Here is a 57671-nt window from a genome sequence, read left to right on the forward strand (position 1 = left end):
CCCCAACCCCCCTGGCGCGCGTAACGTCCGGACGAGGCGGCGATCAGGCCGTAGAACAGCCCCATGACGCCTGCAAAGGCAGCCAGCGGGATGATCGATGAAAGCAGCAGCGCGACACCGCCGGCCGCGCCGCCGGTGAACGCGCTGCGCAACAATCGGGGCGCCCTGCCGAATACCCCGCGTACCATGGTGGCCACGATGAAGGCCGCGAACAGGGCGAACAAGCCACCACTGCCCACGGGCTCCTGTCCACCGCGGTTGTCGCTGACCGGCGCGGGCAAGGGTTCGCCTTCGATCAGCCGGGCCAGTTGCGCGGTGCCATCAACGATGCCGCCACCGAAGTCGCCTGCCCGGAACTTCGGCGCGAGGTACTCCTGGATGACGCGATTGGCGATGGCGTCGGGAATGGCGCCTTCCAGTCCATAACCCGGCTGGATGCGCACACGGCGGTCGTCCTTCGCGACCAGCAGCAGCACGCCGTCATCCACGCCCTTGCGACCCAGCTTCCATTGGTCGAAGACGCGCTGCGTGTATTGCTCGATGGTTTCCGGTTGCGTGGTGGAGACCATCAGCACCTGCAACTGGCTGCCTTTGCGCTGCTGCAACGCCTGCGCCTGCTGTTCGAGCAGCTGTTTCTGCACGGCGTCGAGCGTGCCGGTGGCGTCGACCACCGGCGAATCGAGCGCGGGAATGGCCGCCAGCGTCTGCGCCCCTGCGGGCGAGGCGAGCAGCAGCAGGCAGAGCGCCAGCGTGCGCAGCATGGGAGCGACGCGATGCCGCTCAGTTGCCGGGCGACGGCGGCGGAGGCGGAGGCGGCGTCGGGGCCTGTGGTGCGGGGGGCGCCGGCGTAGCGAAGTCGACCGCCGGTGCCTGCGAGATCGCGGCCTCGTTCTCGACGGTGAAGTTCGGCTTCTCCTTGGCGCCGGTGACCTTGGCCGTGATCACCTGCGGGAACTGGCGGATGTAGGTGTTGTAGTCCTGTACGGTCTGGATGTACCGGCCCCGCGCGACGGTGATGCGGTTCTCGGTGCCTTCCAGCTGCGCTTGCAGGTCACGGAACGACTGGTCGGATTTCAGGTTCGGGTAGTTCTCGGTCACCACCAGCAAGCGCGACAGCGCGCCGGACAACTCGCCCTGCGCCTGCTGGAACTGCTGCAGCGACGCGGCATCGTCGGCATTGACCTGGATCTGGCCCACGCGTGCGCGCGCGTTGGTCACGTCGGTCAGCACCTGGCGTTCCTGCTGGGCGTAGCCCTGCACGGTCTTCACCAGGTTCGGGATCAGGTCTGCGCGGCGCTTGTACTGGTTCAGCACCTCGGACCAGCCGGCCTTCACCGCTTCGTCCTTCTGCTGGATGGCGTTGTAGCCGCAACCGGACAACACCACGGTCAGCACGACGAGCAACCACAGACGCGATACCTGCTGCATGGCACGGCACTCCCTCGGGTGGACACGGCGATTGCAGCACCTTGCCGTGGGCCACGCAAGCAGCGCACGTATCGTGGTCGTCGACGCACGCACTTGTTATCGGGTCGTGAACGAAGAAGGGCTCCCCGACGGGAGCCCTTCGTGACCGACCTGCGACGTGCGCCTACTCGCGCAGCATGCGCTGGCCGGCGCGCTTCTTCGCCCACAGGTTGAGGCACTCGACCACGGCCGAGAAGCCCATCGCGCCGTACAGGTAGCCCTTCGGGATGTGCAGCTCGAACCCGTCCAGCAGCAGGTACGCACCGACGGCGACGATGAAGGCCAGCGCCAGCATCTTGATGGTCGGGTTGTTGTCGATGAACTGGCCCAGCGGCTTGGCCGCCACCAGCATCACCACCACCGCCAGCAGGATGGCCGCGACCATCACCGGCGTGTGGTTCGCCATGCCCACGGCCGCGATCACCGAGTCCAGCGAGAACACGATGTCGATCACCGCGATCTGCGCGATCACGCCGGCGAACGATACGGCGGGGCGTGTATGCACGTCTTCCGAATCGGGCTCGCCCTTCACCAGTTCCAGGATTTCCTTGGTGCCCTTCACCAGCAGGAACAGGCCGCCGACGATCAGCACCAGGTCGCGTACCGAAATGCCCTGGCCGAACATCGTGAACAGGTCGGACGTCAGGCCGGCCAACCAGGCCAGCGTCAGCAACAGCAGGATGCGGGTGATGCACGCCACCGCGATGCCGAACTTGCGCGCGACTTCGCGCTGGTGCGGCGGCAGCTTGCTGACCGCGATGGAGATGAAGACCAGGTTGTCGATGCCCAGCACGATCTCGATCGCGCTCAGCGTGACCAACGTGATCCACACATGCGGATCGGTAAGCAGTTCCATCATTGGGGAGTACCTTGGTTCGGATCAGGAGTTCAGAGATAGCGGGGCGCGAGGATCAGGCCCCAGCACAGCAATACGTTCATCATCAGCACGAAGACGGCGGCGGAGCCCATGTCCTTCGCACGACCAGCGAGTTCGTGGTGTTCGGGGCCGTAGCGCTCGATGACGGCTTCCACCGCGGAGTTCAGCAGTTCGGCCGCCAGCACCAGCAGGCAGCTGCCGATCATCAGCGCGCGTTCCAGCCCGCTGTCCCCCAGCCACAACGCCAGCGGCGCCAGCACGACCAGCAGGTAGACTTCCAGGCGGAACGAGGATTCGTGCATCCACGCCGCGCGCAGGCCCTGCAACGACCACACGGTCGCTTTGAGGATGCGGCCGGGGCCGCGGGGAAGGTGTCCGGTTTGGTCAGCCATGGTGCGGGTAAGGGCGAAGAAGGCACCGTCGCGCCCCCTCCGGTCAGGCATGCGCCTGGCCCGGCAAGAAGACGGATCGGGTGGAACCGGCGCGGCGGGCGCGCCAAGGATGCGATTTTGCCACAAGGCACCGCGTGCCGACCCGAGCGGTTTGCATGACGTGCCATCGGCTGGTCCACTGGGATCCGCCCGACCCGAAGGAGCTCCCGCCGTGCCCGTCCCGCCGTCCGTTCGCCTGCCCCTGTTCGCCACGATCATGGCCGCGTGCCTGTCTGCATGCGTCAGTACCGCCCCGGTCACCGTGGAAGCCCCCGCCGGGAAAACTGCGGCTGCCGCACCGCGGGTCCCGGAACAGGTCTCGAACGCGGCCTGGGAAGCCGACATGCAGCGCTTCGCGGCCGAAGATGCGCAGTCGCCGCCCCCGCGCGGCGGCGTGCTGTTCACCGGCAGTTCGTCGATCCGGCTGTGGGGCACGCTGGCGCAGGACTTCCCCGGCGTGCCCGTGGTCAATCGCGGCTTCGGCGGGTCCGAGCTGCGCGACAGCACCTGGTACGCGGACCGCACCATCGTGCCGTATGCCCCACGACAGATCCTGATCTATGCCGGCGACAACGACCTCAATGCCGGCCGCACGCCGCAGCAGCTGCACGCCGACTTCATCGCCTTCGTCCAGCGCGTGCGCCGCGACCTGCCGAAAGCGAGGATCGCCTACATCAGCACCAAGCCCAGCCCGTCGCGCGCACAGCTGCTGCCGGTGCAGCGCGAGGCGAACGCGCTGGTGCAGGCGGAAGCCAGGCGGCGGGGGGTGGACTACATCGACATCTTCACGCCCATGCTGGATGCCAGCGGGCAGCCGAACGAAGCACTGTTCGTCGACGACCGCCTGCACATGAACGCCGCCGGCTACGACATCTGGCAGCGCGTCATCACGCCCTACGTGAAGTGATCGCAGCGCCGTGCCGGACGCTCAGCGCCGGCGCGGCGCCCCTTCGTTCTGGTGCAGGCTCAGCACGTTGCCGTCCGGATCGAGGAAGTCCAGCGACAGTCCGCCATCCGGCGACTCGCTGACCGGCACCACGATCTCGACACCCTTGGCCGCCAGCGCTTCGGCCTGGTCGTCGATGCCGCCATCGAGGCTGAAGACGACGACCGGCGATTCGCCCGCACGCGCGGGGCGCGGGATGAAGACCAGCGCGAGTTCGCCGACCTCACCCATCGCGAACGGACCGTCATGGCCGTCCAGTGCCTCGACCGGCAGGCCCAGGGTGTCGCGGTAGAACGCCACCGACCGGGCCAGGTCGGAAACGAAGAACACGATGGCGCCTACCTTGCAGTGCGTGAGCATGGCTCGTCCTCCTGTGGAATGTCTGTCAGTCCGTTGCCGCCGGAAGGCGACGTGTGAGCGCCCGCGTCGATGAGGATCAGGTGGCCGTCCAGGTCATGGGTTCCCAACCCCTCGCCGGCACGCATGGCGGCCTTCAGCGCGCGCCGCACCCGTCCGAACGGCAGGTCGCTACTGCGCACTGGCGGGACGTGGGCCAGCGCGAGGGCGTCCGCCTGTGTTTCGGGTGACTGCGTGGACAGCGTGCGGCGGATGCGGGTCAGGCGCTGGCGGAACGCCGTCGGTTCGATCCGCAGGATCCAGCGGATCTCGTCCGCCGACAGGCCGTGCAGGGCCAGCACGGCGACGCGTCGCGCCGACGGTGGCAGCGTGCGCACCCAGGCGAACGAGGGCGGCGGTGACGTCGCCGTCATCGGATCAGCCACGTCGTCGACGGTGGTTGCGCGGGACATGGCATCGCGTGTTTCGCGTTGCCGCCGCCGTGCAGCGGTTCGCGCTGTCATCATCGCCTGCCGGCGCAACACGCCGGACAGCCAGGGCAGATCGTGGCGGCCGGCCTGCAGGGCGGCGAGCAGCGTGTCCTGCACCAGGTCGTCGGCATCCTGCGCACGCCGGCACAGCCGCAGGGCCTGCGCGCGCAACTGGCGATACGTGTCCGGTGTGAAGGTGCCGAGGCGGGCGTCGACCAGAGGCGCCTGCACTCAGGCGTCCCGGTAGATGGCCGTGCCGCGCTGGCCATCCGGATGCACCCAGCCGCGGTACATGCCGGTCGTGTTCAACACCAGGGCGATGTTGCCGTCGCGGTCGATCGCGATCGCGCCACCGTCGCCGCCGTGCTGCGGCACTTCACCAAGGATGACGTCCTCCGTCGCCACCCGCACGCGGTCGCCCCGGTAGGCGACGCGCGAGGCAATATCGTGCGCCACCGCATTGCGGATGTAGTACTCGCCCCAGCCGGTGCACGAGACCGCGCAGTGCGCATCCGCCCATGTGCCCGCCCCGATCAACGGCGAATCGCCGACGCGGCCCCACCGCTTGTTGGTCATGCCGCCGGTGGAAGTCGCCGCCGCCACATGGCCGTGCGAATCCAGCGCCACGGCGCCCACGGTGCCGAAGTACTTTCCGCGCAGGTCCTGGCTGGCCTGCCACGCACCCTGTTCGCGGTGCTGCGCGTCGCGCAGTTGTTCGCGCCGCGCCTCGGTGGCGAACCAGTCGTTGGGCACGCGCTCGATATCGGAGTGGGTGTCCGCGTATTGCTCGGCACCCGCGCCGATCAGGAAGACGTGCGGCGATTCTTCCAGCACCCGTCGCGCCAGACGCACCGGATGGCGCACCGTCGACAGACCCGCCACCGCGCCTGCGCGGCGGCCGTGTCCATCCATGATGGAGGCATCGAGTTCGTGCCGCCCATCCGCCGTGAAGACCGACCCGTAGCCGGCATTGAAGTACGGAGAGTCCTCGAGCAGCGCAACCGCGACCTCGACCGCGTCCAGTGCGGTGCCACCGGTGGTGAGCACGGCATGGCCGGCGTCGAGTGCGCGGTCCAGCTCGGCGTGGATGGCGCGCTCCGCGTCGGCACCGAGGGAGTTCCGCTCGATGACGCCGGCACCTCCATGGATGGCCAGCGCCAGCGGTCTGCGGAGTTGACGCGCACTCATGGCAAGCGACCACCCCACGACACGACGGGAGACCAGCATACTCCCGCCGCTGCGTGGCACCAGCCCCGCCGATGGCCTATTGCGAACGCAGCGCTTCGATGGGGTCGAGCTGCGACGCCTTGCGTGCCGGGTAGTAGCCGAAGAACAGACCGGTGGCGATCGAGAAGCCTGCCGCCAGGCCGATGACCTGGCCGTTCAACGCCACCGGCAGTTCGCTGAACTGGCCGACCAGCAGCGCACCCGCGACACCGATGACGATGCCCAGCACGCCGCCGCCCAACGACAGCAGCATGGCCTCGGCGAGGAACTGCCGTCGCACGTCGCCCGGCCCTGCGCCCACGGCCATGCGCAGGCCGATCTCGCGGATACGTTCGGTGACCGACACCAGCATGATGTTCATGATACCGATGCCGCCGACGATCAGCGAAATGGTGGCCACGGCACCCAGCAGCAGCGACATCAGCTTGGTGGTGGCGGTGCGGGTGGCGACGATCTCCGAAATGTTGCGGACGTTGAAGTCGTCCTCTTCCCCCGGACCGATCTTGTGACGCTGGCGCAGCAACGCCTCCACTTCGCCCTGCACGTAGCCCAGGTCCTTGGCGTCGGCCACGGTCAGCGCGACCTGCTGCACGGCGCCCGGTGGCAGCCCCATCGAGCCCATCAGGCGACGGCGCGCGGTTTCCAGCGGCACCATCATCACGTCGTCCTGGTCCTGGCCGAAGCCGCCCTGCCCCTTGGGGGCCAACGTGGCAACCACCGTGAACGGCACACGACCCAGCCGCACCGTCTGGCCCACGCCGCTGTCCTCGCCGAACAGCGTGCGGCGCACCGTTTCGCCGAGGATCACCACCTTGTCGGCGCTGGAGTAGTCCTGCGCATCGAAGCCCTCGCCGTTGGCGATGACCCAGCTGTTGATATCGAAGAAGTCGGCCTGCACGCCCTGCCAGCTGGTCGACGCATTGTTCTCGGCGAACACGATCTGGGTATTGCCGCGCAACGCACCGGCCACATACTGCACTTCCGGGATTTCGTTGCGGATCGCGTCGACGTCGCCTTCCTTGAGCGTATAGAAACTGCTGGAACTCATGCGCACGCCACCGCCGCCGGGACCACGGCCGGCGCCCGGGCTGATGTCCAGGCGCTGCGAGCCCAGGCCGGAGACCAGCTTGTCGATCTCGGCCTGCGTACCCTGGCCCACCGACACCATGACGATGACGGCGGCGATGCCGATGATCACGCCCAGCGAGGTCAGCGCGCTGCGCATCCAGTTGCCGCGCAGCGCGTGCAACGCGGTACGCAGGATGTCGGAGAATTTCATGGCCGGCCTCCCGCGTGGTCGGTGTCTTCGTGCAGTTCGCCGTCGCGCATCACCAGGATGCGGTCGGCATGCGCGGCGACTTCGGCATCGTGGGTGATCAGGATGACGGTGTGGCCGTCGTCGCGCAGGCGCTTGAACAGCGCGAGGATCTCTTCGCCGGTCTTGCTGTCCAGCGCACCGGTGGGTTCGTCGGCCAGCAGGATCGGCGGCTGGTTGATGAGCGCGCGCGCGATCGCCACGCGCTGCTGCTGGCCACCGGACAGTTCATTGGGGCGGTGGCCGGCGCGCTCGGCCAGGCCGACCGCGGCCAGCGCCTGTCGCGCGCGCTCGGCACGCTCGCCAGGCGGCACCTGCGCATAGCCCAGCGGCATGGCCACGTTGTCCAGCGCGCTCATGCGCGGCAGCAGATGGAAGCCCTGGAACACGAAGCCGATCTTCTCGCGGCGCAGGATCGCCAGTTGCTCGGCGTCCAGCGTGGCCACGTCGATGCCGTCGCACAGATAGCGGCCATCGGTCGGCGTGTCCAGGCAGCCGATCAGGTTCATCAGCGTGGATTTTCCCGAGCCGGAGGGGCCCATGATCGCGACGAAATCACCGCGGTCCACGCGCATGTCCACGCCCTTCAGCGCCACCACTTCCGCCTCGGTGCCGGCGGAATACACCTTGCCCAGCGCGTGCGTCTGGATGACCGGCACGCGGTCGCCAACGGTCGGGGACGGCGTGCTCATTCCTTCGCGCGCTCGCCCACGACCATCACGTCGCCTTCCTTCACCGCGCCCGACACCTCGGTGCTGGTGCCATCGCTGGCGCCCACGCGCACCTGCACCTGCTCGGGCTTGCCGTTGACCAGCTTGTACAGCGGCGCGCGCTTGGCGCCGAGCAACGTCCGCAGTTCGCCATCCCAGCGCTGCTGCTGCGTGTCGTCGAGCGTGGCACGGAATGGCGCGAAATCCTGCTGCATGCGTTCGGCCATGCGCTGGCGCATCTGCGACTGCATCGCACCGCCGCCGCTGTTGCCGCTGCCTGGGCGGGGACCGCCCGGGCCGCCGAACATGCTGGCGCCGCCCTGCTGGGCCTGCGCCATGCGGGCCGCCTGGCGCTCGCGCAGCGCGGTCAACGCGGCATCGAAGGCGGCCTGCTGCTCCGGCTTCAGTTGCAGCGTGCCGGCCACGCGGACCAGGTCATCGCTGACGCCAGTGCCGCCGCCGCGCTGGGCACCCTGCTGCGGTGATCCCTGTGCAGCAGCCGTGGCGGTGGCCTGTTCGCCGGTCGGCTTGTAGCGAAGGGCCGCGTTGGAAATCTTGAGGATGTTGTCGCGCTTGCTGACCTCGATCTCGGCGTTGACGGTCAGGCCCGGCAGCAGCGTACCGTCGCTGTTGTCGACGCTGACGACCACCGGATAGGTCACCACGTTGCTGGTGGTGGTCGCCGACAACCGCACCTGCTGCACCTCGCCGCGGAACTGGCGATCGGCGAACGCGTCGACGGTGAAGGACACGGGCTGGCCCACCTTGACCTGGCCGATATCGGCTTCGTCGACGGCCAGTTCGATCTTCATCTTCGACAGGTCTTCGGCGATGGTGAACAGTTCCGGCGCCTGCAGGCTGGCGGCGACGGTCTGGCCCGGCTCGATGCTGCGGGTCAGCACCACGCCATCCACGGGCGAGCGGATGACGGTGCGGTCCAGGTTGACGCGGGTGGTCTGCGTCGATGCCGTCTGCTGGCGGATCGACGCCTGCGCCGCATTGACCTGTGCGCGTGCCTGATCACGTGCCGCACGTGCCAGGTCCACGTCGCTCTGCGCGACCAGCTTCTGCGTGCCCAGGCCCGCCTTGCGGGTGTAGTCGAGCTCGGCGTTGGCCAGCGTCGCCTGCGCCTGCTTCAGGCTGGCCTGCGCGTTGGCGATCTGCGCATTGCCCTGCGCGATCTGCGCCTCGTAGGTGCTGGGATCGATACGGGCCAGCACCTCACCCTTCTTGACCTCGCTGTTGTAGTCGACAAGGACGTCGGTGACCTGGCCGGATATCTGGCTGCCCACGGTGACCGTCGAAATGGCGCTGAGCGTGCCGGTCGCGGAGATCGCCACGCGGATGTCGCCGCGCTCGACGTTGGCCGTGCGGTAGGCACTCTCCGACGCGTCGCCACGGCGCGCGTTCCAATACCACCCACCGCCCACCAGGATGGCGATCACGGCGATGCCGAGCAGGATCCTGGGCAGCGGGGACTTCTTGCGGGGGGCGGTGCGTACTGGCTGGCTCATGCGGCGAGTCGGCTCGAAGTGGGGAGGCGGGACATGGAACGCGCCGGCAGCCGCGAGGTTGACACCCCGCGGCACCGGTCGGCTCCCGCATAGATTACGCAACGAAACGGATCGTTGCGGTCGTACCGCGTCCGAGTTCGCTGTCCAGCTCGATCTTCCAGCCGAAGCGGTCGCACAGCCGGCTGACGATCGACAGGCCCAGGCCACTGCCATGGGGTCGGGTGGGGTCGGCGCGATAGAACGGTTCGAACACACGGGTCATCGACTCGGCCGACATGCCGATGCCGCTGTCCCGCACGATCACCCGGTCCGATTCCAGCACCACGTCGATACGGCCGCGGTCGGTGTAGGTGCAGGCGTTGCGCAGCAGGTTGCTGACCACGACCTGGAACACGCGGGGCGGTGCATGCAGGCGGGGCCGCGCGTGCAGGGTGACTTCCAGGTCCACCGGCTTGTTGAGCAGCAAGGTCCGGGCGTTCTCGGCTTCGTCCATGACGATGTCGGCGACATCGAAGTCCTCGCTCTGCGGTTCAACCTCGGCTTCACGGGCCAGGATCAGGAACGCATCGATGACCGCCTCCATGTCGCGACCGGCACGCTGGATGCGCTGCAGGGCGCGCGCCACGCGAGGCGGCGCGTCCTCGGCCATGCCCATGTCGGTCGCCACGCGGATCACCGTCAACGGTGTGCGCAGCTCATGGCTGGCGTCGCGGGTGAAGTCGCGTTCGCGGGCGACATGCGCGGTCACGCGCTGGGCCAGCCCGTGCAGCGCCGAGGCGAGTTGACGGGCCTCGCCCTGCACGTCGTTCGGCAGGCGGTCGGGGGCCAGGCCACTGACGTCGGGGCGTCGCGGATCCCACTCGGCCACCTGTCGCGCCAGCCAGCTGACCGGCGACACCAGCCGCTTCGATGCGCGATAGGTCAGCCACGACACCAGGTAGATCGCCACCAGGGTCATGATGATCGGCACCGTGCCGAAGTAGAACGCCAGCCGTTCCGCCTGCGAGCGCAGGAACACGAGGTACAGGCGACCCTGTGACTGCTCGTCGACAAGCACCAGCAGGTCGTCATCCCGCAGTTCGTGGAAACCGGGCTTCAGGTCGCGCAGGTTCTCCGGCAGCACCAGATTGGAGTGCCCCTTGACCACCAGGTAGCCACGCAGGTTGTGCGTGTTCGGCGGCGGCTGTGCGGTGCTGGCGCTGTACAGCTCCCAGAAATGCGTGGCCTCTTCCTGCAGCGCGGTGTTCATCAGGCTGTGCTTGATGACGGCGGAGATCAGATACACGCCCAGCACGATGGCCAGGCTGACCATCACGGCCTGCAGGATGAAGGCGATCCTGAGTTTGCGGGGCAGGCCGTGGTGGCGCATCGGCGTATCGTCGGGCGAAGTCACCATGATGCCGCGCGCCGACGTTCGGGTCAGCCAATGTCGGCGATGCGGTAGCCCGCGCTCTGCACGGTATGCAGCAGCGGCTTGTCGAAGGGTTTGTCGATCACCTTGCGCAGGTTGTACAGATGGCTGCGCAGGGTGTCGGAATCCGGCAGGCCATTGCCCCAGATCTCGCGCTCGATCTCCTGGCGGGTCACCACGCGCGGCGATTCGCGCATCAGGATGGTCAGCAGGCGCAAGCCGATCGGCGACAGCATCAGTTCGGTACCGCCGCGGGTGGCCCGCATGCTGACCGGGTCGAGCACCAGGTCGGCCACCTTCAGCACTTCGGCACCGACCTGGCGTCGCTCGCGACGGATCAGCGCGCGCAGGCGGGCTTCCAGCTCCTGGATCGCGAACGGCTTGGTCAGGTAGTCGTCGGCGCCCGAGCTGAGGCCGGTCAGCTTGTCGTCCAGCGTGTCGCGTGCGGTCAACATCAGGACGGGCGTGGATTTGCGCGCTTCGGTACGCAGGCGCTTGCAGACTTCCATGCCGTCCAGGCGAGGCAGCATCAGGTCCAGCACCAGCACGTCGTAGCTGTTCTCCACCGCCAGGCGGTAGCCGTCCAGGCCGTCGGTGGCGTAATCGACTTCGAAACCGCGACCTTCGAGGTACTCCCCGATCATCTCGGAAATGTTGCGGTTGTCTTCGACCACGAGCACCAGACCTGCGGTTTCCTGACTATGTCGCATGACAACTCCTTGAGAGGCTTCAGGTTTGTGAAACTACCGGTCGTGCGGTAGACACCGCGTGAAGACGCCCCCTCCATTCAGCCGGCAGTTGGGATTACGCTTCGCCATCCCTCACTGGCGACCAGCCCATGATCGAACGCATCCTGCCCCTCTTCCTGCTGCTGGCGTCGAACGTCTTCATGACGTTCGCCTGGTACGGGCACCTGAAGTACAAGTCCGCGCCCCTGTTCGTCGTGATCCTGGCCAGCTGGGGCATCGCGTTCTTCGAGTACATGCTGATGGTGCCCGCCAACCGCATGGGCAGCGCGGTCTACTCGGTGGTGCAGCTGAAGACGATCCAGGAGATCCTGACCCTGCTGGTCTTCGCCGGCTTCAGTACCTGGTACCTGGGCCAGCCGCTGAAGTGGAACCACTACGCCGCCTTCGCCCTGATCGTGGGTGCGGCGTTCCTGATGTTTTACGAGTGAGGGGTTGCGACGCCGCTCATTGGGCATATCCAGCTCGGGCCATCAGCCGCTCGGCGTGCGTCTCCAGCCGCTGTCTGTCCCGCAGCATGTAAGAAGGTCCCTTGAGGATGGCAACGAGGCGCGCCGCCTCAATGGGCGACAGCACATCAAGGGATTTGCCGTGCTCGCGTCGCGCAAGACGATCCAGGCCCTTGTCGACACCGTTGTAAGCCTGGGACGCATAGAGCCCGTACATTTCTTCATCGCTGAAATGCAGGGGCAGCAGGATCTGCCAGAGCGCGATTCTGGCATGCCAGCTCATCGCGGACTGCGGAGCATGGAATCGGTGGACCGCCATCCGTGCCACTGATGCCGCCGGCGACCCCACGCTGGCGTCGATCAGATCGCGGATCAACGGCGGCGGCGATGCATCCTGACCGTCGGCATGCACCAGAAGCACCTTGATTTCGGCCACATGCGGCCGGACCGCCACCAGGTCATACGCGAGCAACCCGGCCAACGGCACGCCGACCAGCAGCGCGACCGCGTGGACGGCATGCCGGACGACGCGGCTCATGCGCCGCTCAGAACCGGATCTTGCCGGTCAGGATGTCCTTGAACATCACCCAGTCGCCGGCGAAGGAATAGAACGGGTGCTTGAAGGTGGCGGGCCGGTTCTTCTGGAAGAAGAAATGGCCGACCCAGGCGAAGCCATAACCGCAGAACAGCGCCGCGAGCAGCCACCACGCATTGCGCTCGACGATCGCCAGCACCAGCAGCGCGAGCACACCGCAGCTGCCGATGAAGTGCAGGCGCCGCGAGGTGCGGTTGCTGTGCTCGTCGAGGTAGAACGGATAGAACTCGCGGAAACTGGCGAAGCGGCTCATGTCCCCTCCCACAGGGTCAGGCAGCGCGTGGCGCGAACATGATCACCGCCATGCCGGCCAGGCACAAGCCGGCGCCTAGCAGGTCCCAGCGCGTCGGCTTCACCGCATCCACCGCCCACAGCCAGCCGATCGCCATGGTGACGTAGACGCCGCCGTAGGCCGCGTAGACGCGGCCGGATGCCGCCGGGTGCAGGGTCAGCAGCCAGGCGAACAATGCCAGGCTGGCGGCCGCAGGCAGCAGCAACCAGGCGCTGCCACCCTTTCGCAGCCACAAGTAGGGCAGATAGCAGCCGACGATCTCGGCCAGCGCGGTGACGAGGAACAGCAACAGGGTCTTCATGCGGCAAGCCTACCGCACGGGCGGATCACTCCGTCGCCTTGACCCGGGCCCACAGCGCTTCCTGCTGATCCAGCGACAGGGCGGACATCGTGGTGCCGTCGGCGACAGCGATCGCCTCCATCGCGCGGAAACGTCGTTCGAACTTCAGGTTCGCGCGGCGCAGCGCGCCACCCACATCGACCTTGGCATGGCGCGCCAGGTTGGCGGCGACGAACAGCAGGTCGCCGATCTCGTCCTCCAGCCGCGCGTCGCGCTCAGGCGACGGCGGAGCCGCGAGCTCGACGCGGACCTCGTCGATCTCCTCGTGCAGCTTGGCGATCACCGGCGCGGTGTCCGGCCAGTCGAAGCCGACTCGTGCGGCGCGCGACTGCAGCTTCGCCGCGCGCTGCCATTCCGGCAGTCCCCGCGATACGCCGGCCAGCGCGGACGTATCCTCTTCACCGGCCGCCTTTCGCTCGGCGGCCTTGATCGCTTCCCAGTTGACCGTCTGCGCCTCGGCATCGGCGAACGAGGCGTCACCGAAGACGTGCGGATGGCGTCGCACCATCTTGTCGCAGATCGCATCGACCACGTCGTCGAACGCGAACGCGCCCCGCTCGTCCGCCATCTGCGCATGGAAGACGACCTGCAGCAGCAGGTCGCCCAGTTCGTCCTTCAGCGCCGGAAGATCATGGCGATCGATCGCGTCGGCGACCTCATACGCTTCCTCGATCGTGTACGGCGCGATCGTGGAGAAATCCTGCTCCAGGTCCCAGGGACACCCGCCGTCAGGGTTGCGCAGGCGGGCCATGATGGCCAGCAAGCGCGCAATGTCGCCGTCACGCGCTGCGGGCATGTCCATTCGCGCCGTCCTCGGCCTTCGCAAGCCAGGTGCGCCACGGCAGCGTCATGTCGCCCAGCGCCACGAAGTCGCCGTTGAGCAGCGTCTCGCGGCGGTTGTAACGGAATGCGCGTCCATCCGGCGCCAGCAGCGCGCCGCCGGCGGCTTCCAGTACGCACTGCGCCGCGGCGGTATCCCATTCGCTGGTGGGGCCGAAGCGCGGGTACACGTCCAGCGTGCCCTCGGCGATGCGGCAGAACTTCAGCGACGAGCCGAGCGAGACCTCCTCGATCCCGCCCATGCCGTCGAGGAAGGCCTGCGTGCGTGCATCGCGATGCGAACGGCTGGCGGCGACCTTCAACGTGCCCGTGGCCGGCGCACGCGTGCGGATCTGTGCGTCCACGTCGCCAACGCGGCGATAGGCATTGCGGCCCTGCCTCGCGTGCCAGGTCTCGCCGGTCACCGGCGCGTGAACCACGCCGAAGATGGGTTCGTTCTGTTCGATCAGCGCGATGTTGACGGTGAACTCGCCATTGCGCTTGATGAATTCGCGGGTGCCGTCCAGCGGGTCCACCAGCCAGTAGGTCGGCCACTGGCTGCGCTCGGACCACGGGATGTCGGCGGCTTCCTCGGACAGCACCGGCCATTGCGGGGTCAGCCGGCGCAGGCCGTCGGTGATCACCTGGTGGGCGGCCATGTCGGCGGCGGTCAGCGGGCTGTCGTCGTTCTTGCGCTGCACGTCGAAGGCGCCCTCGTACACGGCCATGATGGCCTGGCCCGCTTCGCGGGCGATGACGATGACGGCTTCGTGCAGGTCGGCGGTCATTCTGCTCATGTCCGCGCGTTCAACCATTCGCGGGCGATGAACAGTGCCGCCAGCGAACGACCTTCCGAAAAATCCTCGCGCAGCATCAGCTGGTCGAGGTCTTGCAACTTCCAGGGCACTACTTCCAACTCCTCGGGTTCATCCCCCGGCAAGCGCTCGGGGTACAGGTCTCTTGCCACCACCAGCCAGGACTGGTGGCTCATGTAGGTGGGCGCCAGGGTCAGGGCGCGCAGCACGTCGAGGCGGCGCGCGCCGAAGCCGGCTTCTTCCTTCAGTTCGCGGTCGGCGGCCTGCTCGGGCGTTTCGCCGGCATCGATCCGGCCCTTCACCAGGCCCAGTTCGTAGCGGTGCATGCCGGCAGCGTACTCGCGCACCAGCAGTACCGTGTCGTCATCCTGCATCGGCACCACGACCACCGCACCATGCCCCTGCGACTGCAGGCGGTGGTAACGACGACGCTCACCGTTGCTGAACTCCAGGTCAAGCTCCTCGACATGACGGTCCGGCCCGTCGGTGCGCCGGGTGATGCCATGGATGGTGGGCAGGCGGCTCATGCGACGGAGCTGAATCCGCCCGTGCCACGCGATGCGCGACGACGGCAAGGGGCGGTGCCCGATATCATGGGGGGATGCGACAACAGGATCATCAGACGGGAATGCTAGCAGAGGCGGACGCATGGCGTGCCCGTGATTTGTCCGTGCTGTGGCATCCCTGCACGCAGATGCGTGAACACCCGCACACCTTGCCGCTGGTGCCGATCGCCCGCGGCGAGGGCGCATGGCTGGTGGGCCACGACGGCACGCGCTATCTGGATGCGGTGAGCAGTTGGTGGACCAACCTGTTCGGCCATGCAGAACCGCGCATCGGCGCCGCCATCGCCGCGCAGGCGCAGGCACTGGAGCAGGTGATGCTGGCCGGATTCACCCACGCACCCGCGGTGGAGCTGGCCGAACGATTGCTGGCGGTGGCGCCGCGGCAAGCGGGACGCGCGCCGCTGTCCAAGGTGTTCTACGCCGACAACGGCTCGGCCGGCGTGGAAGTGGCGCTGAAGATGGCCTTCCACTGGTTCCACAACCGCGGCGAGCACCGGCGCACGAAGTTCATCGCGCTGGAGAACGGCTACCACGGCGAGACGCTGGGTGCACTCGCCGTGGGCGATATCCAGCTGTACCGGCGGGTCTATGCGCCACTGCTGACCGAGGCGCTGTTCGCGCCCTCGCCCGATGCCTACCTGGCGCAGCCCGGCGAATCGCCGGCCGACTGCGCGCAGCGCGCGGCCGATGCGCTGGCCGCGCTGCTGGACGACCACGCGGGCGAAGTCTGCGCGGTCATCGTCGAGCCGCGCGTGCAGTGCGCCGGCGGCATGCGTATGCACCACCCCGACTACCTGGCCCGCGTGCGCGCGCTGTGCGATGCCAGCGGCGCGTTCCTGATCGCCGACGAGATCGCGGTGGGGTTCGGCCGCACTGGCACGCTGTTCGCCAGCGAACAGAGTGGTGTGATGCCCGACCTGCTCTGTCTGTCGAAGGGGCTGACCGGGGGCTTCCTGCCGCTGGCGGCGGTACTGGCGACACAGGCGATCTACGATGGATTCCTCGACGATTCGCGCGAGCGCGCGTTCCTGCATTCGCACAGCTACACCGGCAATCCGCTGGCGTGTGCGGCGGCACTGGCGTCGCTGGACATCTTCCGCGCGGACGACGTGCTGGCGCGCAACCGCGCCACCGCGCGCACGATGGCGACGCTCGCCGAACCGCTGGCGGCGCACCCGCACGTCGCCGACGTGCGCCAGGCCGGCATGATGCTGGCCTTCGAACTGACCCAGGGCGGCGACAAGGCCACGCCCTTCCCCGCCGCGGCGCGCATCGGCCTGAAGGCGTACCGCGCGGCGCTCGCGCGCGGCGTGGTGCTGCGGCCACTGGGCGACGTGCTGTACTGGATGCCGCCGTACTGCGTGGACGACGACGCGCTTCAACTGCTGGCCGACGTCACCCGCACCGCCATCGATGAGGCCACGTCATGCGCCTGACCCGCTGCCACGTCGACGCCACCCTGTCCGTGGGCACGTCCCTCGCACTGCCCGACACCGCCGCCAACCATCTCGCCCGCGTGTTGCGGCTGCGCGAAGGCGATGGCTGCGTGCTGTTCAACGGCGACGGCCACGATTACGACGCCCGCATCACCGCGATCAGCAAGCGCGGGGTGCTGGCCGATATCGTCGGCGCGCGTGCCGTCGACAACGAGTCGCCGCTGCACGTCACCCTGCTGCAGGGCATCGCGCGCGGCGAGAAGATGGACCTGATCCTGCAGAAGGCGACCGAACTCGGCGTGGCCGCCATCGTGCCGGTGATGGCGGAACGCACCGAGGTGAAGCTGGACGCCGAACGCACGGAAAAGCGCGTCGCGCACTGGCGAAGCGTCGTCGCCTCGGCCTGCGAGCAGAGCGGCCGCGCGCGCCTGCCGACGCTGGCGCTGCCCGCCGCCTTGATCGATGCGGCGCGCACCTTCGATGACGGGGCCACGAAACTGACGCTGGATCCGGCCGGCGACGTGTCCTTGGCGAGCGTGCAGCTCGCCGGTGCCGCGGTCGTGGTGGCGATCGGCCCCGAAGGCGGCTGGTCGCCACGTGACCGCGACACCCTGGCGGCGGCGGGATTCACCGGCCTGCGCCTCGGCCCGCGCATCCTGCGTACCGAAACCGCCGGACTGGCCGCGATCGCCGCATTGCAGTCGAGATTCGGGGACCTGTAGGGTGGGCTCAAGCCCACCATTGCACGACGTCGGATGTACCGACTGCGTACCGGACTAGCCCTTTCGCAGAGAGCGAAACGGTGGGCCGAGGCCCGCCCTGCGGCAGCGTCAGGCCGCGTTGGCCAGCGCGTCGCCGATCATCGTCTCGACGATTTCCAGGTCGGGCAGCACGGCGGCTTCGTCGCCGAGCAGCACGCGGACCTTGACGCCTACCGGCAGTTCTTCCTCGGTGGCGTCGGCCAGCAGGCCGTCGCGCGGCACCGACACCAGGCGCGGGAACGATGGCGTCAGCAACGCGAAGTAAGGGCGATCCTTGTCGCCGCTCAATGCCTTCAGCACGACGATCTTGCTGTTCAGCGCGATCGGATCGCTGGCATTGCCGGTCAGCCGGCCGAAGGCGACCAGCGGCACCGGCCAGCCGTGCCAGTCGATGCGCCCCGGCAACCAATCGGGCATGTCGGCCACGGGTTCGACCGGCGCGCGCGTGAGCACCTCGGCGACCGTGGCGTTGGGCAGCAGCAGGCGGTACTCGCCCGCCTGGATCAGGACGCCGCGGATTTCGTCGTTGGAATGGGCCATCGTGTGTTCCTCAGAACCAGCGGTCGGTCAGGCGCTGCGCGATCTGCGCAGGCGAGCCCAGTTCGGCGCCACGCGCCGCGAGTGCCTTCGGTGCCGCGGGGTCGTAGCAGCCTTCCTGCGACTGGCCCATGACCAGCGCGCCGCCGTTGCCCAGCGCCGCGGCCACCTCCACCAGGGAGGTGTCGCTGCCGCTGAGCAGCAGCACCGCGCTGTCCGCCGGCGGCAGCTGCGGGATCACCGCGTGGATGGTCTCGCCGGAACGGAAACTCACCACGCCCTCCTCGACGAACGGCACCACGTCGCCCGGCAATACATATACGTGCCCCACTTCGGCGGCCTTGCCGGCTTCAGCCAGCAACACCGGCATGTGCGAGACGCGCTCCATCTGCCGGACCAGATTGTCGTAGCGGCCGCCATCGAGGCGCAGGTGCACCATCACCGGCTTCGGAAAGCCGGTGGGCAGGTCGGCGAGGAGCTTGCGCACGGCATCGGGGCCGCCGATGCCGGCGAACACCAGCACCGCACCCTGCGTACGCGCCGACGCCGCCACACCACCGCCTTCCAGCGGCTCGAGCGACAGGTTCGAAAGGTCGAACGTCGACGAGGAAGTCGAGGCAGGCAGCGGCGGAGGTACAACCGCCGGCGGTTCGGGCAGCGGGGGCGGCGCTGATGCGGATTCCATGGAGGTCGACGCCGACCTCAGCCAGTCGTCCGCATCGACCACCTGCGCGTCCAGCTGGCGCGCCTGCAGGCCACCGGTGTAGGCGAAGTCGTCGCTCGGCAGTTCCAGCGCCATGTCGGCGGCTTCCTCGAGGTGCAGCGAGATCTCCGCATCCTCGTGCAACTGCGCCGGTGTCACCGGCAGGCCGGGCTCCAGCTGCAGGCCCACGTCTTCTTCGCGGCCCGGCGGCAGCACGTCGCGGTGGCCATGCAGCTTGGCCGCCAGATGGCGTGCCCAGCGCTGGGCTTCCCACCCCTGTCGGCGTGCGGCGAGGTCGGCCTCGTCGAAGATCACCGCGACCGCGGGATCGTGCAGCACGCTGTCGAAGCGCTCCAGGCTGTCCTCGATGGCCGGCTCCAGCGCCACCAGCACCACCTGCGGCGCACTGTCGCCGAGGGCATCGGTATCCAGCGTATTGGGGTCGTCTTCCAGCACGATCTCGGCACCGGCTTCGTGCAACGCCACGCGCAGGCGCTCGCGCGCCTCGCCCGGGCGCGCCAGCAGGGCGACGCGTTTGGTTTCACTCACGGACACGGGCGATTCCCAGCAGGTCGTACACGTTGCGCATCAGGTCGAGCTCCTGGTACGGCTTGCCCAGGTAGCGCTGCACGCCGATGTCGAAGGCGCGCTGGCGGTGCTTGTCGCCGGTACGCGAGGTGATCATCACGATGGGCACGTCCTTGAAGCGCGGATCGGCCTTCATCGCGGTGGCCAGCTCGTATCCGTCCATGCGCGGCATTTCGATGTCGAGCAGCATCAGGTCGGGCACGCGCTCGTCCAGCTTCTCCAGCGCTTCGACGCCATCGCGCGCGGCGCTGACCTCGAAGTTGTGGCGTTCCAGCACGCGGCTGGTCACCTTGCGCATGGTCAGCGAGTCGTCCACCACCATCACCAGCGGCACGCGACGCTGTTCGACGGCGGGTGCCTGCTGCGCGGGCTCCTGCGGCTGCGCCAAGTGGCGGCGCACCAGCGGTGCGGCATCCAGGATCACCACGACGCTGCCGTCGCCGGTGATCGTCGCACCATAGATGCCGGGGATCGACGCGATCTGCGGGCCGACCGGCTTGACCACGATCTCGCGGTTGCCGAGCACCTGGTCCACCGCCACGGCGGCGCGCAGGTCGCCCGAACGCACCAGCAACAGCGGCACCTGCGGCTGGCCTTCCGCCTTGGCCGCGCCCTGGCCGACCAGGTGGCCGAGGTTGTACAGCGGATAGTCTTCGCCGGCGTAGTGGTAGCTGCCCGCACCCGCGCTGAAACGCGCATGGCTGATGCGGCCGATGCCGCTGACCGCCGCCACCGGCACCGCGAACTGCGTCTCGCCGATCTGCACGAACACGGCCTGGCTGACGGCCAGCGTCTGCGGCAGGCGCAGGGTGAAGGTCGCACCCTTGCCCGGCACCGAACTGATCTCCAGCGAACCGCCGAGCTGGCGTACTTCGTTGTACACCACGTCCATGCCGACGCCGCGGCCGGCCAGCTGGCTGACCTTGTCGGCGGTACTGAAGCCAGGCTCCAGGATCAGGCGGTCCAGCGCGGTGTCGGGCAGCACGGCGCCCGGCTGCAGCAGGCCGCGCTGTTCGGCGCGTTTGCGGATGGCATCGCGGTTCAGGCCTGCGCCGTCGTCGGACACCTCCAGCACCATTTCCGAGCCTTCGCGGCGCAGGGCGACATGCACCGTGCCCTCTTCCGGCTTGCCCGCCTTGCGACGTTCCTTCGGCGTTTCCAGGCCATGCGCGACGGAGTTGCGCAGCAGGTGCTCCAGCGGCGCCGTCATGCGGTCCAGCACGTTGCGGTCCATTTCGCCGTGCGTACCGGAGAACTGCAGGCTGACCTGCTTGTGCGTCTCGGTCGCGGCCTGGCGCAGCACGCGGCGCAGGCGCGGCACGATGCCTTCGAACGGCAGCATGCGCGCGCGCATCAGGCCGTCCTGCAGCTCCGAGCTGACGCGCGACTGCTGCTGCAGCAGGCTGTCGTACTGCCGGGCCAGGTCGTCCAGCACGCCCTGCAGACCGCTGATGTCGGCGGCCGATTCGGCCAGCGCGCGGCTGAGCTGCTGCAGCGTGGAGAAGCGGTCCAGTTCCAGCGGATCGAACGTCGGGTCCTGCCGGTCATGCTCGCGCTGGTAGCGGGCGACGATCTGCGCCTCCGTTTCCAGGTCGAGACGGCGCAGCTGGTCGTGCATACGGATGTTGGTGCGGTCCAGTTCCGCCATCGCACCGCGGAATGCACCCAGCTGCTGCTCCAGGCGGGCGCGGTAGATCGCGACTTCGCCGGCGTTGTTGACCAGACGGTCCAGCAGGTCGGCGCGGACACGGACCTGCTCCTGCTGCCCAGCGGGGAAGAACTCTTCTTCGGCAGCCGCCGTGGTCGCGGCCTCGGTATCGATCGGCGCCGACAACGGGGCGAGTTCGACCGGCGCGAGCGGCGCGTCGGCCGAAGCAGGCGCGTCCGGCAGTTCGATGCCGCGGGCACGTGCGTTGAACTCGGCGATCATGCCTTCCGGGATCGCCACCGCACGACGCGCGGTGACACGCGCGAGCTGTGCGTGCAACGCATCGAAACCACGCTCCAGCAACTGGATGGCGCGACGGTCCAGCTCGGTGCGCTGGCCGGCGATCGATTCCAGCATCGACTCGATCGCATGGCCCAGATCGCCCACGGCATGGATGCCCGCCATGCGCGCGCCACCCTTCAGCGTGTGCAGGTCGCGCTGCAGGCCGGTGATCAACGTGCGGTCTTCCGGCGTTTCACGCAGCTTGGCGATGAGGTCGTCGGAGTGGTCGAGCAGGTCGTTGCCTTCCTCGATGAAGATCTCGACCAGGTCCAGGTCGAGCCCGGTCACGTCGAGGGCTTCCTCCGGCTCCTGCATGTCGGGCGCACTGGTCACGGCAGGCTCCTCGGCTTCGACGGAGGTAACGGCTTCGACATCCAGCGATGCAGGCTGTTCCGTATCGGATGCATCCACGGTCTCCACGATTTCCGCAGCCTCGACGATCCCGTCGGTCACGGCCGGCGCCGAAGACGCGTCCCCGAACGCGATATCGTCGACGGACGACGCAGTGTCGGCATCATCGGCGGAGACCGTCTCGACGTCGGAGGGTTCGTCCGCCGCGACGGGCGCCGGCGCTTCCACCGCGACATCCGCTTCTTCGAATGTCGTCGACGGCACGGCAGCACTCTCGACGGCATCGCCCTCGACAGGGATTTCCTCGATCGCTTCGGCGTTATCGACAGCGTCGACGGTTCCGGCGGTGTCCGCCTCGACCGTCGTAGCGGCCCCGGACACGTCCGTCACAACCGCTTCGTCCTGGTCGGCGACGCCGTCAGCCACCACCGGCGCGCTGTCGTCGATCACCGCCCCGCCCTCGCCAGCGTCCGCCGACGATGCGGCATCCGTCTCGGCAAGGAATGCGGGCAGATCGCCATCGACGAGCAACTCATCGTCCTCCACGATGGAGGCCGGCTCGTCGGCCACGCCATCGCTGGCGTCCGCGTCGGAAAGGACCGACTCTTCGGTCGTCGGAACGCCCTCGGCCACGTCGGCCTCGGCGGCGACGTCCGCCACGTCTGCGGGCACGTCGGCATCAAGCGTTGCGTCGCTTGCCGGTGCCGTAGCTTCGGCGTCCGGCGCCGACGCGCGCGGCAGGATGCGGTAATCGATATCGTAGAACGTGACGCTCTGGTCCACCGGCGTGGCGGTGTCCGCCACGAGGGAGGCATCGCCGGACGGCGGCACCGTCTCCGCGGCGGTGTCCTCGACAACCTCGGCAGAGGAAACCGGCACCGCTTCAGAAGCAGCGCTGTCCTGGGATTCCGCCGCGACGACTTCGCCCGCACCGTTCGCGGCCTCGCTGTCGAGATAGGCCGACAGGTCCATCGCCGCCAGTTCGATATCCGACGGTACGACAGGCGCGATGAGCGTCGGCGTCTGTCCGACGTAGGTGCCCTGCTGGGTATCGTCCACGATCTGCGCGCCCTGGCGCAGGTCGGGCAGGCGGTCGCTGAGCGCGCGCAGCTGGCCCGCCAGCGCGGCGAACACCGGGATGCGCGGCGACGGCGCCTGCAACGCCGCGACGCTGCGACGGATCGCCTGCGCGGTGTCGGCAAAGGCCGCAACGCCTTCCGGGGTGGGCGTTTCGCCGGACGCCAGCAGGCGCTTGGCGTATTGCTCGGCCGCCGAGGTGACGTGGGTGATTTCCGGCACGTCGGCCATCGCCAGCGCGCCGTTCATCGTGTGGATCGCGCGCAGCAGTTCCTCGCTGACCGGCGTTGCGTCCACCTGCGCCTTCTGCAGCCAGTGGTCGACCGTGTCGAGATGGTTGTCGACCTCGGCTTCGAGGATCTCGCGCAGCACGGCGTCGACCGACGCCGGCGTGCCTTCGGCCTCCGGCTCGAACACGGCCGGCGCGTCGTCGACGAAGGAAACAGGCGCCACGGGTGCCGGCTCGACGAAGTCGGCCTCCTCTTCCCGCACGGTTGGCTCGGCGTTGTAGTACGCGTCCTCGCCCGCCGCCAGGCGGTCGGCCACGTCCTGCAGGCCGGCCAGGTCGGCGGTGACGTTGCCCTGTCCGCGCAGCGCGGCATTGAGCTGCGGCAGCGTCTCGCAGGCCTGCTCCAGCAGCACTTCGACCGCGTGGCTCGGCGCGCGCGTGCGGTCGAGCACGCGGTTGAGCATGTTCTCGACCTTCCAGCTGAACTCGCCGAGCGTCTTGGCGCCCACCAGGCGACCGCTGCCCTTCAGCGTGTGGAACACGCGGCGGATCGGCCGCAGGCGCTCCAGGTCTTCGGTGTTGCTGCGCCAGGCCGGCAGCAACTGCCGCAGGTTGACGATCTCTTCGTCGAACTCCTCGAGGAACACCTCGCGGATGTCGTCGTCGATGTCGGTGCTGTCGCCGTCGAACCCGCCCATGACGGCGGACGGCACGGCGGCCGCGGCCGCGGCGATCTCGTGGCGCAGGTCGGGCAGCGCATCGGTTTCGACCAGCGGCGCGGGCGCCTCGGCCTCCACCGGCACGTCGATCGCCGTGGTGTCGACCGTGTCGACTGTCGTATCGATGGCGCTGCTGTCGCCAGCGTCGGTCGGCAGGTCGAATGCAGGCGTCTCCGCCTCGATCGTCGCCGGCGACGCGATGCCTTCTTCCTCGAAACCCACCGGATCGAACGGATTCGCGCCGGCGCTCGACGGCGGTGGCGTGGCATCGAGCGGTTCGAGCGAAAGCGCGCCGAACGATACCGGTGCGGGTGCTTCGGCGACGGGTTCGGAGGCGGCTTCGACGACGGGTGTCGGTACGGCCACCGGCGCCTCGGCGACGGGCGCTTCCACCGGCGCGACGGCTTCCGCCGGCAGCGGCCAGTAACGCAGCGCTTCCAGGCTGCCGCGGGTGATCTCGAGGATATCCTCGCGGTTGGGGCGCCGCTCGCGCAGCGCCTCCAGGTAGTACTCCAGGCTGGCCATCGCGTCGGCCAGGGTGTCCAGCTGCTGGCCGCCGGGCACGCGCTTCTTGCCGATCAGTTCGCCACTGACGTAGCGCTGCACGCCGATGACGTAGTCGCCGGCCTGGCCGAGCTCGAGCATGCGCAGCGCGCCTGCCACTTCGTCCAGCAGGCGCGGGACGTCCGCCAGTTCGGCGTGGTCCCAGTTGGTTTCGATGAAGGCGACGAAGCGCTCGCGGGCGCCGGCGAAATTGATGATGGCTTCCTGCGCCAGCACCTCAACCGTGCGCTGCGATTCGGCCGCGCTCGGGTCGGGTGCGGCGTCTCCACCACTGCCGAGCCGCGCGACCTGGTCGTCCAGCGACGCATCGACGTACAGCAGCGCACCCGCCACATCCAGCAGCGTGCCTTCATCGGCAGGCCGCTTACCGGCGACCACCTCGCGCAGCGTGTCGCGCTGCTGCATCACCACGTCGCGGGCGACGCCCAGGCCCATCATGCCGAGCGTATCGGCGACGTTGCCCAACTCGGCGACCTGCGATTCGAGCTCCTGCGAATCACTGCCGGTGCGCAGATGCAGGTCCAGCGCATCCTTCACCCGCAGCAGTTCTTCCTTGACCGCGTTGCCGACGGTGTCCAGCAGTTCGCGGTTGCGGCCACTCAGGCTGCTGCGCGCGTGGTCGATCTCGGCTTCGCTCGGGGCCGCTTCGTCGCGGACGCCAGCCGGGAACAGCATGCTTTCGTTGAGGCCTGGCGCGCCGCGCGAGGCCCGGATCTCGTTGAGCAGCGGCAGCAGCACGATCGGGATGTCGCGATGGCCTTCCTGCAGGCGCTCCAGGTAATCCGGCAGCAGCACCGCACCGCGCATCAGCGTGGCGCAGGCCTCGTCGCGATCGCCCACCCCGCCGTCCTGCAGCGCCTTGGCGAGCAGTTCGAGTTCTTCGGCGACCATCGCCGGCGCATACAGCTCCACCATGCGCAGCGTGCCCTGCACCTGGTGCAGGTAGCCGGCGCAGAACCGCATGCGGCTGCTGTCGGCCGGCGTTTCGACGAAGGCCTCGATCTCCTGGCGGACCAGCCGCAGGGTCTCGTCCAGTTCGGGCTTCACCCAGCCGAGAACGGCGTGGCTCATGGCTTCGCGCAGCGCACTCATCGGCGTGCTCCCGCGGCGACGGCGGAACCGTCAGCCTCGCGCGGCGGGCGGGCGGGAAGGCGTAGGAAGTTCATGCAGTGCGTCCCGTCCTCAGCCCGGCAGCTTGAAGTCGGCGACCGAACGGCGCAGGTCCGCGGCCAACTGCGCCAGGTGACCGATGGACTCCGCCGTTTGCCCCGCACCCAGCGAGGTCTGCGAGGTAATCTGGCGGATCACGCCCATCGTCTGGGTGATGTCCAGCGCCGCCACGGACTGCTGCTGCGCGGCACCGGAGATGCCCTTGATGAGGTTGTTCAGGTCGTTCGACACGCGCTCGATCTCGCCCAGCGCGGTGCCCGCGTCCTCGGCCAGTCGCGCACCGGATACCACTTCGGCAGTGGTCTGCTCCATCGAGCTGACCGCTTCGTTGGTATCGGCCTGGATCGTCTGCACCAGCGATTCGATGCGGCGCGTCGCGCCCGAGGTGCGTTCGGCGAGGCGCTGCACTTCGTCGGCCACGACCGCGAAACCGCGGCCGGCTTCACCGGCCGAGGCCGCCTGCACGGCCGCGTTGAGCGCCAGGATGTTGGTCTGCTCGGAAATGTCGTTGATCAGTTCCACGACCGAGCCGATTTCCTGCGACGACTCGCCCAGGCGCTTGATGCGCTTGGAGGTTTCCTGGATCTGGTCGCGGATCTGGTCCATGCCGCGGATCGTCTCGCGCACCACGCCGGCACCCTCGGTGGCGATCTGCACCGAGCGCTGCGCCACTTCGGCTGACTCGGTGGAGTTCTTCGACACCTGGTCGATGCTGGTCGCGATCTCGCTGATGCGGTCGGAAGCGGTGGTGATCTGGTCGGCCTGGTGGCCGGCGGCTTCCGCCAGCTGCAGCGCGGTGGCCTGCGTTTCCTGGGTCGATGCCGCGACCTGCACCGAGGTGTCGTTGATCGTGGTCACCAGGTTGCGCAGTTCGTCCACGGCGTAGTTGATGGCGTCCGCGATGGCGCCGGTCATGTCCTCGGTCACCGAGGCCTTCACCGTCAGGTCGCCCTCGCCCAGCGAGCTGATTTCGTCCAGCAACCGCATGATGGCCTGCTGGTTGCGGCTGTTGTATTCCACCTGCGTCTGGTAGCGCATTTCCTGCTCGCGCTGGCGGGTGCGGTACAGCGAATACAGCAGGCCGATGATGGAGATCAGCGCCGCGGCACCCGAGGCGATGCCCAGCCAGAAATTCGGGAACAGGCGCGTGTCGCGCACCGAACCGAACGCCGAGAACGCCTGGAACAGGTTGGTGCTGTCCTGGAGCATCTGGCCGGAGCCGTTGGTCAATGCGGCGGCGGCCGACTGCGCGGCGAACAGGTTGCGCGAGCTGGCCAGGATCGCGTCCAGGTCCTTCTTCATCGCCGTCCACAGGGTCTGCGAATTCTGCAGTGCGGCCAGCGCGGCGGCATTGCGGACCGGGGCGATGCCCAGGTCGGCATTGCCTTCGCGCAGGCCGTCCAGCACCTGGCCGAACAGCACTGAGTCGCGGCCGAGTGCATCGCCGGCGGTAGCCGCACCGGCGCCACCGGCGCGGATTTCGGTCACGCGGCGGGCCATGGTGCCGGCCAGCACCACCTGCTGCAGCGCGCTGTAGATCTGCGACGACGGCGCACCGCCGGCGGACATGGCACGCACCACTTCGTTGAGCTGCGCCTGCAGGCTGGGCACCTGGGTGGCGAAACGGTCGGCGTTACCGGCGAGCGCCAGCACGGCGGCTTCGGACGAGACGATCTGGTCGGCACTCTTGCCCAGCGGCGCCCACGTGGCGCTCAGCTTGCCCAGCGGACCCCGAATGGGGTCTTCGTTGCCGAAGTCGTTCTGCAGCTCGTCAATGGTGGAATCCACCGATTGCTTGGTCTCCTTGAACGACTTGAACGCCTCGGCGTTGCCGGCCACGGCCTCTCGGCCCTGGTTGGCCAGCTGCTGCGACAGCACGCGCATGTCGGATGCACCGGTACCCGCACCGGACAGGCGAGTGCCCTGGTAGGTCGCGACGCCGGTATTGGCGCCGAACACCAGCACCGACAGCGCCAGCAGCAGCAACCAGAAGTTGTTGCCGAAACTGCCGACCTTGCCGGCGCTAGGAGAATCCGTCGCAGTGCTCATCGTTCAACCCCTGGATTGTTCTTGTTGTTCGCGCTCAGAGCGCGGTCTGGCGGAATTCGGGCGTGCGCGCCAGCAACCCCAGCGCAAAGACGCCCCACCGCTGATCGTCGCTGGCGAAGGCGCGATCGATGAAATGCCCGTAGCGGCCGTCCGCCAGATCCCCCGGCTCGACCTGCTGCGATTCGTGGAAGCTGCGCTGCCCGTACAACTCGTCGATGGTCAGCGCGACGTCGCCGCCGGCCTGGCGCATGACCAGCACGCGCTGGCCCTCGTGCAGCACGGTGCGCTCGCCTTCGAGGAACTGCTTCAGGTCGACGACCGGAAACAGGTTGCCACGGAGGTTGCCGATTCCCAGCAACCACGGGTGCGCGCCGGGCACCGGCGTGACCGGCGGCATCTGCACGATCTCCACCACTTCCCCGAAGTTGGAAATCAGCCGGCGCTTGCCCACCCGGTAGCCGACGCCGCGGTACTGGTCCTGCGCGATCTCGCGCGCCGGCTGCACCACGGCGTGCGCCAGGCTGCGGCGCTCGTATTCGGCCAGCGTATCGAACGGTGTGCGGATCATCGCCCGCCCCCTGTGCACTCAGTGCGAATGGTCGCCACGGCGCCAGCCCCTCAGGTGCTGACGTGGGCGCGGATGGCGTCGAGGAGTTCCTCGCGCGTGAACGGCTTGGTCAGGTACTGCTCCGAGCCGACGATGCGCCCGCGCGCCTTGTCGAACAGGCTGTCCTTGGACGACAGCATGATGACCGGCGTGGACTTGAACACCTGGTTGTTCTTGATGAGCGCGCAGGTCTGATAACCATCCAGCCGCGGCATCATGATGTCCACGAAGATGATCTGCGGCTGCTGGTCGGCGATCTTGGCCAAGGCCTCGAACCCGTCGGTCGCGGTCACGACCTCGCAACCCTCGCGTTTCAGCAGGGTTTCTGCGGTGCGGCGGATGGTTTTCGAGTCATCGATCACCATGACCCGTAGGCCGTGGAGTCCACCGGCCTGGCCTTCGTTCTGCGTCATTACCTGATTTCCCCATGCGCGCGTGGCTTCATTGACGAACCGGCCACGCTGCGTTGCTGCCTATATCCCCCATCCCGGCGCGCACTGTCAAGCCGCGCCTTTCCGGTGCGCGTCGCTGAACGGCATCATGCGATCCACGTCTCAATTTTTTGCCGCCTGACGAACGCGGTGTTCCGCCCGCGTCGAGGCCGGCGGCCGTGCCCGCCCTGATACCATGCGGCGTCTCCCGCAGAACCGCCCACATGCCGCTGGACGTCATCGTCGTCATGGACCCGATCGGGTCCATCAAGATCGCCAAGGACACCACCTTCGCCATGCTGCTGGAAGCCCAGCGGCGCGGCCACCGTCTCCACTACGTCATCCCCGGCCGGCTGTCGCTGCGCGAGGGCGTGGCCCAGGCCCAGGTCGCGGCCTTGACGGTGAAGGACGACAAGGCCGGCTGGTCCACCCTCGGCGACACGCGCACGCTGACCTTCGGCCCCGGCCAGGTCGTGCTGATGCGCAAGGATCCGCCGGTCGACGACCAGTACCTCTACGACACGCACGTGCTGGGCGTCGCGCAGCAGGCCGGCGCGCTGATCGTCAACGATCCCCAGGGCCTGCGCGATTTCAACGAGAAGCTGGCGGCGCTGCTTTTCCCGCAGTGCTGCCCGCCCACCCTGGTGAGCCGCGACCCGGCCGCGCTCAAGGCCTTCGTGACCGAGCACGGCGAGGCGGTGCTGAAGCCGCTGGACGGCATGGGCGGCCGCTCGATCTTTCGCGTGAAGGCCGGCGACCCCAACACCAACGTCATCCTGGAAACGCTGATCGGCGGCGGCAACCTCACCCTGGCGCAGCGCTTCATCCCCGGCATCAAGGACGGCGACAAGCGCGTGCTGCTGGTCGACGGCGAGCCGGTGGACTACGCGCTGGCGCGCATCCCGCAGGGCGACGAGTTCCGCGGCAACCTGGCCGCCGGCGGCCGCGGCGAGGGCCGTCCGCTGAGCGAACGCGACCGCTGGATCGCCGCGCAGGTCGGCCCGGAGATGAAGCGCCGCGGCATGCTGTTCGTCGGCCTGGACGTGATCGGCGACTACCTGACCGAGGTCAACGTCACCAGCCCCACCTGCGTGCGCGAGCTGGACGGCCAGTACGGCCTGAACATCGCCGGCCAGCTGTTCGACGCCATCGAGAAGAAGCTGGCCGCCTGAGATGTCGGCCGTCCCCGTTCCACCGCCGAAGATCGGCGCGAACGAACGCCTCGGCGCCACCCTGGCGCTGTCGCTGATCGTGCACGGCCTGCTGGTGCTCGGCGTGGGCTTCGCCCTGGACGACGCCGCGCCGGTGATGCCGACGCTGGACGTGATCCTCAGCCAGACCAGTACGCCGCTGACACCGAAGGAAGCCGACTTCCTCGCCGCGGCCAACCAGGAAGGCGGTGGCGAGAGCGACCAGGCCAAGCGCCCGCGCGACAGCCAGGCCGGCTGGATCCCCCAGCCCGACACCGGCCTGGCGCCGCAGCCGCTGCGCGCGCAGACCACCGCGCCGGTGCCGCCGCCGGAAAGCCGCGTGGTGACCACGCGCGACAGCGAGACGCGCGCGCCTGCCGCCGAAGCACGCCCGCAGCCGGACCAGCCCGATCTGCCGCAGGGCGAACAGAAGGTGCAGCGCGACGCCGAGATGGCGCGGCTGGCGGCGGAGTACCACCTGCGCTCGGAGCTGTACGCCAAGCGGCCGAAGCGCAAGTTCGTCTCGGCCAGCACCAAGGAGTACGTGTACGCGAACTACCTGCGCGCCTGGGTGGATCGCGCCGAGCGCGTCGGCAACCTCAACTACCCCGACGAAGCGCGCCGCCGGCGCCTGGCCGGTACGCTGGTGATCAGCGTGGCGGTGCGCCGCGACGGCAGCATCGAACAGACCCGCATCATCCAGTCCAGCGGTATCCCGCTGCTGGATTCCACCGCGCAGCGCATCGTGCAGCTGTCTTCGCCGTTCCCGCCGCTGCCGGAAACGGCCGAGAACGTCGACATCCTGCACGTCACCCGCACCTGGCGCTTCCTGCCGGGCGGCGAAGTGCGCGACGAGTAGCCGATCAGGGCACCAGCGTGCCCGGCAACCGCAGGTTCCTGCGCAGGTAGCCGCGCAGTTCGGCATCCGGCGCCGCTGGCGCTGCACCGCCGAGTTCCCGGTGGAGCATCGTTTCGATCAGGTACGTGCGCGCTTCGCGGGCGAGCGGCGTACCGCCGTCGTGCCCCGCCTGCTCGTCCACCAGCAGCGCGACGTCCTTGCCGGCCAGCTTGAGACGGGCCGCGTACTCGATGACGCCAGCCACACCGACGCGCCGGTCTTCCCCGCCCGCGACCAGCAACACCGGTCGGCGCAGACGGGCCACGTTGGCCAAGGGCGACTGCGCGTGCAGCCGGTCCATCATCGCCTTGTCGGTGACGTCGATGCCCTGCCCTCGCAACCAGGTTTCCATCGGCACCACGGCACTCACTTCCAGCGCCTCCGGGTTGCGGAGTAGCCAGCGCAGCACCCAGCCGAAATCCGGCGGCGGCACCGTCGCCACCGCGACCTTGAACAGGTCGGGTTCGAAGGTCGCGCCGAGCAGGGCCGAGTAGCCACCGAAGGAAGCCCCGACGATACCGACGCGATCGGGATCGCCGATGCCCTGCGCGAGCAGCCAGCGCGTGCCGTCCACCACGTCGCGCTGCACACGCCCGTTGCCGAAATCCGCGTCCGCCGCACGCATGTAGTCGCGACCATGCCCGGTCGAGCCGCGGAAGTTGGGCTCGAACACGGCATAGCCGCGATTGGCAAGCAGTTGGCTCAGCGACCGGTATTCGGGCTTCCAGTGGTTCCACGGTCCGCCATGGGGCACCACGACCAGCGGCGCACGCTTCGCATCGAGGCCGGGGGGCAGCCACAGGAAGCCATGCAGGCGACGGCCGTCGGAGGCGGTCCACGTCAACGGCATCGGTCGTGCCAGCGACGCCTCGGGCACGGCGACCGCCGGGTCGCCCGTGCGGCGGTCGAGCGGCTGCTCGTCCAGAAGCGGCGACAGCCTGCGCGTCGACGGGTCGTACAGCCGCCAGCGGCGCAGCGGCGCCTGCGGCGAGCGGATCTCCACCAGCCAGTGCGCGCCCTCGCCGACCCCCGGCTGCAGGTCGAGGTCGCGACCGGGCAGCATCGACTGCACCACGGCCAGATGCGCGGCATCGCCCGGCGCCAGCGCATGCAGGTGCGCGGCGGTGCTGCGGTACGCCACGAAGCGCGGCCGGCGGTCGACAGGGTCCTCGATGAGGCGATCGATGTCCGCGATGCGCCGGGGATCCGAATGCACCTCGTCGAGACGGCCGTCGAGCCCCAACCGGACCAGACGCGACCGGTCGCCGTGCACATCCGTGCGCAGCCATGGCGTACCGTCGGCGGCCATGCCACGCAACGCGCAGCGCCGGCTCGGATCGCACCGCAGGACCGGCCGTGGCTTGCCATCCACCACACGCAGGATCACGAGCCCGCCGTTTTCCATGCGCTGCAGCCACGCCAGCCGGCCTCGCACGTCGAGGATCGCATCGACGATGCGCTGCGGGTCTTGCCACACCACCGTGCGTTGTCCGCGCATGTCCACGCGCAACAGGCGCCAGGCGGTCGGTGCCGCTGCCGGCCCCTCCCGCTCGACCAGCAACACGGCGGCGGGTCGGGAAACATCGGTGTCGAGCATCGCGAGCGCGGTGGCGCCCTCGAACATCGCGATGCGTCCGGTCCCGCCCTGCCCCGCCACAGCCACCGCCTGCAGGTCGCGCGAAGAACGCAGCAGCAGCCAGCGACCATCGCGACTCCAGTCGAGCGACTGCGCCGGGGTATCCGCCAGCAGGCGCCGGGGCGCGGCGTCGGCGATCGCGCGCAACCACAGTTCGCGCTGCTCGCCACGTTCGCGCAACCAGGCCACGCGACGCCCATCCGGCGACAGCCGGATGTCGGTGATCGAACCCCGCTGCAGCAGGACGCCGCGCGACAGCGGTGGCGCGACGGCGCGCGCGCGCTCGGCATCGACGTAGGCCTGGAGGGTCGCGTCGTTGCCCGCAAGGACGGGCGACGCGACCAGCACGCACAGCGTCGCGAACAGACGCCGCCCGGCGACCGGCAGTGACAACTTCATGGTGTTCTCCTCGAAAGCGGACGATGCGGAACCGTCAGGCGGTTGCCGGCTCCGGCAACGGGACATCGGCGACGACATCGCGGCGGGGCACCAGCAGCCACAGGCTGCCCAGCGCAGGCAGGCCGACCAGCGCACACGCGACGATCCAGCCGCAGCGCGCCGGCATGGACAATCCGGTCCGTGCCGTCCGCCAGACCGCGCCGATCACCGCGAGCAGCGACAGCACGCCGGCCAGCCACATCATCGAGGCAGGTCGTGGCGCCGGCGCCGTGACATCCAGCGGCAACGGCGGTGCGAACAGGTTGCGGACCCACTCGGCGACCGTCGACAGCAGCGGCGACGGCCACCAGTGGCGGTAGCGGTAGGCTGGCGGATAGTCGAAAGCCAGCGCACGCCGGTGCACGGTCTCGATGCGGCCATCGTCGTGCGTGCGCAGCATGATCTGCACGGGCGCCGCACCGTCGGCATGCGATTCCGCGGAGAACGCCAGCGCGATCAGATGACCGTCGACGAGTTCGATCAGGTCGAGGTTGCGCAGGTCGCCCATCGCGCCGGGCAGCGGCACACGCAGCCGCGGCGCGATGATCCCCTGCCCTTCGGCCAGCCGACGTCCGTCGTAGAAGTACAGCGCGCGGTCGCTGAGCATGCCGACGCCCTGCCCCAGCGGCCCGCCGCCCATCAGGGTTTCGCCGGGCGCGGCGCGCAGGCGAGGCGCGACGTCGTGCTGCGCACTGCGGTACTGGTACAGCGTGTCGCCACCAATCAGCGTGGCGTCGCCGGGCTCCATGCCGGGCATCCCGTCGCCCGGCAGCACCACCGCCTTGAACGGTGCCTGCGCCGGTCCAACGCCCAGCGTGCCGGCGTCCCGGTTGTCGGCCAGACGATAGCCGTGCAACCGCATGTCGTCGTGGCTGAACACCCAGCGCTCGCGGCGTTCGCCGTCATCGAATTCCATGGGGCGGAAGTTGGCCAGTTCCTGGTACTGCGGGAGCTTCGGCACCTGCACACCCAGACCTTCCGGATCGGACAGCCGGATCTGCTCACGCAACAGCGGCGCGTCGGGATGCCGGCTGCCAAGCAGGCCGGCGATCATGCGATCGCGCGCGTCCATCTTCTCGACTTCGTTGTGCCCGCCCACCGGCGGCGTCGGCGTGTTGTTGGGATGACTGCCCTGCGCCACCCACACCATCTCCAGGCAGAACAGCAGCACCAGCACCAGCAAGTACAGCGACGCCTGCAACGGCAACGCCACCGCGGCGGTCGCCAGCGCACTGCGTGGCGGCGAATCGAGATCGGCGACGAAGGCGATGCGCAGCAGCAATGCCAGCCAGACGAGGACGACCACTTCGATCGCGATCATCGACGGTCCGTAAGCGCGACTGACCAGCAACCAGACCAGCAGCGCCAGCGCGGCGCCGGCCCAGCGCCAGCCGCGCAGGCTGCAGAACGCACCAGCGAGGTAGGCGGCGGTGGCGATCAGCCAGCCCGACAGCGGCAGCAGCCAATGGCGAAGGTCCACCACGCGCGGCGTCAGCGTTTCCTGCCACGTCGCAATCGCCAGCAACGGCAGCGCCACCGCGACCGCGAGCAGCACCGAAGCGGCGGTCGCCAGCGCGAACGCGATGCGGCGCGGCGCCATCGGCCGGTGCAACAGGCTCACCCACTGGCTGGGCTTGCGGTAGCTGCCCATCTGGTAGAGGCCGAGCAGCAGGCCCGCCAGCGCATATACACCGCCGATCACCCAATGCACGACCAGCGGCTGCTGGGCCAGGTCGACGACGCGCGCCATGAAGGCCAACGAAAGCAGGTGCACGAGCGCGGCGAGCAGCGCCCAGCCGCGGAAACGGAGGAGTTCGCTCTTGAAGAAATCGTACATGCGTCTCTCCTCAGGCCGCGGCGGGCGCGGCGTGGTGTTTGGCCAGGAAACCGTTGACCGCGCGGTCCAGGCTGACCGGCATGCACTGGATGGAGCGTGCGCCCTGCTCGCGCAGGAAAGCGGCGAAGCCTTCGTCCTGGTCCATCACCAGGTAGTGGTGCAGGCCGTCCAGCCGTTGCACGTCCAGCAGTCCCGGCACGCTGCGCGGATCCGGCCCCTTGAATGGCACGTCCGCCACCCACAGCGCGACACGCGCAGTGAAATCTTCCGGCGCCGACATGTGCTTCAGCTGCCCGCGCTCGAGGATGATCAGGTTGTCGGCGACGCGCTCGATCTCCTCCATCTGGTGCGAGCAGTACACGACGGTGCAGTGTTCGGCGGCCGTGCTGTACATCAGCGATTCCAGGAACGCGCGCTTGGCGACCACGTCCAGCCCGAGTGTCGGTTCGTCCAGCACCAGCAGTTCGGGCGACTGCGCCAGCGCCAGCGCCAGGTTGAGCCCCGCCCGCTCGCCGCGCGACAACTGCGAGACCTTCTGCTGCGGCAGCACGTGGTAATGGCCGATCACGTCATCGTAGGCGCGCGCATTCCAGCGCGGGTACTGGTGCTGCTGCATGGCGCGCACCTGCTCCACCCGCATCCAGCCCGGCAGCGTGTGCTCCTCGTTGACGAAGCCGATGCGGCTGCGGTCCTCCGGCCGCAGGTGCTGGCTGTCGCGGCCCAGGATGCGCGCCGATCCCGACGAGGGCGGCAGGAAACCGAGCAGGATGCGGAACAGCGTCGACTTGCCCGCGCCGTTGGCGCCGACGATCGCGTGGATGCGCCCGCGCGGCACGGCGAGATCCAGATGGTCCAGCGCCAGCTTGGCGCCGTAGCGGCGGGTCAGCGCGCGGGTTTCGATGACGTAGTCGTCGGACATGGCGATGTCGCTCCCCGGCTCAGGCGATACGGCGCGACGACCAGCGCCGCAGTGCGTGCGCAACCCGCGATTCCACCTCGTCGGTGGGGACATCCAGCGGGATCACGTCGTTGACGAAACGCCCGATGGCGTCGTCGAGCCGGCGCTCGCGCTCGGCATCGGACAGCCGCTGGCGCGGTGCGGCGACATACAGTCCCATGCCCTGCCGCGACTCCAGCCAGCCCTCGGTGGTCAGTTCGGCATAGGCCTTGGCGACGGTGTTGGGATTGATCGTCAGCTGCTGCGCCAGCCCGCGCACGCTGGGCAACTGGTCGCCCGGTGTCAGCTCGCCCGCGGCGATCTTCAGGCGGACGCCATCGACGATCTGGCGGACGATGGGCCGCGCGTCGCCGGTGGCGATCTGCAGCATCAGGGGCGTGGTACGGGCCATGGCAGCGCTCGATCATCTGTACTAACACACATAGTACAGTTGAGGCAGGCCACGTCAACCATGACCGACGGCACCCCGCCCGCCATCAGGCGCGCGAGGCGCGCAGGGCTTTCTGTTCTTCCAGGGTCAGGGCGACGTTGTTGCGCAGGTAGGCGGGTTCGACGTGCTCGGGCGCGAGGGTCTCGCCGCGCGCGAACGCACTCGCCGCCAGCCTCGCGAGATCCGCCGCATGCGGCAACGCCTGTGCATCGATGCGGGCGAAGCGGGATTGCAGCCGCGCGGCGAGCACGCCGTCGCCGGCCGCAAAGCCGGTGCCCACGCCGATCCAGTCGCCGTCGTCGCCGGCCAGCGCGTAGTCGACCGGCGCGATCACGGCTTCTCCCGACATCGCCTCGAGACGATCGCCGCGATGCACGAACGTGCCGGTGTAGACCTCGCCCATGCGCGCGTCGATCGCCGCAAGGATGGGATGCGCGATGCCGACATCGCAGCCGCCCTCACCCGCCGTCACCCGTGGTGGCGGCACCTGCGCGGCCAGCACGGCGAGTGTGGACACCGGCACCAGCGGGCGGTCCAGCGCCAGTGCGATGCCCTGCGCGACCGCGATGGCCAGACGCACACCGGTGAACGCGCCGGGTCCACGGCTCAGCGCGATGGCGTCCAGCTGGCTGCGTGCGATACCCGCGTCCGCAAGCAACTGCTCCGCCCACGGCAGCGCGAGTTCGGCGTGCCGCCGCGGCGCGATCTCGAAGCGCTCGCGCACCTCGCCGTCGACGTAGACGGCGACGGAACAGGCTTCGGTGGCGGTTTCGAACGCGAGCAGCTTCATGGGATGGACAGGCCGAGACAGGGGGTTAGCTTAAACGCTGTGGCGCGGGGCGATCAGAAGCGCGCATCGGCGAACCAGTCGTCCGCGTTGCTGGCCCGCACCGGCGTGGCCGCTGCTTCCTCGACCTCGGCGCCGAAGAAACGCTGCACATCCTGCACGCGCTGGGTGCGCCGGAACGGCGGCAGCGAGTCGAGGAACACGCGCCCGTACGGCTTGCCGGTCAGGCGCGGATCGCACAGCACCAGCACGCCTCGGTCGGTCTCGCTGCGGATCAGACGGCCGACCGCCTGCTTCAGCGCGATCACCGCCTGTGGCAGTTGCTCGTCGCGGAACGGATTGCCGCCGGCACGACGCACCGCGTCCAGCCGCGCTTCGAACACCGGATCGTCCGGCGCGGCGAACGGCAGCTTGTCGACCACCACCACGCTCAGCGCATCGCCGACCACGTCGACGCCTTCGCGGAAACTCGCGGCACCCAGCAGCACGCCGTTGCCGGATTCGCGGAACCGCTGAAGCAGCGTGCCGCGTGGCGCTTCGCCCTGGACGAACAGCGGCCACGGACCGCCGCGCAGCGCATCGGCCGCCTCGCGCAGCGCACGATGCGAGGCGAACAGCAGGAACGCGCGCCCCCGCGATGCCTCCAGCACCGGCCGCAAGGTCGCGATCAGCCCCTGGCCGTAGCCCGGTGCATTCGGATCGGGCAGGCCGGTGGGCAGGTAACACAGCGCCTGCTGCGGCCAGTCGAACGGACTCGGCTGCAACAGCGTCGGCGGATCCTCCAGCCCCAGGCGCACGGCGAGATGGTCGAAGCGACCGCCTACCGCCAGCGTGGCCGAGGTGAACACCCAGGCCGCACGCGACTGCTCGCGGTGCTGGCGCAATGGCCCGGACACATCGAGCGGCGTGCGCTGGCAGCGGAACGCGCGCGGGGTGAGTTCGTACCAGAGCACGTCGCTGGACCCGTCGTCGCTCGCCACGGCGCTGTCATCGAATGCACCGGCTGCCGCAGGCGGTTCGTACCAGCGCGACAAGCGGGTGCCGAACTCCTTCGCCCGCGCGGTGCAGGCTTCAAGCCCGAGCGAGGTCTCCGACAGCGGCGCGAGCGCGGCGCCGAGATCCTCGAGCGCACCGGACAACACGTCGAACCCGGCCGACACCTCCGGCTTGGCGAGCAGCCGCTCGCGCGTACCTCGCGACGGCAATCCTTCCATCGCCGCGCGCAGTTCACGAAGTGCCTGCTCCAGCGCGCGCACAGGCGGCTGCAACGCGGCCAGCGCGCCGGCCGCGTCCTTCGACTCCGTCAGGCAGTCGCGCGCCAGTTCCTGCAGCGGGCGCATGCCGAAGCCTTCGCCGAAGAAGTTGGCGGCGAGTTCGGGAAGCTGGTGTGCTTCGTCGATGACGAACGCCTGCGCGCCCGGCAGGATCTCGCCGAAGCCTTCCTGCTTCAGCGCCAGGTCGGCGAGCAGCAGATGATGGTTGACCACCACGATGTCCGCCGACTGCGCACGCTGCCGCGCCTGCACCACGAAGCAGTCGTCCCAGAACGGGCATTCGCTGCCCAGGCAGTTGTCGATCGTGGAGGTGACCAGCGGCAGCAGCGGCGAGTCGTCCGGCAGGGCCGCCAGCTCCGCCATGTCGCCGTACTGCGTGCGTCCGCCCCAGGCGACGATGCGCTGGAACTGGTCCACCTGCTCGCGACTGGTGAAGGTGGTGCGCAGCGCCTGCGGGTCGCCCTTGGCCTGGTTCAGGCGGTAGCGGCACAGGTAATTGCTGCGCCCCTTCAGCAGCGCGGACTTCAGCCCGGCCACGCCCAGTGCATCGCGCACGCGCGGCAGGTCGCGGTGGTACAGCTGGTCCTGCAGCGCACGCGTGCCGGTGGAGACGATGGTCTTCACTCCGGACAGCAGCGCAGGCACCAGGTACGCGAAGGTCTTGCCCGTGCCGGTGCCGGCCTCGGCGAGCAGCACGTCGCGCGCATCGAACGCATCGGCGATCGCCGCCGTCAGGCGCTGCTGGGCGTCGCGGGGGGCGAAGGCATCGAGTCGTTCCGCCAGCGCACCGCCCTCACTGAGGGCATCGCGGCTGGCCTGGGCTAGCTGGGACATCGGGAAAACAGGAGGCGGCGTGCAGCGACAAGGGTACCGCGTCGCGCCGGACGCGGCGTGTTCCTTACATGCGCTGGATCACCGGCACGGTGCAGGCATCGCGCTTGGCTTCGGTCTCGGCGATGGCCGCCTGCAGGGTCGCGGCGCGCGTGGCGTGCTGCGCGGCGTCCTCCGGCGTGTGGCGCACGGGCAGCGGCTGGTGCACGGCGAGTTCGTGCTGGCGCACCTGGCGCACAGTCTCCCAATGCTGGCGGCACAGTGGCCCCACCTGCGAGCCCAGCTGGAAGGCGCGCTGCGCCAGCGTGTCGGCGCGCGCGTAGTCGCCCTGCAGCAGCGCGACTTCGGCCCGCTCCTGCAGCACGGCGGGATCCTCCGGCACCAGCAGCAACGCCTGGTTCAACGCGTCCGCCGCCTTGGCGACGTCGCGCGACGCGCGCGCTTGCTGTGCCGTCTCACGCAAATCCTCCACCTGCGGATCGCGCAGCGGCTGCACCGCGAGTTCGCGATCGTCATCGCCGGCCGCGGCATCGATGGCCGCGACACGCTGGTCAGGCGTCACCGGATCGCGCGCGACGGGCGCGTCGGGCACCGGCGCGGAAACGCAACCGGCGAGCACGATCAGCAAAAGAAGGAATGCGTACTTCATGGTCATGGCTGTTGCGGAGGCGCTTCCTGGGGCGGCGGGGCGGGTTCTTCCTTGCGATCCAGGCCGAACCAGCTGCGCCAGCCGCCGCCTTCCTGCTCCTCGCCTTCGACCGCCGGCTGCTCGACCACGCAGGGCGCGTACGCAGGCGCAAAGCCGGTCACGAACGGCAACTGGCGGGCGTCGGGACAACTGGCGTCCGTTGTATTGGATGCAACGATCCACTGCCAATCGAGCCCCTTGCCGGACACCTTCAGCGGTGCACTGGGCAGGCGGGAAAACAGCCCGGACCAGACGCGCATCGCGCCGGTGCCGCCGTACAGCCCGGTCTGCTCGTTCTGGTCGTTGCCCATCCACACCACGGCGAGGTGATCGCCGGTGTAGCCCGCGTACCAGCTGTCGCGGCCATCGTTGCTGGTACCGGTCTTGCCAGCGGACTGAAGGCGACCCAGACCGTCGCCGATCAGCTGGCGCCCGGTGCCGCTCGACACCACCTGCTGCAACGCCACCGTGATGAGGTTGGCAGCGATGGAATCGCCTTCCTGCGCCGGGGCCGGCGTCTTGTCGTAGCGCTTGAGCAGCTTGCCGTTCGGGTCCAGCACGCCGCGCACCGCATGCAGCGGCTGGATCTCGCCGCCGGAGGCGAGGAACTGGTACAGCTGCGCCATCGCGTACGGGCTCTGGTCGGTGGCGCCGAGGATCAGGGCCGGATTCGGTTCGGCCTGGATGCCGGCCAGCACACGGATCAGCTGCGCGAGGCGATCCGGTTCGACCTTCATGCCCACGCGCACGGTGGCCTGGTTGTACGACCGCGCCAGCGCATCGACCAGGCGCACGGTGCCGTGGCTGCGGCGATCGGAATTGGCCGGTGTCCAGCGACGGTTCTTGCCCAACCGCACGGTCACCGGCGAATCGTCGACCCACGACGCCAACGAGTACTGGTCTGGCTGGGCCAGCGCCAGCAGGTACACGAACGGCTTGAGCAGCGAACCGACAGGCCGCTGCGCCTCCACTGCCCGGTTGAAGCCGACCTCCGACACGTTGCGGCTACCGACCACGGCCAGCACATCGCCGTCGTGCACGTCGGTCACCACCATGCCGGCCTGCAAAGGCGGCCGACGCTTATTCTCCAGTGCCTTGATCGTGCGTGTCACCGAGGCTTCCGCGTAGGCCTGCGCCGAGGGCGACATGCCGGTCAGCACGCTGAGGCCCGCGCCTTGCAACGCGCTCTCCGGGTAGTCGCGCGCCAGCTGGCGACGGACCAGGTCCACGTAGGCGGGGAAGCGATTGGCGGCGGCCATGCCCGGGGTCTTCGTCACGCCCAGCGGCGCGGCGAGTGCACGCTTGTACTCCGCGTCGTCGAGCAGGCCGGTCTCGTGCAGCTTGAGCAGCGCGTAGTCGCGGCGTTCCTTCGCGCGTTCCGGGTTGCGCCGCGGATCGTAGTACGACGGCCCCTTCACCATGCCGATGAGAAGCGCGACCTGCTCGGTGGTCAGGCTGTCGAGGTCGCGTCCGAACCAGAATTCCGCGCCGGCGGCGACGCCATGGATCGCCTGGCTGCCACGCTGCCCCAGATACACCTGGTTGAAGTACGCCTCCAGGATCGTGCGCTTGTCGTAGCGCGCCTCCAGGATCAGGGCGTAGAGGATCTCGTTGAACTTGCGCGTCGGCGTCTGTTCCTTGCCGATGCCGAGCAGGCCGCTGCGCGCCAGCTGCTGGGTCAGCGTGCTGGCACCCTGCCGCGTGTCGCCGCCCGAGCGCACCAGCAACCACGCCGCACGCACCATGCCCGACAGGTCGATACCGTGGTGGTCCTTGAAGTCGCGGTCCTCGACCGCCTGCAGGCCGGTCACCAGCAGTTCGGGCACTTCTTCCAGCCGCACCAGCCGACGTTCCTCCTGCTTCTGTCCGTACAGCGTGGCGATGCGCGCCGGATCCAGCCGCGCCGCCTTCAGGCTCTGCTTGCGCGCGGGATCACGGACGACCGCGACACGGCCGGCGGACAGGCTCAACTCGATCCGGCGCGGCGCCACTTTCCCATCGACATCGACGAAGCCGCGGCTGGCGATGGTGAAGCGACCCCCCTCGCGCGCATACGTCCCGGGACTCGCGCCGGTACCGTCGTCGCGGTACGACGCCGCATCGAGCTCGGTCTTCAGCGTCTGCGCATCCATCGCCAGACCCGGCGCGACCTGCAGCGGGCGCGCATATACGCGGGTGGGAATCTGCCAACGCAGTTCGCCGAAGCGCTCCGTGACCTGGTGGTTCAGGTAGAGCATGTAGGGAATCAGGAATCCCAGGCCCAGGCCGGCGACCGCCAGGCCCCACGTCAACAGGCGTTGCCGCCAGCCGGGACCGTCGTCGATGTCGTCTTCGTCCAGTGCTTCGTCGTCGTAGTCGTTGCGGGCCACAGGGGATGCGACAATGGGAATTCGGGCGAGTCTAGCGCAGCCATCAAGGGTGCGCCCGGCCGCGCACCCCCCTGCTCAGCTGGAGTTGCAACGGAATGTCGATGTCGTGGGCCGACGTGCGCTTCATGCTCGAACGCGCGCGCGGCCTGATTCGCCGTGGCATCGCCAGCCTGCGGACGCGTGGTCCCGCCGCGACCTGGGCGCGCGTGCGGCGCCAGTTCGCGCGCCGCGCGCCGCCTGCCGCCGCTCCTCTTTACTTCCCGGCGGATGCCGCGTTCGCGCCATTCGCGGTGCCCGCCAGCGATGCGCCACGCGCCAGCATCGTGATCCCCGTCTACAACCAGGCCACCTACACGCTCGCCTGCCTGCGCGCGCTGGCCGAGCATCCGCCGATCGCAACATGCGAGATCATCGTCGTCGATGACGGCTCGACCGATCAGACCGGCGAATGGATGGCGCAGGTGGCCGGCCTGCACTACCACCGTCGCGCCACCAATGGCGGTTTCATCGCGGCATGCAACGACGGCGCGGCTCGCGCAGCCGGCGAGTACCTCGTCTTCCTCAACAACGACACGGTGCCACAACCGGGCTGGCTGGACGCGTTGCTGGCCACGTTCGATGCGCACGCGCGGGTCGGGCTGGCGGGAGCGCAACTGATCTACCCCGACGGACGCTTGCAGGAAGCCGGCGGCGTGGTCTTCGACGATGGCTCCGCGTGGAACTACGGCCGCTTCGACTCGCCCGATGACCCGCGCTACGCCAGTGTGCGCGACGCCGACTACTGTTCCGGCGCGGCGATCGCCATTGCCGCTACCCTGTTTCATGCCGCAGGCGGCTTCGATACGCGCTACGCGCCGGCGTACTACGAGGACACCGACCTCGCTTTCGCCGTCCGCGAGCGGGGACTTCGTGTCCTCTACCAACCCGCGTCACGCGTGGTGCATCTGGAAGGCATCACCGCCGGCACCGACACCGGCAGCGGCACCAAGGCCTACCAGGTGCGCAACCGCGCGGTATTCGCCGGCAAGTGGAAAAACGTACTCCACCGCCAACCTGGCGCAGGCCGTATCCCGACGGCAGGTTCGGTCGTGCGCAAGCGGCAGGTGTTGGTCATCGATGCCGAGACGCCACGCGCCCAGCATGACTCCGCGTCGCTGCGGCTGGTCAACCTGATGAAGATGCTGGGCAACGACGATGCCCACGTCGTCTTCCTGCCCGCCGACCTGCGCGATGCACAGGACGACACCATGCGCCTGCGGCAACAGGGCGTCGAAGTGTGGCAGGCCCCGTTCGTGAATCGCGTATCCACCTGGTTGCGCGAGCATGGCCAGCGCTTCGACGTGGTGATGGTGTCGCGCCACTACGTGGCTGCCGAGTTCCTTCCCCTGGTCCGGCGCTTCGCACCGCAGGCCCGGGTGGTGTTCGACACCGTGGACCTGCATTTCCTGCGCGAACTGCGGGGCGCCGAACTGGCCGACGATGCGGGCCTGCGTCGCGCCGCCGAACAGACGCGTGCGCGCGAACTCGCCCTGGTGAAGCGGGCCGATATCACGCTGGTCGTCAGCCCGGTGGAGCGCGACATGCTGTCGACGTGGCTGCCGGGTGCGCGCGTGGAAGTGCTGGCCAACCTGCACGCATTGGCCGATGGGGGATTGCCTTTCGCGCAACGCCGCGACCTGGTGTTCGTCGGCGGATTCCGCCACCCACCCAATGTGGATGCCGTGCTGTGGTTCGGCCGCGAGGTCTTCCCGCTCATCCGTGCGCGGCAACCGGACCTGCGTTTCCACTGCATCGGCATGGGACCACCGGCCGAGGTGCTGGCCCTGCAGGCGCACCCCGGCATCGTGGTGCACGGACATGTGCCGGACCTGGGGCCGTACATGGACGGCGTGCGCGTGGCGATCGCATCGCTGCGTTTCGGCGCCGGCGTCAAGGGCAAGATCAATCTGAGCATGGCGCACGGGCAGCCCGTCGTGGCGACGTCATGCGCAGCCGAAGGCATGCACCTGACCGACGGCCACGATGTGCTGATCGCCGACGATGCCGGTGCCTTTGCGGACGCCGTACTGCGGCTGTATCAGGACGCGGACCTGTGGGCACGGCTGTCGGCCCATGGCCGCGAGAACATCGCACGCCACTTCTCGATGGATGCCGCGCAGGACACCGTGCGGAAGGTCTTCCGCGCTAGGGTGTGATCGCGGCCTGCGCCACCCGCACGCGTCCTTCGAAATCGCCCAGCCCCGGCACCGTCGCATCCAGCCGACGCGCCTCCTGCAACGCCTGTGCGGAGAACGCCAGGTCACCTGCACCCAGCCGTTCCTCCCCCACCGCAATCCATTTTTCCGCCAACCGGCGGCGTGCGTCCTGCAGCGCCGGATCCCGCGGCAGTAGCGTCTGCCAGGCCTGCTGGCAGGCCTGCGCGCGGCGGATGCGGTTGGCGCGCAGTTCGTCTTCGTAGCACGCGCGCACGGCGGGCAGCAGTCGCGTCGCGGCTTGTTTCACGGCAGTGCTGTCGGGCGAGAGCGCCTGCGCCGCGCGCAATGTGTCGTAGGCGCTCTCGCCCGGTGGCGTCAGCCAGTTGCCTTGCGCCTCCGCCTGCGCCATGCGGGCGAGCAATGCGCGCGCGCGCCGATCGCGCTCGCGCGGGGTGATGGAAGGCAATGCGCCTTGCCGTCGTCGCGCGTCATGCGCGCGTTCGAACGCCTGCTCGGCTTGCGCCACACCGGCCGACTGCGGTGCCAGCATGCGCGCCGCATCGAGCGCCAGCTGCGCCTGCTCGAAACGGAAATCACCGGCTTGCCGCTCCGCCTCCTGCGCATAGGCGATACCCACTTGCTCGAGCCCTTGCCGCGCACGCGCGTCGCCGGGCGCTGCCGCCAACACCGCTTCGTAGGCCGTACGTGCTGGCGAGAGGCGACCCCGTGCGAGATCCCTGGCACCGGAACGGCGTCGCGCGTCGAGCGCGGCATTCAAGCCCGCTTCCGCCTGGGGCAGATCGACGTGCCCTGCGTCGAATGCACGGGCCGCCGCGATCCTCGTTGCCGCGTCGCCCAGTTCGCCTTGCCGGAGGCGCACGCCGGCCTGCTGCAGCAGGTCGGACAGGGCGTCCTCCCTGCCCTCGAGCGCTTCGATCCGATTCGGTTGCAGCGCCAGCACGCGCTGGTACAGCGGCAGGGCCGCGTCCTCACTGCCCCACAGCCTCGCTTCCGCATGCGCCTGTGTCGCCGCACGGAGAATGCCGTCGACGCCGGCATGCTCGGCTTCGCGTGAACGCAGTCGCGCGGCCAGTGAATCCGCTTGCGTACGCGGCACCTGCAGCGCACGCGCCAACGCCAGATGTGTACGCGCTTCCTCGAACCGGTTTGCCAGCATGGCCTCTGCCGCCGCCTGCAGCGCCGCCTGCGCGACGCGACGCAGCCCGTCCGCGGCTTCGGTACGGTCGCTATCCAGTGCCTGGGCCGCTTCATACAGCTGCCGCGCGCCACTGCCGTCGGCGGCGTCGAGCCGTCCGTCACGCACGGCACGATCAGCCTGGTCCAACAACGTCTGGATGCGTGTCTGCGGCCAGAGCCGGTCGGCCAACGGCTGCCGCAGTACGACGACAAGGAGGACGAAGACGGCGACAACCGCCGCCGCCCAACGCCAGTGACGTCGGTCGCGCCACGCCGGGATCGACACGCGGCGCGGTGGCGCGGCGCCCATGCCGACGCGTGTCCAATCGATGCGCGGCTCGATGCGGCGGCCCCGTGCGTCGTCGTGGTGGTCTTCGCGGGTCACGCCCGCAGCATACCCAGTCAGCCTGAACGTCGCGCGTCTTCCACGCCCGGCAGTGCGTCGAGTTTGCCCAGCAGCGTCGACAACTGGCCGAAGTCCGCGACCTTCAGGCGCAGGCGCAAGTGGACGCGTCCACTGGCGCGATTGCCCTGGCTGTTGATATCCAGCACGTTGGCTTCTTCCTGTGCGATCAGCGTGGTGATGTCCTTGAGCAACCACTTGCGGTCGAGTGCGGTGACCTGCACGTCGACCTCATAACCGCCACCCGCCTGCCCCCATTCCACCGGCAGCACGCGCTGCGGGCTGGTCGCGGCCAGGCGCGCAAACGCCGCACAGGCGGCGCGGTGCACAGTGACACCGCGTACACGCGTCAGGTAGCCCGCGATGGGCTCGCCCGGCACCGGCTGGCAGCACTTGGCCAGCTGCACCAACAGGTTGCCCACGCCCTGCACGGTGAACTTCGACTTGCCCGGCTTGGCGACCCTGCGCGGTGGTCGCAGCACCGGCAACGACACCGTATCCGGCTCGGCCGCGGCGCGTTGCTCTTCATGCAGCGCGCGCCCGACCTGATGCGGCCCCACGTCACCCAGCGCCACCTGGATGTAGAGGTCTTCCACACTGTCGGCATGGAACTTCTTCGCCGCCCCCGTCAGGTCGGCGTGATGCAGGCCCAGGCGCTTCAGCTCCTTGTCCAGCAACTCACGGCCGGCCTGCAGGTTGCGCGCGCGGTCCAGCTTGTGGAACCACGCACGCACCTTGTCGCGCGAACGGCCGCTGGCGAGGAAGCCGTTGGCCTGCAGCAACCAGTCGCGGCGCGGCTCGGGCTCCTTCGAGGTCATGATCTCGACGCGGTCGCCGCTGCGCAGCACGTGGTTGAGCGGGACGATGCGGCCATTGACCTTCGCGCCCCGCGTGCGGTGGCCCACCATCGTGTGCACGTGGTAGGCGAAATCGAGCACCGTGCCGGCCTGCGGCAGATCGACGACCTCGCCCTTCGGCGTCAACGCATAGACGCGGTCCTCCACCAGTTCCGCGTCCAGCTCGCCTGCCAGCGCCTTGTCACCACCCGCGCCTTCGGCCGCGCCGTCCAGCAATCGCCGCATCCAGGCGATCTTGCGGTCGAACGCGTCGCCGCCGCTCTTGCCTTCCTTGTACTTCCAGTGCGCGGCCACGCCCAGCTCGGCCTGCGCATGCATCTCGTGCGTGCGGATCTGCACTTCCAGCGTACGGCCCTCGGGACCGACCACGGCGGTATGCAGCGAACGATAGTCGTTGGCCTTGGGCCGGGCGATGTAGTCGTCGAACTCGCTGGGAATGGGCACCCACAGCGCGTGCACGATGCCGAGCGCCGCGTAGCAGGCGGCCACGTCGTCCACCGCGATGCGTACCGCGCGCAGGTCGTAAAGCTCGTCGAAGCCGACCTGCTTGCGCTGCATCTTCCGCCAGATGCTGTAGATGTGCTTCGGTCGCCCACTGACCTCCGCATGGACCCCGTGCCCGGCCAGCGCGGCACGCAAGGCGTCGGTGACCGCGCCGATGTAGCGCTCGCGACCCACCCGCTTTTCGTCCAGCTGGGTCGCGATCTGCTTGTAGACCTGCGGCTGCAGGTAGCGGAACGCGAGGTCCTCCAGCTCCCACTTCAGCTGCCAGATGCCCAACCGGTTCGCCAGCGGCGCATGGATGTCGCGCGTCAGCCGCGCCAGTGCCTGTCGCGCGTCGTCGGGCAACGCGCCTGCGGCACGCATGCGGGCCAACTGGCGGGCAAGCAGGATGGTGACCACGCGCAGGTCGCGCACGATGGCCAGCAGTAGCCGACGCAAGCCTTCCGTACTCCCGCTACGTGCCTGTTCTGCATGCAACGCCCAGACCTGGGCTGCCGCGACCTGGCCTTCCAGCAGATCGGCAAGGCCCGGCACGGCCTTGCCCGCGGCCGCACCCAGCGTCGGCTGCAGCGCAGGCAGCCCGTAAAGCAAGGCAGCCAGGACGGCATCGCCGTCCGCGCCCAGTGTCGTCAGCGTATCCAGCGTATCGGCCAGTACCTCCATGGCATCAGGCATCCCCTCCTGCGCGGCAGCACCGGCGGAGCCGCATGCCTCCGAGAGCGAGCGCCGCAAGGGTGCGGACAGCGCCTGCAGTGCGGGCCTTTGCAGCAACGTGGTGATGTCGTGAACGGGAGAAGCCATGGTCGTGGAAGCAGGCGGCCAAGCGCCGCCGGAATGACTACACTACCGGCCAGCCGACCGCAGGGACAACCATGAAGATGAGCCGCTTGTTTCTATCCATCGCACTGCTGGTCGCGTCCACATGCGCCGTCGCCGCAGAGAGCCCTCCCCTCGAACCACTGCGCGATGCGATGAGCGACAGCGAATTCAAGGCCGCTGGCCTGGACAAGCTCAGTCCTGCCGAGCTGTCCGCACTCGATGCATGGCTGCGGCAACGTGTCGGACAGCAGACGGCGCGAGCAGTGGAGCAGGCGAAGGAAGCGGGCCGCCAGGAAGTCCAGCGGTCCACGCGCGGATTCTTCGACTTCGGAAGCGAAGAGCCGATCGTCGATACGCTGGCCGGGGAATTCAACGGATTCGCCAAGGGGCGTTCCTACACGCTGCAGAACGGCCAGGTGTGGGAACAAGTGGACAATGCAACGCTGCCTGGCGTGCGCAAGCAATCGCCAGGCGTGCGCATCACACCTTCCAAGGTCGGCAACCACTGGTACCTCCGGATCGACGGCTACAACACGGCGGCATACGTTCGCCGCATCAAGTAAATCAACCAGGACATCACCATGCGTATCTTCACGTTAGCGACCGCTTCCCTGCTGTTGGCCGTGGGCAGCGTTCCCGCCTTGGCCAAGCGCGAGCATGTCGCCATCGAGCAGCGACTGACCGCAGAGCAGATGAAGGCCACGGGCCTTGACCAGCTCAGCGGCGAGCAGCTTCGGCTGCTCAACACGCTGCTCGACGAAGACAGGAAGGCGGTCGCCGACGAAGTCCGCAAGGAACACGAGGACGACGGCTCGCGCGTCACCGGCACGCTGTTCGGCGGCAACGGGCTCGCCCCCGTCACCAGCACGCTGACGGGAACCCTGCGCGGCTGGTCGCGTGGCACGGTATTCAGCCTGGCGAACGGCCAGCGCTGGCGTGTCATCGAGGGCGAGTACTACGCCGGAAAGCCGCTGGACAACGCCAAGGTCGTGGTGTCGCCCGGCAAGATCAGCGGCTGGTACCTGCAGGTCGAAGGCCACAATCCGCGGCCCAAGGTGCAGCGCGCCGACTGACGCGCACGCACGACATCACCCGCGCAACGCGTGCAGGCGTTGCGCGAGTTTCTTCGGCGAGACGCCGCTCTTCGCGCCCAGTTCCTGCGCGAACACCGATACCCGCAGCTCCTCCAGGTCCCAGCGCAGCGCCTGCCAGTCCGGCGACTGTGCGACGCCGTCTTCGTTCGCCTGCGCCAGCGCGTCGGCGAACGGCTTGAGTTCCAGCATGCGTGCCTGGTCCTTCGCGGGATCACGCTTGGCGCGCTCGGCGCGCAGCGTCATCGCCTTCAGGTAGCGCGGCAGTTGCGCCAATGCGTCAGCGGGCGTGTCGCGCAGGAAACCAGGATGCACCAGCGCCGCCAGTTGCGCGCGCAGGTCGTCGAGGTTGCCGCGCGCCCAGCCCATCAGCGGCGCATCGAGTTGCGGCTTCAGCTCGGCCACCGCCGACAGGATCGCTTCGGCGAGCTTCAGCCGCTCCATCGCCTCGCCGAACAGGCGCTTGCCGGCATCGTCGCGCCGGTGCTCGAACGCAGCGCGGTCGCGGATCGCGTCCAGTCCGTCCGCGAGCACGGCGTTCATGGCCGCATCGACGATGTCGCCGCGCAGCCGCTCCTGCGATTCGATCGCCGCGTACAGCAATCCCGTCTTCGGCGACACCGGCAGCTGCTTGCGCGCCTGTTTCACCTTGTCGGCCAGCGCGATCTCCAGCAGACGGCGTACACCCCCCGGATGCGCGTCGGCCGCTTCCACGCGGTCGGCGAACACCTGCAGCGCCACCGTCTCGCCGTCGTCGCGCAGGGCCGGATACGCCGGCACACCGGCTTCGCCCGGCACCTCGCGCGGAATCGGCTGTGCGGGAAAGTCGCGCAGGCCGCTGGCCGCCATCTCGCGACCGGCGCGCGCCGCGAACGCCTGTCCCGCCTTCGCGCCGAAGCGCTGGCGCAACGCATCCAGGTCGCGCGACTCGGCCAGCACGCGACCTTCGCCGCTGCGTGGATCCTCGCGCAGCCGCAGGTTCATGCGCAGGTGCGGCTCCAGCGCCGCGTCGTCGAAGTCGAGCGCACTGACCGCCACGCCGGTCGCACGCGAGAGGAAACGCGCCAGCTCGCCGCGGATGTCGTCGGCGGTGGGTTTGGCGAACGCTTCGAAGAATGCGCGGGCGAAATCCGGCGCCGGCACGTAGTTGCGCCGCATGGCCTTGGGCAGGCTGCGGATCAGCCCGACCGCCTTGTCGGCGACGAAGCCCGGCGCCAGCCACGACAGCCGCGTCGGGTCGAGTGCGTTGAGCAGGTGCAGCGGCACCTCCAGCGTCACGCCGTCGTCGACCGCGCCCGGCTCGAACCGGTAGTGCAACGGCAGCCGTGCATCGCCCAGCGCGAAGTACTTCGGATAGCGGTCTTCCTCGCTGCCTTCGCCCGGCAGCAGATCCGTCAACGACCAGTGCAGCGCGCGGCGCTTGTCGGGCGGCAGCGCCTTCCACCACGCATCCAGACCGGCGGCGGAATGGAGCTCGGACGGGATGCGATCCAGGTACCAGCGCGCCTGCCAGTCCTCGTCGGCGACCAGTCCGGCGCGGCGCAGCTTGGCTTCCTCTTCCTGCGCCTGCTCCAGCGTCTTCAGGTTGTCGGCGACAAAACTGGCGCGCGTGGTGATCTCGCCGGTCACCAGGCCCTGCCGCACGAACAGGTCGTGCGCCTCGCCCGGCGCGATGCGGCCGTAATGCACCGGCTTCTTCGGTGCCAGCACCAGGCCGAACAGGCTGATCTGCTCCGACGCCAGCACCTGGCCCTGCGCGCGCGACCAGTGCGGATCGAAATGCTTGCGCAGCAGCAGGTGCGGCAGTTCGGCGATCACCCAGTCCGGCTCGATCGCGGCCAGCGTCATGCCCCACACTTTCTGCGTGTCCAGCAGGTTGGCCGCCAGCAGCCACGGCGGCGCACGCTTGGACAGTGGCGAGCCCGGAAACGGCAGGAAGCGGCGCTGGCGCGGCGCCTGGAAATCGCCCTTGTCGGTGCGGTGGCCGATCTGCGTGGGCAGCCCGGCCACCAGCGCGCGGTGCAGCGTCTGGTAGGCCGCGGCGCGCACGCGCTCACTGAAACCACCGCCGGCAGGCGCCTGCTCCTGTTGCGCGCGCACCGCCACCGGTGCCGGCGCGGCTTCGGCCTTGCCTTCGCGCGCCAGCCGCGCGGCGCGATGCAGCTGGCCACGCGTCGCCTTCAGCGCGGCGGCGCCGTCATCGCGCGCGGCGGGCGGAGCGCTGCTGCCGGCGAGCAACGGCGCCAACGACGCCTCGTTGTCTTCTTCCTTCCAGCCCAGTTCCTCGCACAGCAGGCGCAGCTGGCGATGCAGCTCGCGCCATTCGCGCATGCGCAGGAAACCGAGGAAATGGCGGCCGCACCAGTCGCGCAGCTTCGACTGGGTCAGGTCCTCATGCGCCTGGCGGTAGGCATCCCACAGGCGCAGCACGCCGACGAACTCGGAGCGGCCGTCGGCGAACTGCGCATGCGCGGTGTCGGCTGCGCCGCGCGCGTCGGCCGGGCGCTCGCGCGGGTCCTGGATGCCGAGGAACGACGCGATCACCAGCATCGGCCGCAGGCAGCCCGCCGCCTGCGCCGCCACCAGCATGCGCGCCAGCTTCACGTCCACCGGCAGGCGCGCCATCTGCCTGCCGATCGCAGTCATGCGCCGCTCGCCGTCGATGGCGCCGAGCTCGGTCAGCTGCTGCCAACCGTCGGCGACGGCCCGCTCGTCCGGCGCTTCCAGGAACGGGAAGTCCTCGATCCGGCCCAGGCCCAGCTGCAGCATGCGCAGGATCACCCCGGCCAGGCTGGAGCGGCGGATCTCGGGATCGGTGAATTCCGCGCGCGCCTGGAAATCCGCTTCCGCGTACAGGCGGTAGCAGATGCCCTCGGCGATGCGTCCGCAGCGGCCCTTGCGCTGGTTGGCGCTGGCCTGCGAGACCGGCTCGATGTGCAGGCGGTCGAGCTTGCTGCGCGGGCTGTAGCGCTTGACGCGGGCGAAGCCGGGATCGACCACGTAGCGGATGCGCGGCACCGTCAGCGAGGTTTCCGCGACGTTGGTGGCCAGCACGATGCGCCGGTTCGGACCGGGATTGAACACGCGGTCCTGGTCCTGGTTGGACAGCCGCGCATACAGCGGCAACACCTCGGTGTTCCGGTACTTGCGGCGCTCCAGCGACTGGTGCGCGTCGCGGATCTCGCGTTCGCCGGGCAGGAAGACCAGCACGTCGCCGCGCGCGTCCAGCCGGGTGATCTCGTCCATCGCCGCCACGATGGCGTCGTTGACGGTGCGGTCGCCTTCCTGCTCGCCCTCGCCTTCCGGCGCGCGGTAGCGCACCTCGACCGGATAGGTGCGGCCTTCCACGCTGATCACCGGCGCGTCGTCGAAGTGTTTGGCGAAACGCGCGGTGTCGATCGTCGCCGAGGTGACGATGACCTTCAGGTCGCGGCGCTTGCGCAGCAACTGCTTCAGGTAGCCGAGCAGGAAGTCGATGTTGAGGCTGCGTTCGTGCGCCTCGTCGACGATGATGGTGTCGTAGGCCGAGAGCCAGCGGTCGCTGGCGATCTCCGCCAGCAGGATGCCGTCGGTCATGAACTTGATGTGGGTGTCGTCGCCGACCTGGTCGTTGAAGCGCACCTGGAAGCCGACGCCGCGGCCGAGTTCGGTCTTCAGCTCGTCGGCCACGCGACGCGCGACCGCGCGCGCGGCGATGCGGCGCGGCTGCGTGCAGCCGATCATGCCGGCCACGCCGCGGCCGGCGGCCAGGCACAGCTTGGGCAGCTGGGTGGTCTTGCCGGAGCCGGTCTCGCCGGCGATGACGACCACCTGATGGTTCCGGATCAGCTCGACGATGCGCTCGCCCTCGCGGGCGATCGGCAAGGCGTCGTCCAGGGTCACCGCCGGCACCGTCGATAGACGCCGCTCGCGGGCGGCGATCGAGGCGGTCAATGCCTGTTCGAAGGCCTGGCGCACGCCGGCATCGGCCGGCTTGCCCTGCCAGCGCGACCATAGTCCATGCAGGCGACCGCGGTCGCGGCTCAGCGCGCGGTCGAGCGACTGCCGGCCCTGGTCGAGGGCGGTGCGGTCGGGACTGGGGGGGGATGGATTACGGGGAGTACTCATCTTCAGCACGTGCTTGAAACTTTTTGCTCACGCCACATGTTCTAGTGTGTCCATTGTGCCGTCTCAACCCACCTACAGGAGCATCCGCATGGCCAAGCCGAAGACCAAGCCCGCCAAGACCAAGGCCCCCTCCGTGCCCGCGCCGCTCGCGGCGGCCCCGTCGGCACCGAACATCGATATCGGGATCAGCGGCGGCGAACGCAAGAAGATCGCCGACGGCCTGTCGCGCTTCCTCGCCGACAGCTACACGCTCTATCTGAAGACCCACAACTTCCACTGGAACATCACCGGCGCGATGTTCAATTCGCTGCATACGATGTTCGAGACGCAGTACACCGAGCAGTGGACCGCACTGGACGAGATCGCCGAGCGTATCCGCGCGCTGGGCTTCAACGCGCCGGGTTCGTACCGCGAGTTCGTCAGCCTCACCTCGATCCCGGAAGAGCCTGGCCTGAGCGACAGCGCCGACTGGCGCGAGATGGTCCGCCAGCTGGTGATCGGCAACGAAGCGGTCTGCCGCACGGCGCGCAAGGTGCTGGACATCGCCGACGACGCGGACGATGCGCCGACCGAGGACCTGCTGACCCAGCGCCTGCAGACGCACGAGAAGTACGCGTGGATGCTGCGCTCGCTGCTGCAGTAATCCGCGCTTCCGTGACGCACCGACGCCCGGCCCATGCCGGGCGTCCTGCTTTTCGCGCCCGGCCCGGGGGTTTCCTACACGCGTCGGCGTCTTGGGCGGGACCGGCCCGCCCGGGGGCCGGGTTATCCTGTGCGCATGTCGTCCCCCGCACTTGAAACACTGCAGCGCGTCTTCGGTTACAGCGCCTTCCGTGGCCACCAGCAGGCCATCGTCGAACACCTCGCCGCCGGCCACGATGCCCTGGTCCTCATGCCGACCGGCGCCGGCAAATCCCTGTGCTTCCAGGTGCCCGCGCTGCTGCGCGACGGCACCGGCATCGTCGTCTCGCCGTTGATCGCACTGATGCAGGACCAGGTGGACGCCCTGCGCCAGCTGGGCGTGCGTGCGGCGTTCCTGAACTCCTCGCTGGACGCGGACGAGGCGAACCAGGTCGAACAGGCCCTGCTGCGCGGCGAGCTGGACCTGCTCTACGTCGCGCCGGAGCGGCTGCTGACCGGGCGCTTCCTGTCGCTGCTGGACCGCAGCCGCATCGCCCTGTTCGCCATCGACGAAGCGCACTGCGTGTCGGCGTGGGGCCACGACTTCCGCCGCGAATACCTGGAACTGACCCTGCTGCACGAGCGCTGGCCGGACGTGCCGCGCATCGCGCTGACCGCGACCGCCGATCCGCCGACCCAGCGCGAGATCGCCGAGCGGCTGAACCTGGTCGAGGCCGAGAAGTTCGTCAGCTCGTTCGACCGCCCCAACATCCGCTACACCGTGGTGCAGAAGGACAACGCGCGCCACCAGCTGCGCGACATGCTGCGCAAGCACCGCGGCGAGGCCGGCATCGTCTACTGCCTGTCGCGCAAGCGGGTGGAGCAGTTCGCCGACTACCTGGCCGAACAGGGCTTCAACGCCCTGCCCTACCACGCGGGGCTCGACGCCAGCGTGCGCGCGCACAACCAGCGCCGCTTCCTGCGCGAGGACGGCATCGTCATGGTGGCGACGATCGCGTTCGGCATGGGCATCGACAAGCCGGACGTGCGCTTCGTCGCGCACGTGGACCTGCCCAAGTCGATGGAAGGCTATTACCAGGAGACCGGCCGCGCCGGCCGTGACGGCGACGCCGCCGAAGCGTGGCTGTGCTACGGGCTGGGCGACGTGGTGCTGCTGAAGCAGATGATCGAACAGGGCGAGGCCGGCGAAGAGCGCAAGCGCCTCGAACGCCGCAAGCTCGACCAGTTGCTGGGCTACTGCGAATCCACCCAGTGCCGGCGGCAGGTGCTGCTGGCGGGCTTCGGCGAGACCTACCCGCACGAGTGCGGCAACTGCGACAACTGCCTGAGCCCGGCCGAGACCTGGGACGCCACCGAGGCTGCACAGAAAGCATTGAGCTGCGTGTACCGCAGCGGCCAGCGCTTCGGCGTGAACCACGTGATCGACGTGCTGCGCGGCAGCGAGAGCGAGCGCATCCGCCAGTGCGGCCACGACCACCTGACCACCTACGGCATCGGCAAGGATCTGGACGCGACCGCGTGGCGCAGCGTGTTCCGCCAGCTGGTGGCCTGCGGCCTGCTGGAAGTGGACGCGGAGTTCGGCAGCCTGCGCCTGACCGAAGGCAGCCGCGCCGTCCTGCGAGGCGAGCGCCGCCTGCAGCTGCGCAAGGAGCAACGCGAAAAGCGCGAACGCGACCGCGGATCGCGCAGCGGCGTGCCGGTGCAGGCCGCCGACCTGCCGCGCTTCCAGGTCCTGCGCGATCTACGGGCGGAGCTCGCACGCGAACAGAACGTGCCCGCCTACGTCATCTTCCACGACAGCACGCTGCGCAACATCGCCGAACAACAGCCCGCCACGCTGGACGAGCTGGCACGGGTGGGCGGCATCGGCGGGGCCAAGCTGGAACGCTACGGCCAGCGCGTGCTGGAAGCGCTCGGTGCGGCGGGATGAAGTTCCACGGCCAACGACCCAGTATCCAGCCCACGTTCAATCCCCGGCTGTTAGCTTGCCTCTCGGGTCCGCCAGCCGGCGGACCGTACTTCCGGGATGTCCCATGAAGACCCTGCCCCTCGCCCTGCTGGCTCTGCTGAGCATCCCGTCCGCCTGGGCCCAGTCGAATGCGGCAGCGCTGGACTTGAGCCTGCCTCCGTCCGCGGCCTACGCCAAGGATCCGCCCGGCACCTGGTATGGCGATACGCAGCCGGCGCGCCCGAAGAAGGCGGCTGCGCTCGCCGCCCCGGTCGACCCCTGCGTGCTCTACGGCGACGACGACGGCGATGGCGTGTCGGGCAGCGTCACCACCGGTATCGGCTACAGCAAGGGCCGCGGCCGCAGCACCTACAACGCGGTCAACCTCAATCTCTGCAAGACCACGTACGACGACAACGGCAAGCCACGCACGTTCAACTTCAACATCAACGTCGACCGTTATGAAGGCCCCGGCGGCTACTACGGCCCGTATGGCGGCTATCCCGGCCGCCCGATGATGCGTGGCGCGCCGCATCCGTAGGTTGATCAGTCGCGCGTGGCGACGCGCGCGACCAGGGCCACCGCCACCAGCAGCACGACCAGCAGGCCCAGTGCCGCCGCCAGCGAGGTGAGGTTGGCGATGAAGCCCAGCGCCGCCGGCCCCAGCAGCACACCGGCATACCCCATCGTGGTGACCGCGGCGACCGCCAGGTGCGTGGGCATGCTGCGCTGGCGCCCGGCGGTGGAGAACATCACCGGCACCACGTTGGCCGCGCCTGCGCCGACCAGCGCGAACCCCGCCAGTCCGGCCAGCGGCGACGGCGCCAGGATCGCCAGCATGAAGCCGGCCGCTGCGACCAGCGCACCGCACAGCACCACACGGAACGCACCCAGCGCCTGCACGATGCGGTCACCGGTCAGGCGTCCGATCGTCATCGTCACCGCGAAGGCGACGTAACCGAACCCGGCGATCGCCGGATCGGCGTTGCGCACGGAAGTGAGGAAGACCGCGCTCCAGTCCAGCACCGCGCCTTCGGACAGGAACATCGCGAAGCACACCGCGCCGACCAGCAGCACGCGACCGCGCGGCAGCACGAAGGCGGGATGATCGCCGTCGCCGCCTTCTTCCAGCAACCCGCGCCGTGCACCGGCCAGCAACAGCGCGGCGATCACCGCCATGCCGCCGATCGCCGACAGCGGCGACGCGCCCAGCGCCAATGCGCCCGCCACGCCGCCCGCACCGGCGATGCCGCCGACGCTGTACATGCCGTGGAAGCCGGACATCATCGCGCGGCCGCTGGCGCGTTCGACGATCACCGCCTGCACGTTCATCACCACGTCGAGCACGCCCATGCTGGCGCCGAACACGGCCAGCACCAGCGCCAGCACGGGAATGCTGGGCGCCAGCATCAGCGCCGGCATGCACAGGCAGATCATCGCGCCCGCGGCGAGGATCGCGCGGCGGCAACCGAAGCGCGCGGCCAGCCCGCCGGCCAGCGGCATCATCAAGACCGAGCCCACGCCCAGGCACAGCAGCATCAGGCCGAGCTGGCCGTCATCGAGTGCGAGCGTGCGCTTGGCGAACGGGATCAGCGGCGCCCACGCCGAGATGGCGAAGCCGCCGATGAAGAAGGCGATGCGGGTGGCGATGCGTTCGCGCGCGCCGGGTGCCGGCATCGCGGCGTCACTCACGGACATGCGGCTCAGGGTGCCAGCAGTTCGAACGGCACGGCGTCGCCGACCGCGCTGGACGGCGCGACCCACAGGTCGAACAGGCCCGGTTCGGCAACGGGGCGGTTGTCGACGCCGTGGAATTCGACATCGGCGCGCGTCAGCGTGAATTCGACGTCCTGCGACTCGCCGGCAACCAGCGCGATCTTGCGGAAGCGCTTCAGCTCGCACACCGGACGCACGCGACTCGCGGTGCGGTCGCGCAGGTACAGCTGCACGACTTCTTCGCCCGCTCGGGTGCCGGCATTGGTGATGCGCGTGCGGATGGTCAGCGTGTCGTCC

48 protein-coding genes and 2 pseudogenes (1 of these 50 running past the window's edge) are annotated in these 57671 nt (G+C 69.1%); 12 read left to right on the forward strand and 38 right to left on the reverse strand.

What is annotated here, in order from left to right; translation table 11 throughout:
• The 4 genes from AX730_RS14045 to AX730_RS14060 all read right to left on the reverse strand — a co-directional run.
• A partial coding sequence (locus tag AX730_RS14045) for a TPM domain-containing protein (protein WP_062357550.1) occupies positions 1-761 on the reverse strand: 761 nt, incomplete at its 3' end.
• A gap of 19 nt (positions 762-780) precedes the next feature.
• Positions 781-1428: a LemA family protein gene (locus AX730_RS14050; protein WP_062357552.1), complete on the reverse strand. Its 648-nt coding sequence runs from the start codon at positions 1426-1428 to the stop codon at positions 781-783.
• Between the two features lie 163 nt (positions 1429-1591).
• Positions 1592-2326, reverse strand: a complete 735-nt coding sequence (locus AX730_RS14055) for a TerC family protein (protein ID WP_062357554.1) — start codon at positions 2324-2326, stop codon at positions 1592-1594.
• Between the two features lie 29 nt (positions 2327-2355).
• Positions 2356-2736, reverse strand: a complete 381-nt coding sequence (locus tag AX730_RS14060) for a diacylglycerol kinase (protein ID WP_062357555.1) — start codon at positions 2734-2736, stop codon at positions 2356-2358.
• 256 nt (positions 2737-2992) lie between these two features.
• Here AX730_RS14060 and AX730_RS14065 point away from each other — a divergent pair, with 256 nt between their 5' ends.
• Positions 2993-3682 (forward strand): SGNH/GDSL hydrolase family protein, encoded by a 690-nt coding sequence (locus AX730_RS14065; protein WP_062357852.1) that lies wholly within the window; start codon positions 2993-2995, stop codon positions 3680-3682.
• 21 nt (positions 3683-3703) lie between these two features.
• Here AX730_RS14065 and AX730_RS14070 read toward each other — a convergent pair whose 3' ends face one another.
• The 8 genes from AX730_RS14070 to AX730_RS14105 form a co-directional block, all read right to left on the reverse strand.
• Positions 3704-4081, reverse strand: coding sequence for a VOC family protein (locus AX730_RS14070; RefSeq protein ID WP_062357557.1), 378 nt, complete (start codon positions 4079-4081; stop codon positions 3704-3706).
• On the reverse strand, positions 4060-4779 hold the full coding sequence (locus tag AX730_RS14075) for an RNA polymerase sigma factor (protein ID WP_062357559.1): 720 nt from the start codon (positions 4777-4779) through the stop codon (positions 4060-4062). The genes AX730_RS14070 and AX730_RS14075 overlap by 22 nt, the downstream gene beginning before the upstream one ends.
• The gene (locus tag AX730_RS14080) at positions 4780-5736 is read right to left on the reverse strand and encodes an isoaspartyl peptidase/L-asparaginase family protein (RefSeq protein WP_062357561.1); all 957 of its coding nucleotides are present in this window, start codon (positions 5734-5736) and stop codon (positions 4780-4782) included.
• 76 nt (positions 5737-5812) lie between these two features.
• Entirely contained in the window at positions 5813-7054 is a 1242-nt protein-coding gene (locus AX730_RS14085; RefSeq protein WP_062357563.1) for an ABC transporter permease, read from the reverse strand.
• Positions 7051-7782 carry an ABC transporter ATP-binding protein gene (locus AX730_RS14090; protein WP_062357564.1) on the reverse strand — a complete coding sequence of 244 codons (732 nt, stop codon included), beginning with the start codon at positions 7780-7782 and terminating at the stop codon, positions 7051-7053. The genes AX730_RS14085 and AX730_RS14090 overlap by 4 nt, the downstream gene beginning before the upstream one ends.
• Positions 7779-9314 (reverse strand): efflux RND transporter periplasmic adaptor subunit, encoded by a 1536-nt coding sequence (locus AX730_RS14095; protein WP_062357566.1) that lies wholly within the window; start codon positions 9312-9314, stop codon positions 7779-7781. Before AX730_RS14095 ends, AX730_RS14090 begins: the two co-directional genes overlap by 4 nt.
• A gap of 94 nt (positions 9315-9408) precedes the next feature.
• Positions 9409-10710: a sensor histidine kinase gene (locus tag AX730_RS14100; RefSeq protein WP_232310269.1), complete on the reverse strand. Its 1302-nt coding sequence runs from the start codon at positions 10708-10710 to the stop codon at positions 9409-9411.
• Positions 10711-10733: 23 nt separating this feature from the next.
• Positions 10734-11435 (reverse strand): response regulator transcription factor, encoded by a 702-nt coding sequence (locus tag AX730_RS14105; RefSeq protein WP_055940490.1) that lies wholly within the window; start codon positions 11433-11435, stop codon positions 10734-10736.
• Positions 11436-11563: 128 nt separating this feature from the next.
• Here AX730_RS14105 and AX730_RS14110 point away from each other — a divergent pair, with 128 nt between their 5' ends.
• A complete protein-coding gene (locus AX730_RS14110) occupies positions 11564-11902 on the forward strand; it encodes a DMT family protein (RefSeq protein WP_062357568.1) in 339 nt (112 codons plus the stop codon).
• 16 nt (positions 11903-11918) lie between these two features.
• Here the strand turns inward: AX730_RS14110 and AX730_RS14115 are convergent, their stop codons facing one another.
• The 6 genes from AX730_RS14115 to nudE are packed head-to-tail and all read right to left on the reverse strand — an operon-like array spanning position 11919 to position 15308.
• Complete coding sequence (locus tag AX730_RS14115; RefSeq protein ID WP_062357569.1) at positions 11919-12458, reverse strand: hypothetical protein; 540 nt, start codon at positions 12456-12458, stop codon at positions 11919-11921.
• Positions 12459-12465: 7 nt separating this feature from the next.
• Positions 12466-12768 (reverse strand): Mpo1-like protein, encoded by a 303-nt coding sequence (locus AX730_RS14120; RefSeq protein ID WP_062357571.1) that lies wholly within the window; start codon positions 12766-12768, stop codon positions 12466-12468.
• 16 nt (positions 12769-12784) lie between these two features.
• Positions 12785-13108 carry a YnfA family protein gene (locus AX730_RS14125; protein WP_062357573.1) on the reverse strand — a complete coding sequence of 108 codons (324 nt, stop codon included), beginning with the start codon at positions 13106-13108 and terminating at the stop codon, positions 12785-12787.
• 25 nt (positions 13109-13133) lie between these two features.
• Entirely contained in the window at positions 13134-13943 is an 810-nt protein-coding gene (mazG, locus tag AX730_RS14130) for a nucleoside triphosphate pyrophosphohydrolase (protein ID WP_062357856.1), read from the reverse strand.
• Complete coding sequence (cysQ, locus tag AX730_RS14135; protein WP_062357574.1) at positions 13927-14763, reverse strand: 3'(2'),5'-bisphosphate nucleotidase CysQ; 837 nt, start codon at positions 14761-14763, stop codon at positions 13927-13929. Before cysQ ends, mazG begins: the two co-directional genes overlap by 17 nt.
• Complete coding sequence (gene nudE, locus AX730_RS14140) at positions 14760-15308, reverse strand: ADP compounds hydrolase NudE (RefSeq protein WP_062357576.1); 549 nt, start codon at positions 15306-15308, stop codon at positions 14760-14762. The genes cysQ and nudE overlap by 4 nt, the downstream gene beginning before the upstream one ends.
• A 74-nt stretch (positions 15309-15382) precedes the next feature.
• On the opposite strand from nudE, the gene bioA reads away from it, so the two are divergent.
• Positions 15383-16783: an adenosylmethionine--8-amino-7-oxononanoate transaminase gene (gene bioA / locus AX730_RS14145; protein WP_062357578.1), complete on the forward strand. Its 1401-nt coding sequence runs from the start codon at positions 15383-15385 to the stop codon at positions 16781-16783.
• A complete protein-coding gene (locus AX730_RS14150; protein ID WP_062357580.1) occupies positions 16774-17505 on the forward strand; it encodes a 16S rRNA (uracil(1498)-N(3))-methyltransferase in 732 nt (243 codons plus the stop codon). Before bioA ends, AX730_RS14150 begins: the two co-directional genes overlap by 10 nt.
• A 108-nt stretch (positions 17506-17613) precedes the next feature.
• On the opposite strand, the gene AX730_RS14155 is transcribed toward AX730_RS14150, so the two are convergent.
• The 7 genes and pseudogenes from AX730_RS14155 to AX730_RS14180 all read right to left on the reverse strand — a co-directional run bounded on the left by AX730_RS14155 (position 17614) and on the right by AX730_RS14180 (position 28541).
• A complete protein-coding gene (locus AX730_RS14155) occupies positions 17614-18084 on the reverse strand; it encodes a chemotaxis protein CheW (RefSeq protein ID WP_062357581.1) in 471 nt (156 codons plus the stop codon).
• A 10-nt stretch (positions 18085-18094) separates the two neighbouring features.
• A complete protein-coding gene (locus AX730_RS14160; protein ID WP_232310270.1) occupies positions 18095-19333 on the reverse strand; it encodes a chemotaxis protein CheB in 1239 nt (412 codons plus the stop codon).
• Positions 19326-24953: pseudogene (locus tag AX730_RS14165) on the reverse strand (hybrid sensor histidine kinase/response regulator); the annotation flags it as partial. The pseudogene AX730_RS14165 and the gene AX730_RS14160, both read right to left, overlap by 8 nt.
• A 120-nt stretch (positions 24954-25073) precedes the next feature.
• Positions 25074-25394: pseudogene (locus AX730_RS19620) on the reverse strand (Hpt domain-containing protein); the annotation flags it as partial.
• 90 nt (positions 25395-25484) lie between these two features.
• Positions 25485-27521, reverse strand: a complete 2037-nt coding sequence (locus AX730_RS14170; protein WP_062357587.1) for a methyl-accepting chemotaxis protein — start codon at positions 27519-27521, stop codon at positions 25485-25487.
• A gap of 34 nt (positions 27522-27555) precedes the next feature.
• The gene (locus tag AX730_RS14175; protein WP_062357857.1) at positions 27556-28086 is read right to left on the reverse strand and encodes a chemotaxis protein CheW; all 531 of its coding nucleotides are present in this window, start codon (positions 28084-28086) and stop codon (positions 27556-27558) included.
• Positions 28087-28139: 53 nt separating this feature from the next.
• Positions 28140-28541 carry a response regulator gene (locus tag AX730_RS14180; protein ID WP_055940451.1) on the reverse strand — a complete coding sequence of 134 codons (402 nt, stop codon included), beginning with the start codon at positions 28539-28541 and terminating at the stop codon, positions 28140-28142.
• A 242-nt stretch (positions 28542-28783) separates the two neighbouring features.
• On the opposite strand from AX730_RS14180, the gene gshB reads away from it, so the two are divergent.
• Complete coding sequence (gene gshB / locus AX730_RS14185) at positions 28784-29731, forward strand: glutathione synthase (protein WP_062357589.1); 948 nt, start codon at positions 28784-28786, stop codon at positions 29729-29731.
• 1 nt (position 29732) lies between these two features.
• Positions 29733-30608 (forward strand): energy transducer TonB, encoded by an 876-nt coding sequence (locus AX730_RS14190; RefSeq protein WP_062357591.1) that lies wholly within the window; start codon positions 29733-29735, stop codon positions 30606-30608.
• A gap of 4 nt (positions 30609-30612) precedes the next feature.
• Here the strand turns inward: AX730_RS14190 and AX730_RS14195 are convergent, their stop codons facing one another.
• The 8 genes from AX730_RS14195 to mrcB form a co-directional block, all read right to left on the reverse strand.
• A complete protein-coding gene (locus AX730_RS14195; protein WP_062357593.1) occupies positions 30613-32682 on the reverse strand; it encodes a S9 family peptidase in 2070 nt (689 codons plus the stop codon).
• A 34-nt stretch (positions 32683-32716) separates the two neighbouring features.
• Positions 32717-34558: a hypothetical protein gene (locus AX730_RS14200; RefSeq protein ID WP_062357595.1), complete on the reverse strand. Its 1842-nt coding sequence runs from the start codon at positions 34556-34558 to the stop codon at positions 32717-32719.
• Between the two features lie 10 nt (positions 34559-34568).
• Complete coding sequence (locus tag AX730_RS14205) at positions 34569-35477, reverse strand: ABC transporter ATP-binding protein (RefSeq protein WP_062357597.1); 909 nt, start codon at positions 35475-35477, stop codon at positions 34569-34571.
• Between the two features lie 19 nt (positions 35478-35496).
• Positions 35497-35907, reverse strand: a complete 411-nt coding sequence (locus AX730_RS14210) for a GntR family transcriptional regulator (protein ID WP_062357599.1) — start codon at positions 35905-35907, stop codon at positions 35497-35499.
• A gap of 85 nt (positions 35908-35992) precedes the next feature.
• Positions 35993-36736, reverse strand: a complete 744-nt coding sequence (tsaB, locus tag AX730_RS14215; protein WP_062357601.1) for a tRNA (adenosine(37)-N6)-threonylcarbamoyltransferase complex dimerization subunit type 1 TsaB — start codon at positions 36734-36736, stop codon at positions 35993-35995.
• 53 nt (positions 36737-36789) lie between these two features.
• Positions 36790-38841 (reverse strand): DNA repair helicase YoaA, encoded by a 2052-nt coding sequence (locus AX730_RS14220; protein WP_062357603.1) that lies wholly within the window; start codon positions 38839-38841, stop codon positions 36790-36792.
• Positions 38842-38905: 64 nt separating this feature from the next.
• Positions 38906-39493 (reverse strand): tetratricopeptide repeat protein, encoded by a 588-nt coding sequence (locus AX730_RS14225; protein ID WP_062357610.1) that lies wholly within the window; start codon positions 39491-39493, stop codon positions 38906-38908.
• On the reverse strand, positions 39490-41895 hold the full coding sequence (gene mrcB, locus AX730_RS14230; protein ID WP_062357612.1) for a penicillin-binding protein 1B: 2406 nt from the start codon (positions 41893-41895) through the stop codon (positions 39490-39492). Before mrcB ends, AX730_RS14225 begins: the two co-directional genes overlap by 4 nt.
• A 95-nt stretch (positions 41896-41990) precedes the next feature.
• Here mrcB and AX730_RS14235 point away from each other — a divergent pair, with 95 nt between their 5' ends.
• Positions 41991-44090: a glycosyltransferase gene (locus tag AX730_RS14235; RefSeq protein ID WP_062357614.1), complete on the forward strand. Its 2100-nt coding sequence runs from the start codon at positions 41991-41993 to the stop codon at positions 44088-44090.
• On the opposite strand, the gene AX730_RS14240 is transcribed toward AX730_RS14235, so the two are convergent.
• The gene (locus tag AX730_RS14240) at positions 44080-45672 is read right to left on the reverse strand and encodes a hypothetical protein (RefSeq protein WP_232310271.1); all 1593 of its coding nucleotides are present in this window, start codon (positions 45670-45672) and stop codon (positions 44080-44082) included. The two genes, AX730_RS14235 and AX730_RS14240, sit on opposite strands and share 11 nt — an antisense overlap.
• 17 nt (positions 45673-45689) lie before the next feature.
• Positions 45690-47852, reverse strand: coding sequence for a RelA/SpoT family protein (locus AX730_RS14245; RefSeq protein ID WP_062357616.1), 2163 nt, complete (start codon positions 47850-47852; stop codon positions 45690-45692).
• A gap of 71 nt (positions 47853-47923) precedes the next feature.
• On the opposite strand from AX730_RS14245, the gene AX730_RS14250 reads away from it, so the two are divergent.
• Both AX730_RS14250 and AX730_RS14255 read left to right on the forward strand, forming a co-directional pair.
• Positions 47924-48433: a hypothetical protein gene (locus AX730_RS14250; RefSeq protein WP_062357619.1), complete on the forward strand. Its 510-nt coding sequence runs from the start codon at positions 47924-47926 to the stop codon at positions 48431-48433.
• Positions 48434-48451: 18 nt separating this feature from the next.
• Positions 48452-48943 carry a hypothetical protein gene (locus AX730_RS14255; protein WP_062357621.1) on the forward strand — a complete coding sequence of 164 codons (492 nt, stop codon included), beginning with the start codon at positions 48452-48454 and terminating at the stop codon, positions 48941-48943.
• Positions 48944-48958: 15 nt separating this feature from the next.
• On the opposite strand, the gene hrpA is transcribed toward AX730_RS14255, so the two are convergent.
• Positions 48959-53068, reverse strand: a complete 4110-nt coding sequence (gene hrpA, locus AX730_RS14260) for an ATP-dependent RNA helicase HrpA (RefSeq protein WP_062357623.1) — start codon at positions 53066-53068, stop codon at positions 48959-48961.
• Positions 53069-53156: 88 nt separating this feature from the next.
• Here hrpA and AX730_RS14265 point away from each other — a divergent pair, with 88 nt between their 5' ends.
• The 3 genes from AX730_RS14265 (at position 53157) to AX730_RS14275 (ending at position 56199) form a co-directional block, all read left to right on the forward strand.
• Positions 53157-53711 carry a Dps family protein gene (locus tag AX730_RS14265; RefSeq protein ID WP_062357625.1) on the forward strand — a complete coding sequence of 185 codons (555 nt, stop codon included), beginning with the start codon at positions 53157-53159 and terminating at the stop codon, positions 53709-53711.
• A gap of 135 nt (positions 53712-53846) precedes the next feature.
• Entirely contained in the window at positions 53847-55640 is a 1794-nt protein-coding gene (recQ, locus tag AX730_RS14270; protein WP_062357860.1) for a DNA helicase RecQ, read from the forward strand.
• A gap of 103 nt (positions 55641-55743) precedes the next feature.
• On the forward strand, positions 55744-56199 hold the full coding sequence (locus tag AX730_RS14275; protein ID WP_062357627.1) for a hypothetical protein: 456 nt from the start codon (positions 55744-55746) through the stop codon (positions 56197-56199).
• A 5-nt stretch (positions 56200-56204) separates the two neighbouring features.
• Here the strand turns inward: AX730_RS14275 and AX730_RS14280 are convergent, their stop codons facing one another.
• A complete protein-coding gene (locus AX730_RS14280) occupies positions 56205-57356 on the reverse strand; it encodes an MFS transporter (protein ID WP_062357629.1) in 1152 nt (383 codons plus the stop codon).
• A 5-nt stretch (positions 57357-57361) separates the two neighbouring features.
• Positions 57362-57671: the end of a glycoside hydrolase family 3 N-terminal domain-containing protein gene (locus AX730_RS14285; RefSeq protein WP_062357630.1), read on the reverse strand. 1871 nt of this gene lie beyond the right edge of the window; the window shows 310 of its 2181 coding nt (coding positions 1872-2181); the start codon falls outside the window, past its right edge; its stop codon occupies positions 57362-57364.

This window comes from Pseudoxanthomonas mexicana, assembly GCF_001556105.1.
GTDB lineage: Bacteria > Pseudomonadota > Gammaproteobacteria > Xanthomonadales > Xanthomonadaceae > Pseudoxanthomonas_A > Pseudoxanthomonas_A mexicana_A.

Bases quoted from the DNA above. Each gene is read 5' to 3' on its own strand.
- AX730_RS14050 (WP_062357552.1), bottom strand. From the start codon at position 1,428: ATGCAGCAGGTATCGCGTCTGTGGTTGCTCGTCGTGCTGACCGTGGTG.
- AX730_RS14055 (WP_062357554.1), bottom strand. From the start codon at position 2,326: ATGATGGAACTGCTTACCGATCCGCATGTGTGGATCACGTTGGTCACG.
- AX730_RS14060 (WP_062357555.1), bottom strand. From the start codon at position 2,736: ATGGCTGACCAAACCGGACACCTTCCCCGCGGCCCCGGCCGCATCCTC.
- AX730_RS14065 (WP_062357852.1), top strand. From the start codon at position 2,993: ATGGCCGCGTGCCTGTCTGCATGCGTCAGTACCGCCCCGGTCACCGTG.
- AX730_RS14070 (WP_062357557.1), bottom strand. From the start codon at position 4,081: ATGCTCACGCACTGCAAGGTAGGCGCCATCGTGTTCTTCGTTTCCGAC.
- AX730_RS14080 (WP_062357561.1), bottom strand. From the start codon at position 5,736: ATGAGTGCGCGTCAACTCCGCAGACCGCTGGCGCTGGCCATCCATGGA.
- AX730_RS14085 (WP_062357563.1), bottom strand. From the start codon at position 7,054: ATGAAATTCTCCGACATCCTGCGTACCGCGTTGCACGCGCTGCGCGGC.
- AX730_RS14090 (WP_062357564.1), bottom strand. From the start codon at position 7,782: ATGAGCACGCCGTCCCCGACCGTTGGCGACCGCGTGCCGGTCATCCAG.
- AX730_RS14095 (WP_062357566.1), bottom strand. From the start codon at position 9,314: ATGAGCCAGCCAGTACGCACCGCCCCCCGCAAGAAGTCCCCGCTGCCC.
- AX730_RS14100 (WP_232310269.1), bottom strand. From the start codon at position 10,710: ATGGTGACTTCGCCCGACGATACGCCGATGCGCCACCACGGCCTGCCC.
- AX730_RS14105 (WP_055940490.1), bottom strand. From the start codon at position 11,435: ATGCGACATAGTCAGGAAACCGCAGGTCTGGTGCTCGTGGTCGAAGAC.
- AX730_RS14110 (WP_062357568.1), top strand. From the start codon at position 11,564: ATGATCGAACGCATCCTGCCCCTCTTCCTGCTGCTGGCGTCGAACGTC.
- AX730_RS14115 (WP_062357569.1), bottom strand. From the start codon at position 12,458: ATGAGCCGCGTCGTCCGGCATGCCGTCCACGCGGTCGCGCTGCTGGTC.
- AX730_RS14120 (WP_062357571.1), bottom strand. From the start codon at position 12,768: ATGAGCCGCTTCGCCAGTTTCCGCGAGTTCTATCCGTTCTACCTCGAC.
- AX730_RS14125 (WP_062357573.1), bottom strand. From the start codon at position 13,108: ATGAAGACCCTGTTGCTGTTCCTCGTCACCGCGCTGGCCGAGATCGTC.
- mazG (WP_062357856.1), bottom strand. From the start codon at position 13,943: ATGCCCGCAGCGCGTGACGGCGACATTGCGCGCTTGCTGGCCATCATG.
- cysQ (WP_062357574.1), bottom strand. From the start codon at position 14,763: ATGAGCAGAATGACCGCCGACCTGCACGAAGCCGTCATCGTCATCGCC.
- nudE (WP_062357576.1), bottom strand. From the start codon at position 15,308: ATGAGCCGCCTGCCCACCATCCATGGCATCACCCGGCGCACCGACGGG.
- bioA (WP_062357578.1), top strand. From the start codon at position 15,383: ATGCGACAACAGGATCATCAGACGGGAATGCTAGCAGAGGCGGACGCA.
- AX730_RS14150 (WP_062357580.1), top strand. From the start codon at position 16,774: ATGCGCCTGACCCGCTGCCACGTCGACGCCACCCTGTCCGTGGGCACG.
- AX730_RS14155 (WP_062357581.1), bottom strand. From the start codon at position 18,084: ATGGCCCATTCCAACGACGAAATCCGCGGCGTCCTGATCCAGGCGGGC.
- AX730_RS14170 (WP_062357587.1), bottom strand. From the start codon at position 27,521: ATGAGCACTGCGACGGATTCTCCTAGCGCCGGCAAGGTCGGCAGTTTC.
- AX730_RS14180 (WP_055940451.1), bottom strand. From the start codon at position 28,541: ATGACGCAGAACGAAGGCCAGGCCGGTGGACTCCACGGCCTACGGGTC.
- gshB (WP_062357589.1), top strand. From the start codon at position 28,784: ATGCCGCTGGACGTCATCGTCGTCATGGACCCGATCGGGTCCATCAAG.
- AX730_RS14190 (WP_062357591.1), top strand. From the start codon at position 29,733: ATGTCGGCCGTCCCCGTTCCACCGCCGAAGATCGGCGCGAACGAACGC.
- AX730_RS14195 (WP_062357593.1), bottom strand. From the start codon at position 32,682: ATGAAGTTGTCACTGCCGGTCGCCGGGCGGCGTCTGTTCGCGACGCTG.
- AX730_RS14200 (WP_062357595.1), bottom strand. From the start codon at position 34,558: ATGTACGATTTCTTCAAGAGCGAACTCCTCCGTTTCCGCGGCTGGGCG.
- AX730_RS14205 (WP_062357597.1), bottom strand. From the start codon at position 35,477: ATGTCCGACGACTACGTCATCGAAACCCGCGCGCTGACCCGCCGCTAC.
- AX730_RS14210 (WP_062357599.1), bottom strand. From the start codon at position 35,907: ATGGCCCGTACCACGCCCCTGATGCTGCAGATCGCCACCGGCGACGCG.
- tsaB (WP_062357601.1), bottom strand. From the start codon at position 36,736: ATGAAGCTGCTCGCGTTCGAAACCGCCACCGAAGCCTGTTCCGTCGCC.
- AX730_RS14220 (WP_062357603.1), bottom strand. From the start codon at position 38,841: ATGTCCCAGCTAGCCCAGGCCAGCCGCGATGCCCTCAGTGAGGGCGGT.
- AX730_RS14225 (WP_062357610.1), bottom strand. From the start codon at position 39,493: ATGACCATGAAGTACGCATTCCTTCTTTTGCTGATCGTGCTCGCCGGT.
- AX730_RS14235 (WP_062357614.1), top strand. From the start codon at position 41,991: ATGTCGATGTCGTGGGCCGACGTGCGCTTCATGCTCGAACGCGCGCGC.
- AX730_RS14245 (WP_062357616.1), bottom strand. From the start codon at position 47,852: ATGGCTTCTCCCGTTCACGACATCACCACGTTGCTGCAAAGGCCCGCA.
- AX730_RS14250 (WP_062357619.1), top strand. From the start codon at position 47,924: ATGAAGATGAGCCGCTTGTTTCTATCCATCGCACTGCTGGTCGCGTCC.
- AX730_RS14255 (WP_062357621.1), top strand. From the start codon at position 48,452: ATGCGTATCTTCACGTTAGCGACCGCTTCCCTGCTGTTGGCCGTGGGC.
- hrpA (WP_062357623.1), bottom strand. From the start codon at position 53,068: ATGAGTACTCCCCGTAATCCATCCCCCCCCAGTCCCGACCGCACCGCC.
- AX730_RS14265 (WP_062357625.1), top strand. From the start codon at position 53,157: ATGGCCAAGCCGAAGACCAAGCCCGCCAAGACCAAGGCCCCCTCCGTG.
- recQ (WP_062357860.1), top strand. From the start codon at position 53,847: ATGTCGTCCCCCGCACTTGAAACACTGCAGCGCGTCTTCGGTTACAGC.
- AX730_RS14275 (WP_062357627.1), top strand. From the start codon at position 55,744: ATGAAGACCCTGCCCCTCGCCCTGCTGGCTCTGCTGAGCATCCCGTCC.
- AX730_RS14280 (WP_062357629.1), bottom strand. From the start codon at position 57,356: ATGTCCGTGAGTGACGCCGCGATGCCGGCACCCGGCGCGCGCGAACGC.